Source organism: Flavobacterium sp. TC780 (assembly GCF_056783245.1).
The window spans coordinates 1-57671 of sequence record NZ_JBXBAV010000086.1; the positions used below are offsets into that span (position 1 = coordinate 1).

Genomic DNA, 57671 nt, shown 5'->3' on the forward strand with positions numbered 1-57671 from the left:
AAGGTTAATACATGCTCCTGTTGTTAGGGAGGCAGCACTTTCTTATTATAAGCATAAAATGGAAAAAGATAATTTACATTTTTTTGATTCATTTGATGCTTTTGTTGCTTATTTAGGTAGCGTAACTTTTAAGGCAACTATGCTTATTAAAGGTTCTAGAGGAATGGCTCTGGAAAGAACCTTAAATTATATTTAAAATAACGCTATAAATAATTCTAAAAAAAGCCATCTGACACGTCAGATGGCTTTTTGTTGTTTAAATACTCATCAAAAAACCGATAAGGTTTTCTTTTTTGTTTAGTTCTAGTTTTTTTCTTAATCGATAACGAGCGAGCTCAACTCCTCCGTTTGAAATATTCATGATTTCGGCAATTTCTTTAGTTGACATATTCATTAATAAATAAGTTGCTAAATCTAGCTCTCTAGGTGAGATTTTAGGATACTTTTCTTTTAAGCGTTTTAAGAATTCAAAATGTACATTTTTTATGTGTTTCTCTAAATCTTTCCAACTCTTATCTGTATTTACTTCCTTAGTAATACTTTTGTTGAGTTTGTTGAATTGAAACTTTGTTGATTCATCAAATGTTTCAATGTCAATTTCTTTTAGTTTCTGTATAATTCCGTTTAGGATTTTGTTTTTCTTTACTACTTGCAGGGAGTTGTTAACTAATTCTTTGTCCTTTGTGAGTATTTTTATCTGTAGCTTGTCATTTTTTAATTTTTCAATTTCTTTTTCTAATTGATATTGTTCTTGTCTTATTTTGGATTCTTTTTCTAGATAGAGTCTTCTTTGCTCAATTGTTTCATAATATTTATTTTTTCTAATTTTCATTTTGATACGATAGGAGGTAAAGTAAATCCCTACTAGTATAAGTATGAAGTAAATTATGTAGGCCAATGGATGTCTGTACCAAGGTGGCGAAATGGTAAATGAAATTGTGTCAACTTCTGATTGTATTCCGTAGCTATTTCTCACCTTTACTTTCATATTGTAATCCCCTTCAATTAAATTGGTGTATTCTTTTACTGATATTGTTGACCAATTGCTCCACTTTTCATCAAAAGGCTCTAATTGATAAGAGTATTCTACATTTTCAAGACTTTCATAAGTAGGAGACGAAAAGGTAAATCTAACATGATTTGATGTGTAAGGAATAGAATGATTTATGGAGACTTTTGTTTGATTTCCAAATGTCAGGGTATCGTTTGCGTATGTAAAAGTTCGAATAAATACATTGGGTTTTGTTACTATATTGTTTATCAACTGGGAGTCATAATGTGCTAATCCGTCTGTTAGTCCAATGAAAATGTTTTGTGGATCAATGGTATTAACAGAGAGATAGTTGGGGACAAGATTGCCTGTTAAGCTTGAAAATGGGGCTACAATATTTTTGTAATTTCCGTCTGGTAACTTAACAAGTTCTCCTAATGATTCATTGAATACATACCAAAGATTGCTATTTGAATCTTCAAAAAGTGAATTAATTGTAGGTATGCCTTTAAAAACAGCGCTCATTTTTTCATCTTTAAAGAATTTTTCTTGCTCTTTTGAATATTTGTAAAAATGATTATTAGTTTGAAAATAAAGACTTTTGTTTATTTTTTGAATGCTTCCAATACCTTTTTTCTTCGAGTATATTATGAATTACTTTTATTGATTTAATTTTTTTTAAATCTTCAGATAATTCTATTTGATATAAGACTTCAGTCTTTTAACCATAAATAATTATTGTCTAGTTCAAATAAATTGGAGGATTTATTAAATCCAGTAATTTGATTTCGAAATTCTAAGCCATTTTGGGTTTTTTCAAATAATGCAAAACCACTATAATTAGATCCTATAATATAATTAGGACGATTAGGGACTTTTCTAAAACCGAAATAACCATTTTTGTCCAATATCTTTATAGCTTTATTATCTTTTATAATTAATGCACCTCTGTTGTTGGCACATATTAATTCATTATCAATAAGCTGAATGTTCCATGCTTGCGTATTAGTGCCTTCTACAAGGGAAAAAGCATCTTCTTTAAAAGCATATTCCAAACATGATAAAAAACACCTTGATTTGTTGCTACATATAAATAGCCATTATGGATGACTGATGCATAGACAGTGCTAATGTCGTAACTGAATCCGAAGTATGTGAATGGAGAACTTTCATTTATAAATGCAATACCATTATCTAACCCTAACCAAAGATTGTTTTTGTTGTCAATATATGACGTTAGTACAGTATTGTTTTGTAAACCTTTTTTGCGATCTATGTGTTGGATTATTTTTCCATTTAGGTCTGATATAATAATACCGTTTAAAACTGAATTCAAGACAATAAATTTATCTTTTATAGTAACTCCTCCCAATGAACTTATTTTTTTCTTATAAATGCATTTGCTTCAGTATCCCATGGTGCTATTTTTTCATTGCTATAAATAAAGAGCCCTTTTTCTAAAGTTGCAATAAGAATTTTATTATCGGGTAGTTTGAACATGGCCCATATTTCGACATTGTTCAATGTTGTTGTACCTTTTAAAGGATATAATTTTTCATTCTTGTATTCTAATATACCAAGTGATTTGTCTTGAATGTAAATTGTATTATCTATTTGGAAAGAAAACTGAAAACGTTTAGGTGCTTGAATTGTTTTTATTTTATTGTCTTTGAAGATGTAAATTGCTAGAAATGATTGAAAATAGACTTCGTCTTTTGTAATATGAATTTTCCATAAAAAATCTAACTCCTGATTATTTGTTGATTTAAGCAGTTGTGTAAAGAAGTGTATTTTAATTTGCCTTTCGAGTCTGCTTGGAAATAGCCGAATTCTTTATATCCACCAGCATATATTCTGTCTGAATTATCAACTTTTAGCACACCTGTGCAACTGATGTCAGTTGGGTAGAGATACTTAAGTCCATGAAGAACCATCAAACTGGATGAGTCCACTATTGTTAGCAAAATATAATTTCCATTTTTATCCTGATCTATATCCCAGTTTTGAGTTCCTCCTTTGTATTCGGTTCGTTTGTAGTTTTGGATATCTGGTACACCGATATTTTTGACTTGTGCTAATATTATAGTTGAGTAAGAATAAAAACGAAACTGTTATGATGTTAAATTTTGTAAAATTCATGATTACATTACAATAGGTTTAAAGGTTTTTTTGCTTTTTAGATTATTTATAAAATTCTTATAATATTAATTTTGATGAGGTGTGTTTTTAAAATTATATGTGTTAATAAAGCTAAAGTAGTTGATTTATATTATATGTAGTGTTTATCTCAGTTTTATGTTTTAAATAGCCTAATTTTATTTTTATAATATTGATTATCATCTTATTGTAATTTTTTTGATGTGTTTTTGTCTAGTCTTAATTTTGATTTTGATGTGTTTTTGTAGTGATTTATAATTGCGTATATTAAAAAAAAGAAAGTATTATTGTTTCAAATTACTAATTAATTAACCAAAATTTTTAGAAAAATGAAATTAATAAAATTGCTTGTTTTTTGTTTTTCATCTATTCTATTCTCAGTTTATGCTCAAGCGCAAGACGTTACCATAAACGGAATAGTTAATGATGAAAATGGTATGCCAGTACAGGAGCATCTGTTGTAATAAAAGGAACAGGAAAGGGAACGTCTTCTGATTTTGACGGGAAGTTTCAGCTTAAAGCACCTTGTTAATGGGGTTTTGACAATCACTTTTATAGGTTATGCTACTATTAATGAACCAATAAATGGTAGAAATAGGATAGTTGTACAATGCGTCCAGAATCACAAACTTTAAATGAGGTTGTTGTTATAGGATATGGTACGCAAAAGAAAAGTGTAGTAACAGGTGCAATTTCTAAAGTAAGAAGCCAAGATATTGAAAATCTACCGATATCAAGAGTTGAGCAAACTTTACAAGAGGAAGAGTTTCTGGGGTTACTATTGCTGCGAGTTCTCGGGCAATCCTCGGAGCATCCTCTAATATTCGTATCGTGGTATAACTACACTTGGAAATAATAATCCATTATGGGTTGTTGATGGAGTAGTGGTCGATGCTGGCGGAATTGGTTATTTAAACCAATCTGATATCGCATCTATAGAAGTATTGAAAGATGCCGCTTCTCAAGCTATTTATGGTGCAAGAGCAGCAGCTGGAGTTATTATCGTTACTACCAAAAAGGGAAAATCAGGTAAGATGAGTGTTAACTATAATGGCTATACTGGTTTTTCTTCAGCAGCAAGAAAATTAGATCTTTTAAATGCTACTGAGTATGCAACTTTAAGAAATGAGAAGTATGCAAACGGATATGTTAAAAAGATCCAACGGATATTTTTGCATTACCTTTTCCAAATCCTAATGCATTAGGTACTGGAACAGATTGGCAATCAGTTATTTTTAATGATAGTGCAGCACGTATTGGTCAGGAGTTAAGCTTATCTGGAGGAAATGATGTTTCTACTTTTTATGCGTCTTTTGGTCTTTTCGGAGCAGGAAGGTATAGTAACAACGGATATTTCTAAATATAATAGAAAGAACATTCGTTTAAACTCAACTCACAAAATATCCAAATCAATTACTTTTGGTCAAACATTATTTTTCGAGAGAAAACAACAGGATTAGGAATGCAAATAGTTTATACGGCGGGCCTTTAGCATCAGCGATCAATTTAGATCCAATTACTCCTGCAATCGTGACTGATCCTAATACGGCTGCTTTACCACCATATTCTGTAGGTATTGCCGATGGTAAAGGAATTATAAGAGATCCTAATGGGAATCCTTATGGGGTTTCGACAATAGTTACCCGAGAGATGTTTAATCCATTGGCTTATACACAAACTAGACTAGGGAATTATGATTGGGCAGATAATTTTGTTGGAAATGCCTATATGGAAGTTGAGCTAATAAAAGGCTTAAAATTCAGAACTACATTAGGAGGTAAATTGGCTTATTGGGGGTTTGAGAATTTCACACCAGTTTTTTTCTTATTTAAATTCAGATAATATTACAAAGCTAAAATAGCAAGGTACAAACACAAACAAAGGTTTTGAATAGAAATATGAGAATGTAGCTTCTTATACAAAAAGCATAGCAAATCATAATTTCAGTGTATTGGTAGGTCAAGGTGCCTATGTTGATAATAGAAATAGCGGTACAACTATTACTTATACTAATTTGCCGATTGATAGTTATAAAGATGCCTCTTTTAATTTTAATCTTCCAAAGGATCAGATAAATGCTACTGCTACTACAGGAAATCAACATAGAGTAACCTCTATATTTTCTAGGTTAACTTACGATTTTAAAGAAAAATACCTGCTGACAGGAATCATCCGTAGAGATGGATCTTCAAGATTTGGATCAAATAATAAATATGGTACATTTCCTTCATTCTCTTCAGGATGGGTTCCAACAAAAGAAGCTTTTTGGGTTGAAAATAAGGTTGTAAATCAATTGAAATTTAGAGGTGGTTATGGAGTAACTGGTAATGATAATATTGGAGATTTTAAATATTTAGCAACAGTAGGAGATGGCCGTAATTATACTATAGGAACATCAGGATCAGTAACTATAGGAAATAGCCCTAATGCACCATCAAATCCAGATCTAAAATGGGAGGAAACAAGCCAGACAAATATAGGTTTAGAAGCGACTTTCTTCAATGATTTCAATTTGACTTTTGATTGGTATATTAAAAAAATTACAGGAATTCTACAGGAAATTTCATTACCAGGTTATGTTGGTTCAGGGAATCCAACAGGAAATGTTGCTGATATGGAAAATAGAGGTATCGATCGAATTAGGATATCGTAAAAAAATAGGACAAGTTAATGTGTCTTTAAATGCTAATGTATCTTATCTAAAAAATGAAGTGACCTATTTGGGACGTGGAATTGATTTTCTCCCATGGGTGAGCAATATCAAGCCGCTACTTATGATATTACAAGAACACAGGTTGGACAACCTTATGGATCTTTCTACGGATTTAAAACAGCAGGTATTTTTCAAAATCAAAATGAAATTAATGCCTATAAAAATGCGGCTGGAGGACTAATTCAGCCAGATGCTAAACCTGGAGATTTTCGTTGGATTGATATAGATGGAGATGGTAAAATTACTGCAGATGACAGAACATTTATTGGCAGTCCAATACCAAAATATACTTTTGGATTTACAATTAATTTAGATTACAAAAACTTTGATTTATTAATTTTTACACAAGGAGCTGCAGGAAATAAGATTTTCCAGGGATTACGTAGGTTAGATATTGAAAACTCTAATTATCAAACGAAAGCTTTAGGCCGTTGGACTGGTGAAGGGACATCAAATACTTTTCCAAGATTAACGTCAGATGATACAAACAAAAACTTTAATAATCCTTCTGATTTCTATCTTGAAAAAGGAGATTACGTAAGATTGAAAACAATTCAGTTGGGATATTCATTGCCAACTAAAGTTATTGGACAAATAGGTTTAGAAAAAACAAGAGTGTATTTAACGGGGGAGAACCTATTTACTTTTACTAAGTACACTGGATATGATCCCGAAATTGGAGCAAACAATGCTGATGGAAATGTTATGGGTATCGATAGAGGGTTTTATCCTCAAGCAAGACAATAATGTTAGGGGTTAATTTACAATTTTAATAAAACAAGAATCATGAAATTAAAAAATATAAAATATTCACTAGTTGCGTGTGGAGCACTTTTTACTGTTTTGTCCTGCAGTGAGGATTTTTTAACGGTAGAACCAAAAGGAACTTCATTAGAGGCTAATTATTATAAAAAATGAGAGCCAGGCTTATGCTGGATTGGTAGCTGTTTATGATATACTTGGTAAGCAGTCTAAAGGATTTGAAAATATGATTTGCATGCTAAATGCAGGTTCAGATGAATTTATACGCTGGTGGTGGTGGTGCCACAGATGGTGCAGGAATACACGGTTTTTCAGATTATTCTCTTAGTCAATCAACAATTCCTCGTAGTTTTTGGGAAGATTTTTATCGAGGGATTTTTAGAGCAAATGTGTTGCTTCAAAAGTTACCAGCAGTACCTATGGATGAAACAAAAAAAGTGAGATTTACTTTACGAAAACAAAGGCATTACGCGCTTATTATTATTTTGAATTGATTCGTACTTTCAGAAATGTTCCATTGATTTTAGAGCCAATACCAACTGCCGATATTTTTAATGTAGTTCAGGCAACTCCTGAGGCAATATATGCACAGATAGAGAAAGATTTGAAAGAGTCACTTCCCGGATACCAATTATAATTACAAATATGGGAGACGAAGCAGGTCGTTTATCACAAGGTGCAGCCAAAGCATTGTTAGGTAAAGTTTATTTATACCAAGGGAAAAATGCATTAGCAGCAGCAGAATTTGTTGATGTAAACGGTACTCCTGGAGGCAGGCGTATGGATACAGATTGGTAGATAATTTTGCAGATTTATGGAAGATAAGTAACAAATTTAATTCAGAAGCGATAATTGAAGTTTCTCATACAGACAAAAGTAATGCTGATTGGGATTTTTGGGGAGGTGGAAAAGACGAGGGTAACTCAGTTTGTATTATGGTTGGGCCTAGAGGATATAATAGATTAGTAAATTCAACTGCACCAGATTATGTAGCGGGATGGAGTTTTAATACAGTAACTCAAAAGTTGTATGATGTTTTAAAAGGCGATCCTCGTTTTGAAGCTACCATTCTTGATATGAAAGCATTGAAAGCGGCTAAACAAGCAGATTGGGCTCCTAATTATGATGATACAGGGATTTTTTTGAAAAAATTCATGCCTTTAAAATCTGATATTTCTACAGGAGGTGGTTCAGCAGATTTAAATTATAAACAAGATGTATATGCGATTCGTTTAGCTGATACTTATTTAATGGAAGCTGAAGCATTGGGAGCTACAGGAGCAGAGCACAAGCCTTATTAGATGCAGTTAGAGCACGTGTAAGTTTGCAGGACCAGTTCCAGTTTCTATGGATGCAATTATGTTAGAAAGAAGAAAAGAGTTAGCAGGAGAAGGGCATCGTTGGTTGGATCTATTAGTAAGAACAGGTAGAGCAGCAGCAGCTTTAGCTTTTAAGGGATTTACGCCAGACAAAAATGAAATTTGGCCAATTCCTTTTAAAGAATTAGAAAATACTAAAATTGTTCAAATACTAATAACAATTAAATAAAAATCATATGAGTTGGATGCTTGGTTCAAGAGTTGTGCCTATTTATTTGACAACACATTAAGTTCATTAACAAGCTATAAGTTGATAAGTAGGTACAGGAAATGGAGGCTGCTAAAATTAAACATCAAAATGCTTAGATTTACAATTACACCAGTGGCAGGAAAAGTAAATGTATATTTATTAGAATCTGGAAAAAAAGATGTTCTAAATTCCTATTGGAAAGTAGGCAAAACGGAGTATTTTGGAAAAATGGCATTTGAAATTTCTTTGCCAGATGCAGGAAAATATACAGTAGAACATACCGTTGTTGGTCGTGGTGGAACGACTAATATTGCTACCAAAGAAATTATCGTTGCTACTTCAGATCCTGAGAAAGGAAATCTAGTAAAAGGAGGTAATTTCTCTAATGCTGCAGATCAGGCACAATGGACAATTTTAAACCTTAGTACGACAGGAGAAGCTTTTTGGTCTTTTGCAAATAGCAGTGCAACAATTCATTCTTCAGGAGGATGGGCTCAGGAAGCAATTTATCAAGCTATAGATGTTGTAAAAGATAAAGAATATACAATTGACATGCTAGTTTCAAGTTCAAGTGGATCTAATGATACCTGGTTTGAAGTATATGCAGGAAAATCGATGCCAGTTTCGGGTGTTGAATATAAAGATAATAAAGTGATGGGATTGAGCACATGGGATGGTTGTGCAAAAACTGCTTTTTCAGGAATGTTATCTATTGTAGGATGCACTAAAAATAGCGTAACAGGAACAGTCAGTAATGTCGTGAAATTTACTGAAACAGGTAAAATCTATTTGTTAATTCGTAGCGGTGGAAGTGTTTTTACTCCAAATGGAATTACTGTGACTGATATTGAGTTAAGAGGAAAATAATTAAGAATTGAATTGGTTTTAAGTTAGGTAGTAGAATAGCCCATATTCTTTATGACTATGGGCTATTTTTAAATCATTTAGATATTAAAAGTTTATTTTATTGACATTGAAAATGCCATTAGAATTTGCGTATTAAAAATTAAATAATGAAAAAAAACAGCTATAAGATTTTTTGCTTATTGATTACGTTGACAGCATTTTCGCAACAACAAAAAAATAAGCAAGAGTTTACAACAAAAGGGAAGAAAATCACAGTTTATACAACAGCAGACAATTCAAAATTAAGAATAACACCAACAGCTAACTTAGTTTTTTCATCATCGAAACAGCCTTTGGAAACCGAAATAGCCGTTTTTGTAGAACCTAAAAAGACTTTTCAGACTTTTATGGGAATTGGAGGTGCTATTACTGATGCAAGCGCTGAGGTTTTTGCCAAATTGTCGAAAGAAAAACAAGTTGAATTTTTAAAAGCGTATTACGATACTCAAAATGGGATAGGCTATTCATTGCTAAGAACAACAATACATAGTTCTGATTTTAGTAGTGAAAGTTATACTTATGTAGAAGAAGGAGATAAAGATTTAAAAACGTTCTCTATTGGTCATGACAGAAAATATCGCATACCAATGATTAAAGAGGCTATGAAAGTAGCCAATAATAATCTTGTTTTGTATATAGCTCCTTGGAGTCCGCCAGCATTTATGAAAAGCAATAAAGACATGTTAAAAGGAGGGACTTTATTACCAGAATATAATCAGGCTTGGGCAAATTATTATGTGAAATTTATAAAAGCATACGAAAAAGAGGGAATGCCTATTTGGGGAACATCAGTTCAGAATGAGCCAATGGCAACGCAAACATGGGAATCGTGTATTTATTCGGCAGAAGCAGAGAGAGATTTTATTAAAAACTTTCTAGGACCAACAATGAAAAAAGCAGGCTTAGGTGATAAAAAAATTATTGCTTGGGACCATAATCGGGATTTAATGAACCAAAGAGCCAACGTGATTTATTCTGATCCCGAAGCTTCAAAATATGTTTGGGGAATGGGATTTCATTGGTATGAAACATGGACAGGCGGAGCGCCAATGTTTGATAATGTAAAACAAGTAAATCAAGATTATCCAGATAAAAAGCTAATGTTTACTGAAGGTTGTATCGAAAAATTCGACACTGCTAAATATCAATTTTGGCCAAACGCTGAAAGATATGGAATCGCTATGATTAATGATTTTAATAATGGCACAGTGGGTTGGACAGATTGGAATATTCTTTTGGATCAACACGGTGGACCAAATCACGTAGGGAACTTTTGTTTTGCCCCAATACATGCAAATACAACTACAGGAGAATTAATTTACACTCCATCATATTACTATATCGGACACTTTTCAAAATTCATTCGCCCAAATGCAAAAAGAGTAAGTACAGCAGTAAGCAGAAGCTCTTTACTAAGTACATCATTTCTTAATACAGATGGTAAAATGGTTACGGTTGTAATGAATCAAACAGATTTAAGCTTGACTTACAGCTTAATTATAGCATCAGAAAAAACAGTTGTTATAATACCAGCTCGTGCCATACAAACGTTAGTTTACTAAAAATAAAAGATAAAGATGAATCAATATTTAAATAAAATTATAAAAGCTACATTATTGGTTGCAATAGTGCTATTGCAGGTAAAATGCTCTTCATCTAGTGATACTACACCAACTTCGCCTGTCATAATAGATCCACCAGTTACCATAACAAACGATGTAGATTTTTGGCTAACCAAAGGAGACCAATCCGTATTACTTACTAAACAAAACGGGGTTCTTGGATTTAGCACCACAGCAAATTCATATGCAAATATAGAAGTAAGCGAATCTCAGAAATACCAAACAATCGATGGTTTCGGTTATACATTAACAGGAGGGAGTGCTACCGTAATTAATCAATTAACGACTCAGAAAAAAAGGATCTTTTGCAAGAATTGTTTGGCTCGACCGAAACCTCTATTTCAATAAATTATATAAGAATAAGCATTGGAGCATCAGATTTAAATGCTACGCCTTTTACCTATAATGATTTGCCAAAAGGAGATACAGATCTTGATTTGATCAAGTTTAGTCTAGATCCTGATAAGAATGGGGTAATAGCACTTTTGAAAGAAATTTTAGTAATTAATCCAAATATTAAAATTTTAGCAACCCCTTGGTCAGCGCCACTTTGGATGAAAGACAAAGATAGTTTTGTTGGAGGAAGTCTAAAAACACAATATTATGATGTGTATGCAAAATATTTTGTGAAATACATTCAGCAAATGAAAAACGAAGGGATTATAATTGATGCAGTAACTCCACAAAATGAACCATTGCATGACGGTAATAACCCAAGTATGCATATGACAGCTGTAGAGCAAGCTAATTTTATAAAAAATAATTTAGGTCCAGCTTTTAAGAATGCTAATATCACAACCAAGATTATTGCTTACGATCATAATTGTGATAATATACAATATGCAATGACAATTCTTGGAGATCCTATTGCAAGTCCTTTTGTTGATGGTGCAGCATTTCATTTATATGCAGGAAATATAAATGCTCTTTCAACTGTTCATAATGCTTTCCCAAATAAAAATCTATACTTCACAGAACAGTTTACCTCATCAACAGGAGAATTTAAAGGAGATTTAAAATGGCATCTTAAAAATGTGATAATTGGCTCAATCCGTAATTGGAGTAAAAATGCATTAGAATGGAATTTAGCAAACGACGGATCTTTTGCACCACATACACAAGGAGGTTGCACCACCTGCAAAGGAGCATTAACAGTTAATTCAAGTGACTCTTTTAATCGAAACGTGGCGTATTATATTATAGCTCATGCTTCAAAATTTGTTCCAGTAGGTTCAGTAAGAATCTCGAGTAATATAAGTGGGAATTTGCAAAACGTAGCTTTTGTCACTCCAGCAGGTAAAAAAGTTTTAATCGTAGAAAACGATGGAGATACCAGCGAGATATTCAATATAAAATTTAACGGAAAGTGGGTTACAACATCATTGGACGGAGGTTCAGTTGGGACTTATACTTGGAAATAATAGTAGTTAATAATAAGTATCATTTAGAGATTGAATAAATAAAACAGCTATATGAAAAAAATAATATTCCCATTATTAGTATTGTTTTCATTGACATCGTTTGGACAAGGATTTTTGCGACAAAGTGGGAAAAACATTGTAGATGGACAAGGAAATAATATAGTGTTAAGAGGATTAGGTTTAGGAGGATGGATGGTTCAGGAAGGGTACATGATTCAGACGGAACCATTTGCAAGTCCACAGTATAAGATAAAACAAAAAATAACAGATTTGATAGGTATTCAAAAAACAGAAAAGTTTTATGAGGCATATCGCGCTAACGGAATAACCAAAAGAGATATAGATTCGCTAGCCAAATGGGGTTTCAACTCTATACGTTTACCAATGCATTATAATTTATATACACCACCAATTGAAGCAGAGAAAAATGGTGAGATCACTTGGATAGAAGAAGGTTTTACAATGACTGATAACCTATTAAAATGGTGTGCAGAAAATAAAGTATATCTTATTTTAGATCTTCACGCTGCACCTGGAGGACAAGGTAAAGATGCTGCAATTTCAGATTATGATGATACAAAACCATCTCTTTGGGAAAGTGAAGTCAATCGTAAAAAAATGACTGAATTATGGCGAAAACTAGCTTTGCGTTATAAAGATAATCCTTGGATAGGAGGGTATGATATTATAAATGAACCCAATTGGAATTTTACAGGAACAAATAAAAATGGCTGTGATGAAACTTCAAATGCGCCTTTGCGTGAACTTCAGGTCTCTATTACAAAAGCAATTCGAGAAGTTGATAAAAACCACATGATTATTATTGAAGGAAATTGCTGGGGGAATAATTACAACGGAATGTTTCCTTTATGGGATGATAATATGGTTTTGAGTTTTCATAAATATTGGAACTATAATACAACGGCATCAATTCAGAAAATGTTGGATTATAGAGAACAATATAATGTGCCGATCTGGATGGGAGAAGGTGGCGAAAATTCGAATGTTTGGTTTAAAGATGCTATTTCTTTATTTGAATCAAATAATATAGGATGGGCATTTTGGCCTATGAAAAAAATTGAAAACATAGCAGGAATTGCTTCAGTTACCAAAACACCAGAATATGAAAAACTACGTCTATATTGGAAAGATGGAGGAGAGAAACCAAGTCCAGATTTTGCAGAAAAAGCATTAATGCAATTAGCCAAAAATTTTAAATTAGAGAATACCACAATAAAGACAGACGTACTTGACGCAATGTTCCGTCAAGTACGTACAAATGACACTAAAAGTTATAAAAAGCATGTTTTACCAGGAAAGATATTTGCAACCGAATATGATTTGGGAACAAATGGATTTGCTTACTCTGATAAAGATTTTGTAAATTATCGCGTAGAAACGGGAGCATTTGAAGAATGGAATAAAGGAAAAATTATGCGAAATGATGGAGTAGATATTTTACCTTGTAAAGATGATTCTTCAAATGGATATCAGGTATCTTTTATCGAGAATGAGGAGTGGTTGCAATTTACAGTAATAACAAAAACAGCACAAACATTTGATATTGCAATTCGATATTTTAGTGTAAAAGACGAAGGGCAATTACATCTGGAAAACGAGACAGGCAAAATATCAAATACAATTATACTTCCAGTAACAGGAAATAATGCAACATGGAAAACAATTGTGCTTAAAGGAGTAAAATTGAAAAAGGGAGAAAATAAAATAAAAGTTGTTTTTGATAAGGGAGGATTCAATTTGAACTACTTAGATTTTACGGTAGCTAAGAAGTAAGATATTTTTAAAAAAAGTAAAGTAAAATATATAAAAGAATTTGTAATTAATATTTTTGTTAGATTAGTTTATTCCATTATATCCTTCAGATTAAACAGGAGCTATAATGGATTAAAAAACCTTAATTATGAAAAGAATAAACAAGTTAGTCGCTCTAGTATTATTTTTGTCCTTTTGTGGAGTTTATGGACAAAACTTAAAAATAATGACATACAATATCCGTTTAGATGTTGCTTCAGACGGAGAAAATGCATGGCCTAATCGTAAAGATTTTTTTACGTCACAAATGCAATTTTATGCTCCAGATATATTTGGAGTACAAGAAGCAATGCCAAACCAAATTAACGATATTGCAACTGCATTACCAAGTTACAATCATGTAGGTATTGCTAGAGAAGGAGATGGTAAAGGCGAATCATCTTCTATATTCTATAAAAAAGATAGATTTTTAGTGCAACAATCCAATACATTTTGGCTTTCAGAAACTCCAGATATAATCTCGAAAGGATGGGATGCTGCTTACAATAGAGTTTGTACTTATGCACTTTTTAAGGATTTAAAAACTAAAAAAATATTTTGGGTTTTTAATACTCATCTTGACCACATCGGGGAAGAGGCAAGAACCAAAGGATTAGAGCTTATTCTGTCTAAAATAGAAAAAGTAAATACTAAAGGATATCCTGTGTTTCTTATGGGGGATTTTAATTCAGAACCCAATACAGAACGTATTATCTCTCTGAAAAAAGTAATGAACGATACTCGTAATATTTCAGAAGAAAAGCCATTTGGACCATCTGGAACCTTTAACGATTTTAAGTATGATCAACCAGTTATATTATTACTAGATTACATATTTATTTCTAAGAATAACAATCTAAAAGTAAAAAAGCACGCCGTTTTAAGTGATTCTGTAGATTTGAAGTACCCATCAGATCATTTTCCTGTCTTAATTGAAATTTATTAAGCCTTGCTTTTATAAGTTTCAAACTATTGATGGTTTTGGATTTTCATCAAATGATTGAAGTGTTGAAAACTATCAATGAATTATAAAAATCAATATCAAATTAATATTTATTTTATGAAAAGAATTACAACATTGACTTGCTTGATGCTATCATTTTTTGCGATAGCACAGCAGGAAACAATCGATCAAAAAGTAAATGCGTTGTTAAACAAAATGACGTTGGAGGAGAAAATAGGACAACTCAATCAATATACAGGCAATAATGCAGCAACGGGACCGATTACTATAAACCCAAACAAACAAGCCGAAATTAAAGATGGTTTAGTGGGGTCAATGCTGAATGTTGTTGGAACAAAATATACCCGTCAATATCAAGAATTAGCAATGCAATCCCGTCTTAAAATACCATTGTTGTATGGTCAAGATGTGATACATGGTTTTAAAACCACATTTCCCATTCCGTTAGGAGAAGCTGCAAGTTGGGATTTGGCAGCAATAGAACTTTCGGCTAGAGTTGCAGCAACAGAAGCTGCTGCAAGTGGAATTCATTGGACATTTGCTCCAATGGTTGATATAGGGCGTGATCCTCGATGGGGGCGTGTAATGGAAGGAGCAGGAGAAGATAGCTATTTAGGATCAAGAATAGCATATGCAAGAGTAAAAGGTTTTCAAGGAGATAAGTTAGGAAGTCTAAATTCGGTGATGGCATGTGTAAAACACTTTGCAGCATATGGAGCAGCTATTGGTGGTAGAGATTATAACTCTGTAGATATGAGTGAGCGAATGTTATGGGAAACCTATTTACCTCCTTTTAAAGCGGCACTTGATGCAGGAGCAGCAACATTTATGAATTCGTTTAATGATATTAACGGAATTCCGGCAACAGGAAATGCACACTTGCAAAGAGATATTTTAAAAGGAAAATGGAATTTTCAAGGTTTCGTAGTTTCAGATTGGGGATCTATAGGAGAAATGGTTGCCCATGGATATTCTAAAGATAATAGAGAAGCCGCACTAGCTGCAATTACTGCAGGTAGCGATATGGACATGGAAAGTAATGCCTACAGATATAACTTAGCAGCATTGATAAAAGAAAACAAAGTTTCGATAGAGTTGGTTGATGATGCAGTAAAAAGAATCTTGCGTAAGAAATTTGAGTTAGGATTATTTGATGATCCATACAAAAATTCTAATCCAAATAGAGAGAAAAAAGAATTAAATAATCCAGAACATCGTAAAGCAGCTCGTGATGTAGCAGCAAAAAGTATAGTTTTATTAAAGAATGATAATGAGATTTTACCTCTTTCTAAAAATATAAAAACAATTGCATTTATTGGACCAATGGTAAAAGAATACAAGGCCAATATGGGATTTTGGGCAGTTGAATTACCAGAAGTTGATTATACTAAATGGGTAGTTTCGCAATGGGATGGTTTACAAAAGAAAGTAGGTAAGAATACTAAATTATTATATGCTAAAGGTTGCGAGGTAGAAGGAGATAACAAAGATGGTTTTGCAGAGGCAATTGCTACAGCTAAACAAGTTGATGTGGTGATTTTAAGTATTGGAGAGCGACATGATATGAGTGGAGAAGCCAAAAGCCGAAGCAATATCAATTTACCAGGGGTTCAGGAAGACTTAGTAAAAGCAATTCAGGCAACAGGAAAACCAGTTATCGTTTTGGTAAATGCAGGAAGACCTCTTGTATTTAATTGGACAGCCGATAATGTTCCTGCTATTCTTTATACATGGTGGTTAGGTAGCGAAGCAGGAAACGCTATTGCAGATGTATTATTTGGAGATTATAATCCGTCAGGAAAATTGCCAATGACATTCCCAAGAGAAGTTGGACAAATCCCTATTTACTACAATCATTATAGTACTGGAAGACCAGCACAAGATGAAAATGCAAAAGGATATGTTTCCTCTTATACAGACTTGAAAAACAGTCCTAAATTTCCTTTTGGATATGGATTAAGTTATACTAAATTCGATTATTCGGATTTAAAATTGTCTACAACAAAAATGAAAAGCAGTGAAAAAATCCAAGTTTCTTTTCAGTTGAAAAACACAGGAAAAATAGCTGGAGAAGAAGTGGTTCAATTGTATTTAAAGGATAAATTCGGATCCGTTGTAAGACCAGTTTTAGAACTTAAAGATTTTCAAAAAGTAAAATTAAATGCAGGAGAAACTAAAACAATTCAGTTTACAATTGATAATGAAAAATTATCTTTTTATAATGACAAAATAGAGTGGGGTTCAGAACCAGGAGATTTTGAATTAATGATAGGCTCATCATCTGCAGATATTCGTTTGAAATCGACTTTTGAATTGCAATAAGAATTCATCTAATAATAAATAAAGGGGTTTTTAAAGCCCCTTTATTTATATATAATTTCAATGAAATTTATTTTAATATTTTTTTGAAATTAAATTTTAACGTATTCATAAACCCTTGTTCTACAATATCAATTCCAAGGCCGGTATTACTGTCAGCAATAGTATGATGAGCAGATCTGAATTCTTCAAAATCTCTTTCAGGAATTTCTAAGTTAACTAATGGTTTGAAATCTATATATGCAGTTCCACCATTTTTAGTAATTTTTTTGCGAGTTACATAATCAAAATAAGGATTGTTGATTGTACATTCCTGTATAGTGTATTTTTCCTGAGTATCTATTTTTTGATCGGTATAAACATTGATTTCATATTTTTCGTTATCAAAATTATGCCAGAACGGAAAGTCTTTGTGCATAAAATCTCTTGCGTTTTCTTTAACCATATTTCGGTCAAAGTACATCATAAAACGATTCTTTTGATCATCTACGAAATACGGATTCTCGATAGTTGCATTGTATTGAATGGTGAATTTCATTTAGTTTTTTGTCATCACTTATAATCTCAATAACAGCATCTGTAAAAATATTTCTAATATCAGTTCCGTTTCTATCATTATTATAGTTCAGTGTATAAAACAAGAAATTATTCCAACTGTCAATGACCTCTCTTTTGTTCGTGTTTTTAAAATACCTGCGCATGCTGTTAGCACGGTTTCCTTTATAAGTAGTTGTTAGTTTTAAATCTCCAGTAGTATTTTTTGCATTGAATTCTACTTTTTCATTTATACAGTAATAAGGGAATTTATGAGGTTTTCTTACTTGTAATTCTTGATTTGGTTTTATTTCCAGATAATGTCTAAAAAAGATAAAACCACGATTTTCAATTAAACCAAATTCATCACGAACAGTAGCATCAATAAAATAACTTTCGCCTTTATAATTAATTTTAACAATTACATGATTGAAAGTAAGTAGTGATGGTGAATAATATTTAATGTAATAATCAGTATTAAAATTGACTAAAACTATTGAAGAATCAACATCGATATAATCTAAAATGACTTTTAATAAAACTGATTTTGCTTTACAGTCACCTTGTTTATTCTCATATGTTACAGCTGGTTCTTGCGGTTTATGACCATTCATTTCATGAGCATTATAAACGTAATAAACATGATTTTGAACATAATCTATAGCAAATTGTAACTGTTCATCTTTGTTTGTTATTGCATCTAGTTTCTCTACTAAATTTGGAGCAAAATCTGCTAAAGATGATTTGTTATAAATTTCTTCATATATTGGATAGATATAATTAGATAAATCGATCCAATTGTTATGAGTAGCAAAATCTATAAAAGGAGATAGTTCTCTGTTTATATCAACAGTATTTATGTAATTTTCTTTTTCTATTGTAAATCGTTCTCCTTTTTTTAAATAAGTGATTTCTGGCTCTAATACGTTACCTTCTTCATCTCTAAAAAAAGTTTTTTTGTAGACAATAGTTTTTTCACGATCATTTATAAAAGTAAATTTATAATTCCCATAAGCCCAATAAGTATCTGGACTAACCCAAACATATTTAGAAAACTCCTTGCGTAAAAAATCACGTTCAGTAAAAATCTTCACTCTGGAATCTTCCATAATCAAGACATCGTATAAGCGTAGGTCTTTTATCGTAATATTAATTTTTTTATTACTGTTCAAAATACCTCCGCTACTCAGGTTTTCACTATCCAAAACTTTAATTTTAGTATCAGAAATTTTGTCTATTAAAACGCCTTCACGCAAAACACTTATTCTATGAATGATGTAAGTTTCATTTTCTTCTACCACAACGTCTGTTACAGATGCTCTTTCAAGATTGGCAGGCTCATTAAGAGTATAAGCTAAACAGGCGTATTCACTACTTTCACTATCATTTGTATAATATATTTTATCTAAAAAAAAGCAATAATCTCGACCTTCATCTATTTGTTTGTTAGAAAAATCGGATTCCTTTATATATTCAATAAGTTGATTATCATTAATATTGGTTGCCCAATGCTCAGGTTTTTGAATTTTGTAGTGTTCTAATTCAATTAGGTTTTCCATATTAGTATCTATTATCTAAGTAAAATCTTATTTTTGTTAATTGCAAAAATATGAAATTTATAGATATTTACTACTTTTTATCGCTATAGGATATATGTTTTGGTTGATTTTTTATTTTTACTCAACAATACTTCTAAAAGTCAGGTTTACTCTAGGTTTAGATATTGTTTTAGTTGGAGGCAATCGATGTAACCAATGCGTTTGTGTAGTGTCTTTCATGACCAATAGACTTCCATGCTCTAAAATTAAAGAAATTGTTTCTTTGGTATCTTTATGTTTAAAAGCAAACTTCCGTTCAGCCCCAAAACTTACCGAAGCAATAGCTCCATTTTTCTTTAAATCTTTTTCAGCATCGCTATGCCAGGCCATTCCTTCGTCGCCGGTGTGATATAAATTAAGCAAGCAGGAATTAAATGTTTCTCCAGTTTTTTTCTCGATGAAAGCTTTTAGTTCTAATAACTCTCTAGTCCACGGAAGCGCTTTTTTTGTAGTGTTAGAGTAAGAGTATTCAAAAGGAGAATCTCCATACCAAGCCACTTTTCTTTTAGTAATTATTAATTTTCCAAAAATTATAGCCTCATCATTTTTCCATTCGATGGCGTTTAATAGGGTATCACGATAGAAGTCAGCTTTTTCTCTAGAGAATAATTTTCCATAGTAATTAACTATACCATCTTTGGGTAATAAATTAGTTTCTTCGTTTATTTCAGGATTAAATAAGTCCATTTTTCCATTTTTGATAGTTGGTTTTCATGCAATGTCCACAAGGTCTAAAACCATTTTTATTGGCTTCAATTTCAGATAAAAAGAAAACTCTATTTTCACGTTTCATTCTTTTTCCAGAAGCACATTTTAAAGTTCCGTAAATTTTTAGTTTCTGGTTTCCACCAAAGCAAATTTCGCCTTTTTTAATTTTATTCAGTAAATCTAATTCTGAAATTTTATCGTGTTGAATCATTTCTTTTAAGGTACAAAGGTTCAAAGTGACAAAGGTTCAGAGGGTTTTGGAAGTTGCAAAGCTTTGTACCTTTGAATCTCTGCGCCTTTTGAACCTTAAAATTAAGATAACGCATCATGAAAAATAATTCCCAATGTATATCGTTCACCAGAATGGATTTCACTAACACCATGTTTCATATTAACGCGATAATAGCCTTTTGTGCCTTTTACAGGTCTAAAATTGGTAGTAAAAACAAGAATGTCTCCTTTTTTTGGTTTTAAAACAATGGCTTTAGATTGTGCTCTGGGAGTTTGCTGCGTTAAAACAAATTCGCCACCAGTAAAATCTTCGTCGGGTTCATTCAAGAAAAGTACGATTTGTATGGGGAAGTAGATGTCACCATATAAATCCTGATGTAAGGTGTTAAAGCCACTTTTGCCATATTTTAAGATCAAAACAGTAGCTTTTAGTTGTTCATTTTTATGACATTGTTCTAAAAGTTCCTTGTGTGTTTCTGGGAAAATAGTGTTTATATTCAGTGCTTTCATCCAAGCATTTGCAATTGGAGCGAGTTTAGGATAAACCGCCGTTCGGATTGTTTGGATTAAATCTGGCAACGGATAATTGAAATATTTGTACTCGCCTAAACCAAAACGATAACGCTCCATTACAACCGTTTTTCGGTATAAAGTAGGATTGTCATAATCGAATTTTAAATCTTCACATTGATCGTTATTAAGTACCTTAGGAATAATTGTAAATCCATTTTCGTGCATAGATTCGGTGATGCTTTCCCAATTAAGAGAAGCAATTTTTGATTGTAAGATTTCCATGAGGATGAAGTTTTAAATATCTGAATTAGTTTGAACACCTTCCCAACCAATAATGGCGGTTTTTCTGGTATTCCCCCACATATAACCGCCAAAGGTTCCTGAAGATTGAATTACACGGTGACATGGAATTAAAAAAGCTACAGGGTTACTACCAATAGCAGTTCCTACTGCACGAGAAGCATTAGGTTTGTCTATTTTTTGTGCAATCGAACCATAAGTAGAGAGTTGTCCCATTGGAATTTTAAGCAAGGTTTCCCAAACCTTTAATTGAAAATCGGTTCCTTTTAAATGCAGTTTTATTTCTGATAATTTACTCCAGTCATTTTGAAAAATAAATAAAGCATTTTGCTGAATTAAATCTAGTTTTCGAGTAAATGTTGCATTGGGAAATTTGTGATTTAAGTCTTCAAAACCGATTTCTTCACTTTCGGCGAAAGCCATAAAACAAACCCCTTTTTCAGTCGAAGCAACAATAATATTACCAAACGGACTTTCGGCAAAACTGAAATTAATCATTAAGTTTTTCCCACCGTTTTTATATTCAGCAGGAGTCATTCCTTCAATATTTACAAATAGATCATGCAAACGACTTGTACCCGAAAGACCAGTATCAAAGGCAGTATCAGATAAAGTGGCCTGATTGTTTTCTTTGAGGATTTTCTTGGCATGTTCTACACTAATATATTGCAGGAATTTCTTCGGACTTGTTCCTGCCCATTCCGTAAATAAACGCTGAAAATGAAACGGGCTTAAATGTACTTTTTCGGCAACCTCATCTAAGTTGGGTTGTTCCTTAAAGTTAGCTTTGATATAATCTATTGCATCGGCAATGCGATTATAATTGATGTTTTCCTGTGTCTTCATTTCATTCAATTTTATAATACAAATATCGACAAGGCTTTGCAGTCATAAAATCCGAAACTTGCGGAAGTTTTGTTTCTTTAGTTTTTTTGTTTCAAGTTTCAAGTTTTGCTAAACGTAAAACCTATTTTTCAACTCGGCTCAGGATAACGTTCGTTTTGTCAGGCTGAGCGGAGTCGAAGCCTTTATTAGGGAAACCAGAAGCCCTTTTCTACTTTAGGCTTTTTTCCATTTTATAATTAATAAGTTCTACTCCTAATCTAATGTTTCGTTGCTCGGTTTTTACTATAAATCCTTTTTTTTCAAAGAATGGTTTTGCGGTAATACTTATATCAGATGTTATTACTTTTGAATGCTGATTTTTTGCTTCAAGCTCTAATTCAGTTAAGATTTTATTAGCTATTCCTTGTCGCTGAAACTCTTTATGAATATAAAAGAAGTCAATATAATTCCCATCTTTCAAAGTTCCAAAACCAACAATTTTGTCTTCTATAGTTGCCAGTAAAACAAATTGTGTATTGATTACGTCAATCCAGCGTTCTGTATTTTTAGCTCCCGAAATCCAAACATCAATTTGGGCTGAATTATAATCGTTTTTACAAACATGTTGGATCGTTTCGATATATAATTTCTGCATTTCTTTTAGGTCAGAAATAGTAGCTTTTCTTAAGTTCATTGTCTTTGCAATTGTATGATAAAGAGATCTAATTTATAGTAAAATGTACTTTGTTTTATTTTGATTTCCTTCAATTTTAAAAATCTTAAGTTCCACTCCTTTTTTTAAATCTCGACTTGCTGTAGCAGATGATATTTCTTTAAAAACATTCATGTAATCTTTTCTCGTAAATTCACGAATTCCTAACATCGAAAAGTAATCTAGACGGTCTGTATCTCTTATTGTTCTATTGTTATAGTTCAATAAATTTTCCAGTGATGTATTTATAACTTCAAGCATATACTCAATAAAATGAGTTGATTTTCCAGTGTTATCACATGTAGCAAGTGAGTTGTAATATTCCTTTTGGGTTTGGTTAATTAAAGTTTCAAAAGGCAAAAACTCAAAAATAGGATATTCATTCATTAAAATCAAGGTTTGCCATAATCTTCCCATTCTGCCATTCCCATCCAAAAACGGATGAATGAATTCCATTTCATAATGAAAAACACAACTTTTAATTAGAGTTAATTCATCCTTATCTTTTAAATAATCAAATAAATCGTTCATTAAATGTGGGACATTCTTATGTGGTGGCGCAACATGGGTAACTTTTGTTCCTTTTACTATTCCGACACCTTGTTGTCGGTATTTTCCAAAATCAGGAATTAAACCTTTCATCAATGCAGAATGTGCATCTAAAAAACTTTTAGGTGATGTTGGTTTATACTGATTTAATTTTTTATATACTTTAATAGCATTAAGAGCTTCCAGAACATCTTTTTCAGGCCCTATAACACGTTTGTTTTCTATTAAAGCTGTAATTTGTTCTTCTGTCAAAGTATTTCCTTCGATTTGTAAAGAAGAATGAATTGTCTTTATTCTGTTTTGTTTTCTTAATTGGGGTGATTGCTTGTCTAAATTGACAGCGTTTAGTGCTCCAATTTTTTCAGAAATAGAACTGATAAGCTTTAAGATAATTGGAGTAACATCATATGGAGGCTTCATGATAGTATCATTTGATACTATCAAAAGTACTGTTTTTTAATCTAATGAGCCGTAGTTTGCGAAAAAACATTAATTACAATAACACCAATTAGTATCAAGGCTAATCCAATAATGGCAGGTAAATCAGGAATTTGTTTAAAAAAAACGGCGCCAATAATAGTAATCAAAACAATACCTACTCCAGACCAAATTGCATAAGCGATTCCTATTGGAATAGTTCTAATGGCAAAACTCAGAAAATAAAATGCTCCAAAATACCCTACAATCGTAATAATACTTGGAATTAATTTAGTGAATTCTTCAGATTTTTTTAGTGCAGAGGTTGCGATGATTTCAAATACTATAGCAATGGCTAAGAATAAAAAGTTTTTCATATTCACGTTTTTACAAAGTTAATCTTTGTATTTAAGCGAGAAGAAGAATTGTTTTATTTTTTATTCAGTTACAAACACATTGATATCATCAATTACATCTTGAATTCTTCCGCAAATAGTATCGTCGTGTTTTTTGCTTTCAAATGCTTTTAGAACTTTTTCTTTATCTATAACTCTATGTATTCTGGCAATATGACCAATACAAGTGACAGCCAATCCTTTTATATCAGTATTTTCATTTTCGAGTAATTCGATACATAAATCCTGTACCCATTCCCAATTTTGATTATGAAATGTTATTTCTAATAATGTATCTATAACTAGAGTTGAATCTTTAGATTTTAATTTCTTTTCGATTTCATCACTCTCATGTTGAATTCCGTTTGCATCAATTCGGCAACACCATTTTGAAAATTCAAATAAACCAGAATGATTTCTCTCTACGATTCCACTTGCAATTAAGTTATCTTTAAGACCATTTGGTTGTTCATCATCCATATAAATGTCAATTAACATTCCTTCACTCAATTTAACTTCAATACCATCAGAATTTAATTTTGTATCTTTTTGAGATAATAAAACCAAATCAAAATCAATCATTTCATTAAAGTCAACATAGATTCTTGATTTTTTGATAACCTCCTGATAGTTTCTTCTTGTGGTCATTCTTATTTAGTTTTAAAATCTAATTCTTTAATTTTATTCTCAAGTGTTCGTTTTGTTAATAAATAATCTTTTGGTATAATATTATTTCTATTAGTATTCAGCTCTTTAAGTTGTTTATGAAGATCAATTAGCTGTTTCTCATCTTCAGTAAGCTCTATTTCAGGATAAAGAATATCTAGTTCCTCTTCAATATTAATTGTTTTGCTAAGCACTTCATTTAATGTCTTTCCAATAATAATAGAACTTTCGTATTCCAAAACACCTGCGCTTACAGCTACAAGATTAATGTTTGTGGGATTTCTAAAGTCGTAGGCGTAAAATATTCCACCACCGTTAAAAGCAATGGGCATAAAGAGAGGTGTATATTGATCAAATTGATAATCAAGATAAAAATCACTTATTTCGTATAAAGAGAAATAGCCAAATTCTCTATCTCCATTAATTATTCCGCCTCCATTAGAGTACTGTAATAATTCTTGTAATTCTGTTGGTAAGAAAAATTCAACTGGAAGTTTTTTATTCCAGATTTGTTCTGGGTTTGTTTCTGTAAATCCTTTTTGTTTATAAAAAAAAGTATAGTTGTCGTACCACATAGTTTTAAGATTTATTAATTTCATTTAAATCTATTTTTACAAGAAGTTCTCCTGAATCTTGGTCTATATAATGATACGGAATATTAGGTCCCAAGCCACGAAAAGGTCCATCTTTGTGATTTAAAATAGCCGAAAATCTTCCACAACATTCGAGTGTTATATAACTAAAATTAGAATCGCAACTATTAACCTGAACATTAATCCATTGTGGGACTTTACCATTTCGCCATAAATAATCAATTACAGTTGATTCAGTAGCAGGATTAATAGAACTGGTTTCGTCGATTTTATCATCAGGATAAACTTCTTCATCAGTGGTTAATTCATTTCCATCATAGGAACAATTGGTTTTTATTATAAATTTATACTCAGTTGGTAATTCGTTTGTCACCATTTCTTGAGTAAATTCAATAAGACCATCAAGGGCTTTCTCTAGATTGATTTTAAAATCTTCTTTTGTCATAATTCATTTTGTGATTTAGTACAAAAACTATTTAAGCTCTCCTTTTCGTATTGTCACACTTATTAATTTATAACCATTTTCAGTTCTTAAAAACTCAAAATGATCTTGAGTCATGTCTTTTTTATCTCGATGCGAAATGACAATGTTTTTTATTGGATAAATCCATTCTTTTGCTTGATTACAATTGTCAAAATAATGTTCGTATTTTGTGCCATCATAGATAAATTGATTTAAACTTTCATTAAAAATAGTATAATCACAGTTAGCTGATTTAAGTTCTAGTAGTTTGCTTTTTATTAGTTTATAATTACGATCTATAAATATTGTATTCGTTTCACTAATCCAACCGTTTGGTTCTTTCCAATAAAAGATTTCTTCATAGGAATTTTTGACTAAATTGTCTTTGGATAAATCGGTGAGCAAGTTGTTTTTCAGGAAAGACTTAAATTCTTTGTCGTAATTTATAAACGAATAGTATTGCCCATCCACTCCTAATAAATTTTCTCTTATTGGATCTTTACTGGGCTCTTTTGATTTCTGCAGAGAATAAAAATTCAGTTCATCATTATATACAAAATCTTCAATTAAAACAGTATTGTTAGTGTTAATGAGATATTGTTTGCCACCAGCCCAGCCAAAATGATTGCAGTCACCTCCATGAGTGTCATTAATCTTTTTGGCATCTTTCAGTACAATGGCCATTCCGTTTTGTACTCTTGTTAAACTGCTATATTCGGCAGGAATTATAATTTCGCCATTACGATTAAAGATTCCCATTTTGTCCGTTTTAGGATCTCTAAAACGGATGAAACCTTCATTTTCGCAATCAGAGCCATTGTCAAAAACATATAAACTATCGCGGCCAATTATTTTGCCAGATTTAGTTAGGTAATAACTTTTCCAATTATTATTAGCCTCTTCAGTAACTGCAATAATGTCATCAAATTTATTAGCAGAAGTAAATCCCATAAACTTTGGTTCTATTTTTATAGCGCCAGTTTTATCTTTAAATCCAATAAGAGTAGTGTCTTTGTTTGGGAAAGAAACCCAAGTGCCTTTGTCTTGCGCAAATAACGTACAGTTGATAAAAAGGAATATATAGAATAGAATATATTTCATAGTTACTTATCTATTGAAAGTTGTATTCGTAGTTTATTTCTTTTAAATCTTCTTCTAGTAATTCCCAGTCTTCAATATCGTCAACAATAGATAAAACCATTTCTTTTGTTAGTGTTTTACCTTGGTAAATTTCGGTTACAGTTTTTAAAGGAATCCCAGTTTCTTTATAAGATTCATCAAAGTACTCACTTGCCCAATTGATGTATGTTTGCGGATTGCCATCAAAAATAGCGAGTAAGTCTTCCGAATTATCGTTGAAATCTTTAATTTCTCCAACTTCCCAATTTTTGGTTTCATTTGTCCATAAACAAAATGTTGTGCCGTTTGTGGCAACTGGTTCATCAAAAATAAATTGATTGTAAATTTCAGGTAGATTCTTAGTCAAATCACTTTTTTGATTATACTGAAATTCGTGTGCAAAACCACTAATTACACAATGATTTTCAAGAAATAGAATGTCCATTAAATCACCAGCTCCATCTCTCATACCAAAGTATTCTTCATCTTCTGCCCATTTAGAGTTGTATAAATAATAACGATATTCCCATTCTTGACAAATAATTGCATCTAGAACAGCAATTGCTTTGCAGATATTTTGTAATGATTTTTTATTGGGTAGTAATCCAAAATCTTTTGTAGAAATCATATTCTTAAATTAAATTTTATCAGTTTTAAATTGAATTTCTTTAGCTTCGTCATAACAATCGGAGCATAGTATTTTAAAATCGGCTAGGGTTTCAAATGCTTCATTCCATTCTTCTCCATTATCGAGTAGCCATTGTTCGCATGAACCGCACCAAGCAATTTGCGGGAGATCTTCTTCTGCTTCTGAGTAAAAGAAACCTACTTTTTCTTTTTGGTCTATTGCCATTGCAAGATGAATACAGGTAAAAGACATATCTTTTGATCCATGCTGTTCACACATAACTTTTTCAATCATATTCTAATCGTAATTAATCTAGTCGGATTTATTTACATTATAAGTGGCTGAGGTTTTAAAATAGTCAAGTTCATTATGTTGAGATCATCAACTAATTCCGGATTTAATTTTAAAGCATTTTTTATCCTATATAATGTTTCATAGCTAATATATAAATATAATCTAGGAATTACCTCTTGTAATTGTGTTAAAAACAAAACCCGATAGGTTTTTAAAATTTATCGGGTTTGAGATATTATTAATAATCTTCTTCTCTTTTAAACTTAGCTTCTTCCATTGCTATTTCAAGGTCTGCTACTTTTTTAGATCTTGATTCTATCAAAATTTTGACTTTGTTTAGTTCATTCTGAACTTTAACTATTTGCTCCTTGGTTCTTTCTATGTTTTTTTTATAATCAGAATCATTAGTATTCTTCAAGGCATTTTCAAGATTTAGTAATTTTTCTTGTTTTGTTTTTAAATCATCTTTTTTTTCCTGTGCTTCATTTTCTAGTTTTTTCAGTTTTCGCTCTTCTTTTATTAATTTGGCTTCAGCATTTTCTATGCGATTTCTAGAAAGAGGTTTGAAGAGAGGTATTTTTGGAAGTTCTATATAAGAATTTTGTTGTTGTAGTTTTTGTTCTGCTTGATTTCTTGCTTCATTTAGCATTTTAGTTTTTTCTGTATCTGTTATAAAATGATGGGTTTGTGCATTTACAAAAAGAGGTAAAGAAATTATAATCAATGTAATAAGTAGCGTTCTCATAATTTGGTTTTGGATTTCAAAAATATACTTAAATTCCAAAAGATATGTAGAATATTTAATCAATTTTTATGTTCGTTTGCGTTTGCGTGAGGGATAGGAGCAAGCTACCAAAGTAGCGCGGATAGCCCGACAGTATTAAATAAAAGAGCCAATGAACGTAATCCTCATCGGCTCTTTTATTTAATGATGGCACGCCCAAATATTTTAGATTTCTGTCCTGATAGCTATCGGGATTAGATGTAGAAAAAGATATCCGATTTTATGATATTCTTTTAAGGATTGAATGAGAAGCCAACACTAAAAAACAATCTCACTTTGTCGATATTATTTATCCAGGAAGTATCAAAATGGATTGGGCCTAAAATGGATTGATAGGAAATAGAGGCTCCTCCAGATATTACAAGGCTAGGGTCGAAGCCATCATCCCAATTTCCTTTTGGGCTAAATGCCTTGTTAATGTATTTATCAAAAGATTCAAATCCAACAGTCGCGATATTAAAATGGGGAGTTAGATAGATTTTTCCCATAAGATTTATTTGAGAAGCAATTTTTAAGCCCATATATTGTGAAACATTGAGTTCGTCTTCATGTAGGCCGGGAAATGAAAAACGATTACTACCAGAGCTTGGAATATTTCCTCCTAAGAAATATTTTGAAGCATAACCATAATCCGAAAATGAGATTCGATTGTCTTTTAGTTTATCCTCAAAAATAAAATAAGAATCAAGCGCAATGATTCCTGTAATTTTCTTTTTCAAGAGGAATCTTTTTTCAAAGCTGAAACCAAATTTTGTATAGCCATTGGTTGCACCAGATGTGCTTGTTTGATCAGGATCGTTAAAGGAAATGTAGGCATCTGTTAACAATGACCGGGTTACATTTGCTTTTATAATTGTTCCATTTTCAGCAAAAAAAACTTTATCCATATCATTGTAGGAATAGTGCATGTTTAATTCTATACTGTTTAAGGAGTAATCTGTGATGCCGACTGAATTAATGTCGTATTTTGGTTTTAAATTGGCGTATTGATAGTGCAAACCATAACCAAAATAGCTTTTAAGAGAATTTAAATTTCTGTTGATTTCATTATTAAATTCAAGAGAATTATAAAGTACATTATCTGAAGCTTTGCCATCAAAATAAATTTCTTGTCTTAAAAAGGCTCCATAAAGTTCAGATGACCACCACCAATCTCGGTTTTTTCCAAAATTTTTCTGAAAATTAATTCGTGCTTTTGGTTGCTCAGCAATATCGACTGTTACAAGAAGACGAGATGCTCTGGCAAGAACATTTCTGGCGGTGTAATTAAAAATGATCCCAACGCCTCGGTAAGTGTCATAATGTACCGATGTGTTTAGTTGGTTTTTGGCACGTTCATGACCAAATATTGTAACTCCTAGTTTGTTGCCATCTTTGATGAAATAGCTGTACGTAATCTCATCAAAAAGATTGGTACCCATTGCTCTGTTAATGCCTGCTATTAAATCTTTGTTAGTATATTTTACATTAGTTTTGAGATTTATTCTTCCTAATACCAGAGCAAGGTTTTCTGGACTGATTTTTTTGTAAACAATAGTGTCAAGAATGAATTCTGCAGGTATGTTTGGTAATTCGTGAGTTCGTTGTGTGTATCCTTTTAATTTTTCGGATAATGCAATTAGAGCTGGAAGGTTTTCTGCTGTTGCAATTTTACCATCTTTATAGATTTCTTCGCTAACAGAAAAATCTGCAGTAGAAAAACGTAAGTTTGGTAGGTGATCTACTAAGATATTGCAGAGCTTTCGGTTTGCTGGGTTCTTAATATTACTCGGAAACATACTGGTTTGAGTCAATATAGTTATAAGATTGTTCAGTTTGTCTATCGGTTCCAATCCGCCTCCTACATCACTACCAATAATAATGTCAGCCCCCATTTGTTTGGCGACATCTGTTGGGAAATTATTTAATACTCCTCCGTCGACTAATACCGTTTTTCCATATGGCATAGGCTTGAAAATACCTGGTAATGACATGCTCGCTCTCATTGCATACGCTAAATTGCCTTTGCTTAGAATAACCTCTTTTCCTTCGGACAAATCGGTAGCCATGGCTCTAAAGGGTATGGGTAGGCTGTCAAAATCTTTAATATTATAGACAGGATAGGTTAATTCTGAGAGATATTCTCTTAAATTTTGATCATTTAAAAGTGAGCCAACGCTATTTAGTTTTTTATCTTTAACTCCTATGCCCACTAAATATCTCTGGAATTCTCTTTTTTCCTCTACGCTTGCAGATCTCAACGACTGGCCTCCGCCAAATAATTTATCCCAATTAATATTTCGGGTTAATTTTTCGATACTATCACCAGAATATCCCATCGAATACAAACCTCCAATAATACTTCCCATACTATTTCCAACAATAAGATCGGGAACGATGTGTAAAGAATCTAGTTTTTGTAAAAGCGGAATGTGTGCAATCCCTTTTGCACCACCACCACTTAAAACTAAAACGACTTTAGGTTTCTTTTCCTGAGAAAAAATAATTTGTGGGAGAGTAAGTAAAAATAAGAAGACGAATAAAAAAGATGTTTTTTTCAAGAGTACAACGTTTATGTATTTGAGAAATTGGGACTTATTCTATAAAGGTATAATTTTTTTGGAAGAAATTTTTTTGTGCATAAAAATAAACGATTTACTTATTTTAAGAATAAGGTATAAAGTAAAAACCCTCGCATTACTGCAAGGGTTTCAAATATGTAATAGATAAATCTAAAATTTACTAGTATCTGTAGTATTCTGGTTTAAATGGACCTTCAACTGGAACACCAATATAAGCAGCTTGATCGTCACGTAAAGTTTCCAATTCAACTCCTAATTTAGCTAAGTGTAAAGCAGCAACTTTTTCATCTAAATGTTTAGGTAACATATAAACGTCATTGTTATAAGCAGCGCTGTTATTCCATAATTCCATTTGAGCTAAAGTTTGGTTTGTAAATGAGTTACTCATTACAAAACTTGGGTGACCTGTAGCACAACCAAGATTAACTAAACGGCCTTCAGCAAGAATGATGATATCTTTTCCAGCGATAGTATATTTGTCAACCTGAGGTTTAATTTCGATTTTTGATGCACCGTGGTTTTTGTTCAACCAAGCCATATCAATTTCGTTATCAAAGTGTCCGATGTTACAAACAACAGTTTTGTCTTTCATTTGTTCGAAGTGCTCACCAAGAACGATATCTTTATTTCCTGTAGTAGTAATGATGATATCAGCATTAGCAATTACAGTATTTAATTTTTTAACTTCATAACCGTCCATTGCAGCCTGTAAAGCACAAATTGGGTCAATTTCAGTAACAGTTACAATAGATCCAGCACCTCTAAAAGAAGCAGCAGTTCCTTTTCCAACATCACCGTATCCACAAACGATAACTCTTTTTCCAGCAAGCATTAAATCCGTTGCACGACGCACAGCATCAACAGCAGATTCTTTACAACCGTATTTGTTATCAAATTTAGATTTAGTAACCGAGTCGTTAATGTTGATTGCAGGCATTGGTAAAGTTCCCGCTTTTACTCTTTCGTAAAGTCTGTGAACACCAGTTGTAGTTTCTTCAGATAAACCTTTGATTCCAGGAACCAATTCTGGGAAACGGTCAATAACCATATTAGTTAAATCTCCACCATCATCAAGAATCATGTTCAATGGTTTTCTATCTTCACCAAAGAATAAAGTTTGCTCAATACACCAGTCAAATGATTGCTCATCAAGACCTTTCCAAGCATAAACTTGAATTCCAGCAGCAGCAATAGCAGCAGCAGCTTGATCTTGAGTAGAGAAAATGTTACAAGAAGACCAAGTAACCTCAGCACCAAGAGCAATTAAAGTTTCGATTAAAACTGCAGTTTGGATAGTCATATGCAAACATCCTGCAATACGAGCACCTTTAAGAGGTTGCTCATTTTTATATTCAGCACGAAGCGCCATTAAACCTGGCATCTCAGCTTCAGCTAGTTCAATTTCTTTTCTTCCCCAAGCCGCTAGAGAAATGTCTTTTACTTTGAAAGCCACAAAAGGCGTAGTTGTAGTACTCATTTATAGTATATTTGTAATTACTTTGTCCGTTCGCCTTCTAGGCTCGGGCGTAAAATTTTTGCAAATTTACGTAATAACTTTATAATTTAACTAATTTCTAAAAGATTTGTGAAATGTTTAATTGCTTAATCTTTTGAATATTAGCTAAATTATTTTTATTCGAAGCTATTTCCTGCTGTTCACTATATCTATTGCGGCGAACCCCGCCACAATAGGATGCCGTTGCCATCAGGGCTGGAAAAAAGTACTAACATTAATAGTAACAATAAGAAAAGTATATTTTTTAACCCGTTGGGTATAATTCGTAAAAATGATATTTAACACATAGAGACATAGATTTAGAATTCATAATCAAAGGAAATTCAAGAAAAATGTTTTTTTTCGCATAGTCATATGTGATTTATTTTAAGTGAAACACCTTTTTTAGGCTTTGTTAAACGATGTCTCTATGTGTTGAGATAATTACACCCAATAGCTATATTTTAGTGTTTTTAATAACATACTCGATTAATAATTAACAACTCATAATTCGTAATTAAAAAAGATGCCTTTACATCAAACAATACAATTTAATCCCACAACACAAATTTTAGTTTGGAAGATAACCGAAGCTTTCGAAGAGTTGCTTGATAAAGTAGTTTTAAAAGAAAAAACGCAACTGAGGTTAAACGGAATGAAATCTCAAATGCATCAGCGTGCTTTTTTAAGTGTACGTATGCTGATTCAGGAAATGGGATTTACAGATCATGATTTACATTACGACGAATTTGGAAAGCCGTATTTAAGTTGTCATAATTATATCTCAATCACACATTCACATAATTTTGCAGCAATCATAATCAGTGAAGAAACGGTAGGAATCGACATGGAATTACAACGTGAAAAAATCCTCCGAATTGCCGATAAATTTGTCGATAAAGAATTTGAATATTTAAAATCAGATATATTAGAAGAATACATAAAAAAACTCACGGTGATTTGGGGAGCAAAAGAAGCCATCTTTAAAATCCGAAACGAAAAAGGAATCAGTTTTAAAGACCACATTCGCGTAAATTCTTTCTCTTTAAAAGAAAATAAAACCCAAGCCAGTCTCCATTTTGATGATTTAACAAAAGACTTTAATGTGTATTACGAAGAAATTGAAGATTTTATTTTAGTGTATGCGTTTGAGAAATAGTTTTTGTGGCAGTTTTCAGTTTTAGTAAAAACAGTCGCAGTTTTTAGACACAATACTAAACTTGAAACAAAAAAAACGGTAACAATTTTTAGTCACAATATTAAACTTGAAACTTGAAACAAAAAATAACAGTAACAATTTTTAGTCACAATGCTAAACTTGAAACAAAAATTAATAGTTACGACTTTAATAAAGCCTTAGTGTCCCTTCGTGCTTTCTTTGAGAAACATAGCGTAATAACCCACGTAGAATCCTAGAGTGATAATTGGCTAAGTTTTCGGACGATTTTCAAACATACTTAAATAAAGAAAGGTACTCATTTTTCGAGCTCTTCGTTTAAGAGTGTCTATATGTTCTCCTTCAAAAAGTTCGTCCAGTGTCTCAAACCAAATATTTAGCCAAATCCCAAATTCATGAGATGAAATCTGATGGTTAAAATAAGCATCAACTTTATTATGAGCTTCAATGGGATTTCCTTTGTATTTTTTGATAGCAAATAAGTTCATTTCCCAAAAATCGATCAGTTTTTCCAGATGCTCATCCCAATCCTTAATCATATCATTGAAATAAGAGCCAATTTCAGTATTGGCTCTTATTTTTGTATAGAAAGTATTTACTAGAAGTGAAATGTCTTCTCTATTTTCTATTTGTTTTTTCATAACTAGATGTTATTTATAATAATAAACAAGATACTAAAAAAGACACTTGTTATGATTAGGTTAAAAACCGTTTTATGGCTCATTTGTGCTAAAATAGAAGTATTTGCAATAATATTTGCAAATACAATTACACCAAGTTGGATCATTTGTGTTAGGGAGGTTCCATTAGCAAGGATAAACATTGCTGCAGCAGCGCCAAGACAGCTTTGTCCAATTATTGCCATAGTTGCAGAACCGATGTAGCTTTTATTAAAATTTTTGAATGTTGAGTTATAAAGTGTCATGATATATAATTTTATAATAACAAAATTACATTCATCACACTATTCGTATTTATGACTCAAATCATAAAGGAATAATTAGCGATACACTTTTCTATTTATGATTTTTAATTCACCTTTTTTCTCCAGTGATTTTATAGCACGTATAACGGTTTCAACTCGAAGTCCAGATAAATCTCCAATTTGTTGCCTAGTAAAATTGATGAGGTAGCCATTAGTATCTTTCTTAAAATTAAAATTGGCAATCGCATAATCTATCAATCGCAATACACGATGTTCTGGCTCATGAGTAGATATTTCAGCAGCCATTACTGATTTGTAATACAATCGTTGCGCTAAGTTTTGGATGATTTTGATGCTTATTGCAGGATTCTCATTCAATAATCTCATGAAACTTTCCTTAGGTACACAAAGAATTTCGGCATCTTCTACAACAACAGCACTAGCAGGATAATTTTGATTTAAGAATAAAGGAGGTTCGCCAAACGATTGATCTTTGTAGAAGATCCCTTGAATGAATTCTCGACCATCATCATTATAATTGTTCATTTTTACTTCACCCGAAAGAATTTGATAATAATGCGTAGGCAATTTTCCTTCTTTAAAAATAGAAGTTGCTTTTGTATAAGATTTTTGTGTTGCACCATATTTCTCAAGCAATTCGATATTAATCATAAATTTGTTTCTCTCTTTAGTGAAAGCGAATACACAAATATAATTGATTCAAAATAGTTCTCTTGCATTAAAAAACTTTTACTTTTACACTCGTTATGGAACAAAAAGTACAAGACATATACAAACAAATACGATTAGCCAAAGTCGAGAATCGAAAATTATTAGCGATTCTTTTTGGATCCAGATAAAATAAATTGGCAAAATCTTGATAATTTGTTACTAAAAATAAACCAATCTCCAGCTACACATATTTTCGTAGGAGGGAGTTTAGTTGAAAGTACCATTTTAGAAGATTTAGTTTTTCAATTAAAATTAAAAACGAACTTGCCAATTATAATTTTCCCAGGTGATCCATCGCAAATTTCAGGTCAAGCTGATGCAATTTTATTTTTGTCGTTGTTATCAGGTCGAAATCCAGATTATTTAATAGAGTATCAGGTTCAGGCAGCTCCGATTTTAAAAAAAATGAATTTGGAAATTATTCCAACAGGCTACCTTTTAATCGAGAGCGGAAACGAAACAGCAGTTGCGAGAGTAAGTAAGACTAAGCCATTAGATAGAACAAATCTTGATTTAGCACTAGCAACAGCACAAGCAGGAGAAATGTTAGGGAATAAATTAATTTATTTAGAAGCAGGAAGTGGAGCAAAACAGTCCGTTCCGTTAGAAATGATACAGTTGATTTCTCAAAATGTACATATTCCTATAATTGTTGGAGGTGGAATTGTAGCTTTGTCACAAATTCAAAAAGCTTATGAAGTGGGAGCTGATGTAGTTGTCATAGGGACAGCTTTTGAAAATAATATTCATTTTTTTGAATCATAAGTAAGGTATTATAAATGAAAGTAAACAAACTCAATGATTGATTTTTTTCTTAATGCGTATAAAAATGTTCCACTTTGGCATATAGGACTCGAGTTTCTTGTTTTTGTGTTTGGGATTTTAAGTGTTTGGTTTGCTAAAAAAGAGAATATCTGGGTATATCCTACAGGATTAATTGCTACAATTATTTCTGTTTATTTGCTTTATATTGCAGGCTATTTAGGAGATATGATGATTAATGGGTATTTCTCGATTATGAGTGTTTATGGCTGGTATAATTGGTCAAAAGGAACTGGTCAGGAAGATAATTTGCCTATTACGCGTACAAATAATAAAGAAAAGTTAATAGGAGTTGTCTTGTTTTGTATTACGATTTTTGTAGTTTTCGGAATCTATAAATTTTTTGATTACGAGTTACATAAAGATAACTATGTCGATATTTTAGCCTCAGGTATATTCTTTACTGGAATGTGGTATATGGCAAAGAAAAAGATAGAGAATTGGACACTTTGGATTATTGGCGACATTATTGTAGTGCCTTTGTATGCATATCGTGGGTTAGGAATGTTATCGTTCCAATATTTAATTTTTACAATTTTGGCTATTTCAGCTTATTTAGAATGGAAGAAAATCTTAAACAACAAGATACAAGAATATTAAAATTTGCTTTGTTTGGTCCAGAAAGTACCGGTAAAACAACTTTAGCTCAGCAACTTGCTTCGTATTATGAAACAGAGTGGGTGCCTGAATTTGCACGTGATTATCTTCAGGAAAAATGGGAAGAAAATCAGCATATTTGTGTAGTAGAAGATATGATGCCAATTGCTTATGGGCAAACCAAATTAGAAAACGATAAGTTAGCTTTAGCAAAAAAGTTTTTATTTTGTGATACTAATCTTATGGTAACCAAGGTGTTCTCGGAGATGTATTACGATTATTGTAATCCATTGTTAAACGAAGCAGCATTAGAGCACGAATATGATTTATTTTTTCTTACTGATATCGATGTGCCTTGGGAAAAAGACGATATAAGAGATAGTCCTAATGAAAGAGAATCAGTTTTTTCGGTTTTTAAAAATACATTAATAGAAACTAATAAAGCTTATATAACTCTTTCAGGAAATAAAAAATCACGTTTGGCAAAAGCGGTAGAAATCATCAATAATTTAGTACTTGCTAAAGAATTAGGGTTTTCTTCGGCAGATTTTGTACAAATCTATGAGCACGGAATTTGCTTTGAAAAGATAAAGGAACAATTACAGGTTTTTAAAAATGGAATTAATAAAAGCCGTCTAATAAGTCCAGCAACAGTTTCGAATGGAATTTTAAGTCTGTCAGAAGTAGAATTTGAAACAAAAGCTATTTTATTCGATGTTAATAAATCAAATTTAAAATTAAAAAAATTCGTTCCAGCATCAGGGGCAGCGAGTAGAATGTTTAAGTTTTTGAGTGCTTTCTTAAAAGATTTTAATATTGAAAAAGAAAGTATTAATGCTTATATCAATAGAAAAAAAGAAAGTCAATTGTCTCTTTTTATTATAGGGATGGATAAGTTTCCTTTCTTTGAAAGTGTGGATAAAAAATTAAAAGAAGTATACTCGGATTTTGATTCTCTAAGTATAGATTATAAAAATTATTATTTTATAAAAATGCTATTGGCTTCGGATTATTTTGACTTTGCAAATAAGCCAAAAGCAGTTTTACCATTTCATCAATATAAAACACATATTGCAAATCCCATAGAAGAGCATTTGCACGAATGTGCTCATTATGTTAGCTCAAATTCTGTATCAAATTTACATTTTACAGTCTCAGAAATACATCAGAGTCAATTTGAAGAATGTGTTGATGCAGTTAAAGAAAAATTAGAGGAAGAGTCAGGAACAAAAATAAATATTAGTTATTCTTATCAAAATAAAAGTACAGATTCAATTACTGTCGATTTAGAAAATAAACCAGTTAGAACTGAAGATGGAAAATTGATTTTTAGACCAGGAGGGCATGGTGCCTTAATTGAAAATTTAAATAATCTTGATGCAGATATTATTTTTATTAAGAATATAGATAATGTAATTCAGAATCATATACAGAAAATTTCTCTGTATAAAAAAGGATTAGCAGGCATATTAATAGAATTACAGAATAAGATTTTTGGTTACTTGAAGGAAATCGAAAATCAGAAAATTACAGAAGATAAGATCGCTGAGGCTACGCTATTTTTAAAGGAAAATCTTAATTTAGAAATAGATTTTGAAAATCTAACTTTAGAGAGTAAAATAGATAAAATAAAAGAAGCATTAGATAGACCAATTCGCGTATGTGGAATGGTTAAGAATGAAGGAGAACCGGGAGGAGGACCATTTTGGGTTCAGGATGAAGAAGGAGTAGTATCGCTTCAAATTGTTGAAACATCACAAGTGGATTTAACAGATAAAAATCAAATTGCAATTTTAGCTAATGCAACTCATTTTAATCCAGTTGATTTGGTTTGTGGAACGAAAAATTATAAAAACGAAAAATTTGATTTAAAGCAATTCGTTAATAAAAAATCAGGTTTTATTGTAGAGAAAAGTATAGGAACGAATACTGTAAAAGGATATGAATTACCAGGGTTATGGAACGGAGCAATGGCAAATTGGCTAACCGTTTTTGTGGCAGTTCCAATAATTACTTTTAACCCTGTAAAAACAGTGAATGACTTACTAAAACCAGCACACCAACCACAATAATGGAAATAGAAAAAATTGTTACAGAACTATCTTATAAGGCTGTTCGTAGTAGTGGTGCGGGTGGTCAGAATGTGAATAAAGTATCCTCAAAGGTGGTTTTGACTTTTGATTTGAGAAATTCACAAGCTTTATCAGACGAAGAAAAAACACTTTTAGAAATAAAACTGGCGACAAGACTGACATTAGATGTGATTTTAATTTTAACCTGCGATGAGGATAGAAGTCAATTAAAAAATAAAAGTATTGTAACAAAACGGTTTTTAGAATTGATTAAAAATGCATTAATAATTCAGAAACCTCGAAAAGCTACAAAGATTCCTAAATCTGTAATTCGTAAGCGAATTAAGGATAAAAAAAATGTTTCAGAGATTAAGCAATCCCGAAAAAAACCAAATTTAGATTAGTGTTTTTTTTATTTTAATTAATTTAAAAAATCAAATAGACAAACAGTCAAAATATCTAAAAATCTTTTCTACTTTTGCGACGTCTCAAAGGGGTGCTCTAAATAACGAGCTGAGATCATACCCAAAGAACCTGAGCAAGTAATGTTGCTAAGGGAAAAAATGACAATTGTTGGCGTACATGCTATATTTTGTCATGGAACAATCATTTATTAATTTAACAAAAGAATAATTCCCCCTTTTATTCGTAATTTTTTTACGGATGAAAACTATTTTTCAAAAAGGTACTTTTATAGGTACAAAGGTACAAAGGCACAAAGGTTTAAAGTTGAACCGAAAATTTATTTCCTTTCTTCTGTTTTCTTTCTTCTATTCTCTATTCTCTTTCGCACAAGTACAAGATACTACCAAAGTCAATAAGCTTGATGATGTGTTGGTTTCTGCGGTTCGTGTTACTACAAAAACACCTGTTTCTTTTAGTAATATGGATAAAAAAGAAATCAAATTCAGAAATTTAGGTCAAGATATTCCAATTTTAATGAATTATTTGCCCTCAGTAGTTACTACTTCTGATGCAGGAAATGGTATGGGATATACCGGAATTAGAGTGCGTGGTAGCGATGCAACGAGAGTTAATGTTACGATCAATGGGATTCCGTATAATGATTCCGAAAGCCAAGGTACATTTTGGGTCAATATGCCCGATTTTGCTTCTTCTGTAGAGAGTTTGCAATTACAGCGGGGCGTTGGGACTTCTACAAATGGTTCAGGAGCCTTTGGAGCTAGCTTAAATATGCTGACTGACAATTACGCTTCAAAAGGAAATGGTGAAATCTCAAATTCTTTTGGTAGTTTCAATTCTCATAAACATAATGTAAAGTTTAGCACTGGTCTATTAAATGATCATTTTGAAATCGCAGGACGTTTGTCTGTAATAAAATCGGATGGTTATGTGGATAGAGCAAGTTCAGATCTAAAATCCTATTTTCTACAAGGAACTTATGTAGGTAAAAAGACTTTAATTAAAGCATTGGTATTTGGAGGAAATCAAAGAACATATCAATCTTGGAACGGAATTGATGCTGAAAAACTAAATACAGATAGAACTTACAATTCTGCGGGAAAGTATAAAGATGCACTAGGAAATACTCGCTTTTATGATAATGAAACTGATAATTACAAGCAAGACCATTACCAGTTGCATTGGAATGAATCTATTTCTGATAAATGGAGTACTAATTTAGCATTTCATTATACAAAAGGATTAGGCTATTATGAGAATTATAAATACGATACGCCTGTTGAAGGTTATGGAGGAATTGAGCCTACTAAAATGGTTGAAAATGATAAAGGAGAATTAGTTCCAGGAACAGATTTAATTCGTCAGAAATGGTTAGATAATGATTTTTACGGAACCACTTTTTCGGCAAAATATAAAGAGGAGAAGTTAGATATTATTTTGGGTGGAGGCTGGAATAAGTACGAAGGGGATCATTTCGGAAAAGTAATCTGGGCACGAAATATGGGAAAGGTTGAGTTAGGAGATCATTATTATGACGATTATTCCGCTAAGACTGATGGAAATATTTTTGCGAAAGCCAATTATCAAGTTACAGAAAAATTAAGTTTTTACGGAGATTTACAATACAGACGAGTTACTTATAAAGCCAACAGTCATGAAACGGGTGTAGTAGATGATACTTTTAATTTCTTTAATCCCAAAGCGGGCTTGAACTATGAACTCAATGAAAATAGCACTTTGTATTTTTCGTATGCAAGAGCTAACCGAGAGCCAAATAGAACCGATTACGAAGGAGGAAATGTCAAGCCAGAGAAATTAAATGATTTTGAATTAGGTTGGAGATTCAATTCAGAGAAATTCCAATTGAGTTCGAATGTTTATTATATGGCATACAAAGATCAATTGATTCTAACAGGAAGATTAGATGATGTTGGTGCGCCAATACGCTCTAATACTGATAAAAGTTACCGTTTAGGATTGGAGGTTGATGCGACGATTAAATTGTCTGAAAAAATCTTACTTCGACCAAACTTTACATTAAGCAGTAATAAAAATGTTGATTTAGCTGTTGAGGGACAAAATTATGGAACAACAGATATTGCTTATTCTCCATCTGTAATTGCAGGGAATATTATTGTTTATAGCCCGATTAAGAGTTTGCATGTTTCATTATTGCAGAAATTTGTTGGAGAACAATACATGAACAATATAGAATTGCGAGAAGCTAAACTAGCCGATTATTTTGTAAACGATTTTAATGTTTCTTATGAAATTAAGCCTAAATCAATATTTAAATCAATAACAATTACTGGTTTAGTAAATAATATTCTAGATAAAAAATATGTTTCAAACGGAGCGATGTGGGATATTTATCCATCTTATTATCCACAAGCAGGAATTAATTTCTTAGCAGGCTTAACACTTAAGTTTTAAGCCAATTTAGTTTTATATTTAAAAAGCCTGAAAAATTTCTTTTTTAGGCTTTTAAATTTTAGTTATAGATACGTAATATATTTCCAGCCGCATCAATGCGATATTGTTTCATGGGATACTCTTTATCACCTAATCCTGTGTATAGATTATAAGAGCTTTTATCACAGGAACAAACAGCCATTATGCCATCAATAGTCATGGCTTTACAAGATGATATGGACTGATTTGGACAAGCGGCATCAAAAACATTGTAGGTTCCTTCACCTGTTTTCATTATTATTAATCCTTTTGCACCATAGTTCGGAATGAATACAGGATTGCTAATAAATTTCAGATTACTATACAAAGGTAAGTTTGTATCTACAGTAAGGTTTACTGAATAATTTGGAATGTTAGGATTCTTACTTCTTTCGCGACTATTGCTGCAAGATAGGAGTAAGAAAATAAGCATGGGTAAAAGCCAGATTTTTTTCATTATTGTAAAAAGAATTAGTGTAACAAAAATAATTTAATTAGATTTGAAATCTATATGATTAACATATAATTATGTACTATTAAAAATAATAGTATCTTTGTAATAAGAAATCCCGTCCCGATGGGATTTTTTCTATTTATATAAACCATGAAGTTATGAGTAAAGTATCTTATTATACAGCAGAAGGATTAAAAAAGTTAAAAGATGAATTGGAGCACTTAAAAAGTGTAATGCGTCCGAAGGCATCTCAAGATATAGCCGAAGCAAGAGATAAAGGTGATTTATCTGAAAACGCAGAATATGATGCAGCCAAAGAAGCTCAAGGCTTGCTTGAAATGCGAATTTCTAAATTGGAAGAAGTGTATTCGAACGCTAGATTAATTGATGAGTCCCAATTAGATGTTTCTAAAGCATTGGTGCTTTCTAATGTGAAAATTAAAAACCAAAGCAACGGTATGGAAATGACCTATACTCTTGTTGCTGAAAGCGAAGCAGATTTAAAAACAGGAAAAATATCAGTAACTTCTCCAATAGGGAAAGGATTGCTTGGTAAATCAGTTGGTGAAATTGCCGAAATCACCGTTCCTAATGGTGTTTTGAAATTTGAAATACTAGAAATCACAAGAGACTAAATTTTTTTTAAAGTTTAACCGTTAATTTGTTTAATCGGTTAAACGGAAAAACGATTAAACAAATAAACAATGTCAACAATATTTACCAAAATAGTAAACGGAGAAATTCCAAGTTATAAAATTACTGAAGACGCTAATTTCTTGGCATTTTTAGATGTAAATCCAAATGCCAAAGGACATACGCTATGTATTCCGAAACAAGAAATTGATAAGATTTTTGACATGGATGATGAACTATATCTTGGCTTAATGCAATTTTCTAAAAAAGTTGCAATTGCTTTAGAAAAAACGGTTCCATGTAAGAGAGTAGGAATGGCGGTAGTAGGACTTGAAGTTCCACATGCGCATGTACATTTAATCCCGCTTAACGAAATGGATGAAATGCGTTTCCATAATAAAGTATCACTTACTAAAGAAGAGTTTGAGGATTTAGCCAAGAGTATTCAGGCAAATTTATAATCTAAAAATAGCAAGTTTTAAATAAAATAAAACCACAAATTCAATAAAAGAGTTTGTGGTTTTTTCTTTTTATGAAGGAGAATTTACTTTGTAATTCAGTTGAATGATCGTTCCTTTACCTACTTCAGATTGTAAGACTTTTATTTTCCCACTATGATATTCTTCAACAATTCTTTTTGTTAATGAAAGGCCCAGACCCCAGCCTCTTTTTTTGGTAGTAAATCCTGGTTTAAATATAGTTTTAAATTGGTTTTTAGGAATTCCGATTCCAGTATCCGAAACATTTATTTTTACTATATCTCCATCTTGTTCAATTTTTAATGTCAAATTACCTTTTCCTTTCATAGCATCAATAGCATTTTTTACTAAATTTTCGATCGTCCAACTATGAAGAATTGGATTAATCATAACCATAATTGGAGTTTCGGGCATCTGGCATGAGAAATTGACTTGCTTAGAAAAACGAGATTGTAAATAATCATATGTATTTAATGTTTCTTGAACAATATCTTTGTTTTCAAGCACAGGAGTAGATCCTATCTTCGAGAAACGATCTGTAATAGTTTGCAAGCGTTCAATGTCTTTCTCAATTTCAGAAGTAATCGATTCGTCAATATTTTCGGTTTTTAAGAATTCAACCCAGCCGATTAATGACGATAAAGGAGTTCCTATTTGATGTGCCGTTTCTTTAGCCATTCCTGCCCAGAGTTTATTTTGGGTAGCCATCTTTGTGCTTTTGTAAAAATTGTATACTAACCCTCCAAACAAGAAAATAATCAATAATAGCGCAATAGGATAATACTTGAGTTTATTTAGTAGCTCAGAGTTACCATAATAAAGTTCCTGATGCTTTCCTGGAGCATATTCGATTACAATTGCTTCATTTTCCCGTTTTAATTTTTTTAAAAAAGATGTAGCTCTATCTTTATCCTTTATGATAGTTTCATCAATATTTACGGCACTTATGATACTGTCTTTTTCGGTTAAAATAATAGGAATTGAAGTGTTGTTGCTAAATATCTGTAGAGGTAATTCAACATCGCTATTCTCATCAGCATTAATCAATGTTTTTTGGGCATTTGCCCAAAGATTCATTTTCAGCCGCTCTTCGTTTTTAAAAATTTGAAAAAAGGTATAAGTATTCCAAAGAATTAAGGAAATAATCAAAAAGGAAGCGCAAATAATGATCCATCGGGTTGTATTTCTTCTTTCTGAAAAAAACATAAATTAAATTTTGAGGTATAAATATAACGAAATAAACACAGTATATATTTTGTGTCCATACAAAGATTTTTATTTTTAAAATGATTAGACTTCTTTTGAAACTTAAACGATTTATGTACTTTTGTTGTCTTCTAAAAACGATTAGAAAAAATAAAAGTATGATTAGTATTGATCCAAAGGAAATTCCGACTGCAAAATTGCAAGGTTATTTACAAAGTGCGGTTGGACCAAGACCGATTGCTTTTGCAAGTACTATAGATAAAGACGGAAATCCGAATTTATCACCATTTAGTTTCTTTAATGTTTTTAGTGCCAATCCGCCAATTTTAGTTTTTTCACCATCTCGAAGAGTACGTGATAATTCTATAAAACATACTTTAATAAATGCTGAAGCAACACGTGAAGTAGTTATTAATGTTGTGAATTATGATATTGTGCAACAAACATCGTTAGCAAGTACAGAGTATGCTGATGGAGTTAATGAATTTATAAAATCGGGATTAACACAAATTCCATCAGATATTGTAAAGCCATACAGAGTAAAAGAGTCACCTGTACAGTTTGAATGTAAAGTAACTCAAATTATTCCGTTAGGAACAGAAGGAGGAGCAGGAAATCTAATTCTTTGTGAAGTAGTTAAAATTCATATTCATGAAGAAATTTTAGATGAAAACGGAGCAATAGATCAGCATAAAATAGATTTGGTTTCTCGTTTAGGAAGTAATTGGTATTCAAGATCAAATCAAGGGCTTTTTGAAGTTGAAAAGCCACTTACAACCCTAGGAATAGGAGTAGATGCTGTGCCAGATTTTGTAAAAGTAAGTTCTGTTTTTGATGGGAACGATTTAGGTAAATTAGGGAATATTGAAGCCTTGCCTACAACAGAAGAAGTTAGTATATTTGTGAAAGAAAACTTTTCTGTGAAAGGTGTATTGAGTTCAGATGATGAGGTTAAAGTGCACCAAGAAGCTAAAAAGTATCTAAATGAAAACGATGTAATATCGGCTTGGAAAGTACTTTTAGCTAAAAAAATAAAAAAATAAATAACAATTAAATAAAAACGGAGATGGAAGTTACAGGAAAAGTAAAAGTTGTTAATCCAGAACAACAAGTTAGTGCATCATTCAAGAAAAGAGAACTTGTAGTTACTACAGAAGAGCAATATCCTCAACATATCATGATCGAATTTACTCAAGATAAATGCGATTTGTTGAGTAATTATAAAACAGGAGATCCAGTAAAAGTTTCAATTAACTTAAGAGGAAGAGAATGGGTTAACCCACAAGGAGAAACTAGATATTTTAATAGTATTCAAGGATGGAGAATCGAAAGATTAGATGCTGCTCCAGCTCAAACACCTCCAATGCCTGCTGCAGAAGCTTTTGCTCCAGCAACAAATTTAAACGAAGACGAACCAGATGATTTACCATTTTAATCAATAGGTTTTGATTTTATAATAAACAAACCCGGCAATTTTTAAAATTTGTCGGGTTTTATATTTTACTTAAAGATGTATCATTTATCTGAAGTTTTATTTTTTCCACCAGTATCAGAGGCGGATTATGATGGGGTTTTGGCAATTGGAGGAGATTTATCTACTGAGCGATTGCAATTGGCTTATCGTAGCGGAATTTTTCCTTGGTTTAATGAAGGAGAACCTATAGTTTGGTGGTCGCCTGATCCTAGAATGGTTTTGTTTTTGGATGAATTAATAGTATCCAAAAGTATGCGCAATATTCTTAATCGAAATAGTTTTAAGGTTACTTTCAACCAGAATTTTAGAGACGTAATTTCGAATTGCCAAAAGATTAAACGTGATGGTCAAAATGGAACATGGATTTCTAATAACATGATCGAAGCCTATTGTAAACTTCATGAAATGGGTTTTGCAAAATCAGTTGAGGTATGGGAAAATAATGAATTGGTAGGTGGCTTATATGGAGTAGATATAGGACATGTTTTTTGTGGAGAAACTATGTTCTCGAAAGTATCAAATGCATCCAAAGTTGCTTTTATTGCCTTAGTGACTCAATTAAAAAAGGAGAATTATAAACTGTTGGATCTGTCAGGTTTATAATCCACATCTGGAAAGTTTAGGTTGTCGTGAAATTGAGCGTGTAAGTCTTTATGGAAATTTTAAAATAATGGAAGGATTTAGCATTGAAAATCAGATTATATTTTAAAATAGTATTTAATTGACTTTAGTCAAAAGCAATGAAGCATTATTAAAATCATACAAAGCGTTGACTAAATCTCGATATTCAGTATATTTTTCTTCTCTAAATAAGTAAAATTATAAAATTCTTCGACTGTTATTTTTACAGTATTTCCTTCGACTTTTGCGCTAGATTTAAACAAACCGATAACTTCCTTGTTATCGTTTGTAATCTCTTTGTTAAAAGTCAAATTAGCAACATTTTTGACGCTAAAACCTGCTGGGATATTTAAATTGATATAGTTTATATTTTTCTTTGGATAAGATAATGCCGGATTGGGGTTTGTTCTATTGATTTCCTGATATAAACTGGTTTGCTTTCCTAAAACTTTTCCAATTGTAATTAAGTTATTTTTTCCTGCATTTTCTATCCATGATTCTTTTACTTTTACATCACTGTTGATAGTAAAAGGTTTTTCAGGAGTATAATTATTTTTATATTCTTTATTCTCAAAATTATATTTCTGGACTTCGACATCAATATCACTAAAAATATTGTTTTTAACAAAATCATTGATTTTATCTTGAGGAATATATTTGACAATATATCTAAAATAAGAAGCAAGATAGCCAGTAAATGTACTGTTTTATTCACTAAAACCGTTTCCATATCATCGTCAATCGTAATATTACTAGTTATTTCTGTAATATTATCATACTCGATTTAAAATATTTTCGATTTTCTTGAACTCATATGTAACCTGCTTACGAGGTTCTTGATTAAAATAAACAGCATCATTGTTGACAGAAAGAGCACTTGGCTGTCCATAAGGCATCCAGAATTCAAATGGCGCGAGATATTTTTTTGTTTCGGGAATGTAGATTAAAATTTCCGATAGAGCTTCAGCAACAACATTTTTTGATGAAATTTGTTCGTCAAATTTATCTGTCGAAGCTGCAAATTGATATTTAATTTTAAGATAATCTAAAACATCTTTATAAAAAATATAAAACCATATTTGATGTCATCTTTTTGGTTTCGATTACTTTCTTATAATTATACTGTTTGTCAATTTCAATATTCTCTTTTAAAAATATATCTATGATTTTTATTTTTTCATCAGTTGTAATTGCTGAGTCATTTAATTTTAAATTTATACGAAACTTTAATGACGTTGATTTAGCATTTACACCATCTGCAAAACTATAAAGAGAATTATAATAGCTGATATAATTATATGCTTTGGATGTATAAATGAAATAATGAACCTTTTGCAAGATTAGCCATATTTGTAGCATTTCTTTCAAGCTTATAAGCAGGTAAATTAGATGCTGTGTAAATTGTAATTTTATGTGATACTTTGATTTTTCATTCCATTATAGGCCGCTGTGTATGTATGTGCCTGCCCAATTTTATTGATTTCGGAAATTTAGCGTAAGAACTGGAATGTCTACTTTGAAAATATTCTGAACCACTAAATCTGGATAATCTTTTATTACATAATAGTATTCAATAATGTCACCTTTTTCAACACCTTCAAAAGCAAATTGCTTTTCGCTGGTTCCTTGCTTTTCTACAATTCTCTCTTTCGGAAGTTCTTCAATTTTCCCATTAGGTTTAATAACACGGACTCTTAAATCTCTGTAATCTCTTACATAACGATTGTTTATTGCTACTTTATTATATTCACTAATTCCTGTTTCAGATAAAATTTTTATAGCTTGATGTTTTACAATAAAAGCTTTGTAGGCATAGCCTCCCACTTTTTTTCATAAAGTCTATAGTCTTTTAAAACAACTGCTGGATACGTAGCAAATTCAGCAGGAATTTCTTGAAATTTAGGGACCTCATCCCATTTGTAGTTTTTTACCTCTTCTTCTTGAGCGAATGAAATTTGTGCAAGTAATATGGTGATGAAGAAAATTAGTATTTTCATTTTTTTATGAGAATAATATTTTGATTGTATCGTTTCGTAATGTTTTTGATAGCAATGTTCCATGTTTCAAAATTGTTTTTCTCAATTAGTAACGTATCCATTGTCATTTCTTGATTGTTATTATAATCGTATTATTAACTTTTTTGTAGGTTATACTTGCTGTAAAAAAGTCATTAGTGAAATTAAATTTTCAGGTAAAAAATCTATAGTATATCCTTGTGGAATAAGCAAATTGATACTCGAAATTATATGATTTTTTGAAGTCATTTTCAAGAGGAGTTTTTCTTTCTCAACATTAATTCTTGCATCTGAATAAGGGAAGAATAAGATTGGTTTAAAAAGTAGTTGATTGTCTGTTTTTTTAATCCATTTGTCTAATTCAAATTGATATCGGATTTCAAGTGGGAGTTGAGATAAATCATCATTTTTAATATCAACATTTGATGTTTGAATATTCTGGATAAAACGTGCAAAATAACCTTTTAACATTTCATTTTTATCAGTTGAAGCTTTATATGTGCTAATAAATTGCGTTTTCAAAAAACCATTTAAATTAAAATTTGCTTTGACCAATTAATGAATTCGAATTAAATTCTATCTTTAGCTTCCATTCGTTTTATTTTAATCAGAAGGGATAACTGGAACGGTGGTAATTTTGTATTTTAAATCGTCTATTTTTGTTAAGGCTTCTTTTCCTTGTATAATGGGGTTACATTTGGAAATAAGAAGTATTGGCCAGTTGCATCCAAGAACAAGTCTTGGTTGTTAATTCGGAAACTGTAATCATATGATTGTCTACAATTGGGCTTGGAACATTTTTATAGGTATAATTATTATGGCGAGTTCCAATCCATGCTATATTAGACTCTATACCGGCGTAACGAAGCATTTCATTTAGTAAGTTGGCCATATCCTTACAATCGCCATACTTTTTTTGCAATACAGAAGCTGCTTCTCGCGGAATGTATCCTCCCATTCCGTCTTCAAAAGCAACATAGTTTATTTTACTTTGAAGATAATCAAAAATTACTTTAGCTTTGTCAAAATCTTTTGTTAGACCAGTAATGAGTCTGCTGTTTTTTCTTTTACCTGAGTTTGGTCTTGTTTGTTGATGTCTTTAATTGTTTGTGCGTAGAAACGATAAAGATTATCTATAGTTCCAACAACATTCTGAGTGCCTGAATTATTTTTGTAGTTTTAATATAAAAAATAAAATGTAGGATATAATATGAAAAATTAAAGAGCTACTTCTTCTACTTTTTCGATGTTTACCATTTGCCATGGTTTGAATTGTTAAATCACCATTAATTTCTTTTGTAAAATTGTATGTTTTCATTACTAGTATTCCCCTGAATGATGTAGCCAATTTCTATGTCTTTTAAAACTTTTAGAATAACTCTTGATGATTTGCAATCAGAGTAATTTTTGAAATAATAGCTTTCTAAAAACTGAGGTTTTTGATATTCTTTTTTGTAGAAAGAATAGGTATGTGAGCCCTCTTCAATATTTGGAAAAGTGTAATATTTGAGACATGTAGTAAACAATCTGCTGTTCACGAGATATGTTGAGTTCCAATATACAAAACTTATGCTTTTTATTGTTTGGAGAAATACTATAAGCTTCAATGTCAAAAACTTTTTCAAAAAAGTATGCATAGTTTATTCTGTTTCCTAAAATAGATTTGTCATCTTTATCACCAACCCATCTTTTTTCAGCTGAAGAAAGAATAATTGAAGGAAGATTATTTTTTACAGTAATATTATAGGAAGATTGTTTTTCTGCTATATATGATTTTTGCTTTGTACTTTGGGCTGTACCTAAAAAAAAACTAAAAAAAGAAAGGAAAGAAAGATTGTAATTTTTTAATCATTATAGGAATACAATTTGTGGCTTTTAAATAAATTTAACGACAATATTAGTAAATTAAATTAATTTAAAGAGTAATAACCAATAAGTTTTCTTAATTGATTTTTCCTGCTTAAAAATTCAGTTTAGTAAAGTCCCAGGTTAGTGTATTATAAAGTATTAATTCGTTGTTTAAAGTTGGTAAATTTAGAATTAACTTTAATGTTTCGTGTGCCATCATAGTTCCAATTATTCCGGGCAATGTTCCCAGAACTCCATTTAAATTACAATTTGGAACGTCTTTAGGATGGGCATTTCAGGAAATAAATCACGTAGATTTTTACTCCCATTATGATTAAAAATAGCCATTTGCCCTTCAAATTTTAATATACTCCCTATAAACCAATGTTTTGTTTAAACTCACACAAGTGTCATTAACTAAATAACGGGTTCCAAAATTATCAGAACCATCTACTACGATGTCAAATTGCTGAATAATTTTAGATGATTTTCAGAGTTATTTTTTTAAAGGCATAACAGTAATCAATGGGTTTAGTTTTTTGACTACAGTTTTGGCAGTTTGAGTTTTGGTTTGACCAACAGAGTCTTCAGTATATAAAATTTGGCGATGCCGGGTTTTCAATTTCTATTATATCAAAATCTACAATACCAACTGTCCACTTCCTGCGGTTGCTCAGATATTGCAAATACGGACAACCTAAACCTCCGGCACCGATAACCAACACTTTTGCTTGTTTTATTTTTTCTTGACCCGATATCACCAATTTCTGGTAACATCATCTGACGGTTATAGCGTAAAAAATCTTGTATAATGCTCATTTTGTATGTTTAATGTAGAGAGGTAAAATGTTAAATACTGCTAGGAAGAGCAAAAATCTAAAGTACCAGTTTAATAACTTTATGATATTTGACTATATGTTCTATCCCAATCTTTCCAAACAGGTTCATAACCTGATTTCTTGATGATTCTGGCAATTTCCTGAGCCGAACGTCATCACTAATCTCAAACTGTTCTAATGATTGAGGATCGACGGCGTATCGCCTGGGTTTGTTTTTGAACCAGCACTCATACTTGTTGTTCCAATCGGAATGATATTATTTCTAAATTTCTCATTTTCACGTGTTGATATCGAAATTTCTAAATCTTCATTCCACAATCGATAAGCACAGATAAGCTGCGTTAAATCTTTGTCATCCATAATAAAGTTAGGCTCGATAATTCCTTCTGCAGGACGTAATCTCGGAAAAGAAACGGAATACTTTGTTTGCCAATATTTTTTCTGGAGATAATCGATATGCAACGCATTAAAAAAACTATCAGTGCGCCAATCTTCTAAACCTAATAAAACACCCAATCCGATTTTATGAATACCAGCTGTTCCAATTCTATCAGGAGTTTCTAATCTAAAATAAAAATTTGATTTTTTGCCTTTGGTGTGGTATTTTTTATAGACTTCCTGATGATACGTTTCCTGATATACTAAAACAGAATATACGCCAGCTTTATGAAGTTTTTCATATTCTTCAGTAGAAAGTGGTTGAACTTCAACAGAAATAATCGAAAAATATTCTCTTATTTGGGTAATTGCATTCAGAAAATAATTAATATTTACTGTGTAATTTGCTTCGCCAGTAACCAATAAAACATGATCAAATCCAATGCCTTTTAAAGCTTCAACTTCCAGTTTAATCTCTAGGTCGAAAGAGTTTTTCGTTTGATTTTATTGTCCAAGCTAAAACCACAATAGGTACAAATGTTTTGACATTCGTTACTTAAATAAAGAGGAGCATACATCTGAATCGTTTTTCCAAAACGTTTCTTGGTTAATGTATGACATTCTTGAGCCATTTGCTCTAAATAGGGAAGTGCAGCTGGTGAAATTAAAGCAAGGAAATCATCAAGATTTCGTTTGTTTTTAGTCAAAGCGCGTTCTACTTCCTGTGGGGAAGTTTGATATATTTTTGGATTGGATGTGTTCAGTGGTATTGATTAAAGACAGATTTGAATGTATTCATTTACGTTGATTGGTTTCACGCAAATTTAAATTTTGTTTACTACTCGATGTATATTGTCTTGAATATTTACACAATTAAAATTGACTAATAACCCCAGTCTTTTATTGGTTAATTTCAAATAAGTATTTAATTGTTTAAAATGAATGGATTTTAATTCTTCCACAGATTTCAATTCAATAATTACTTTGTCTTCAACTAATAAATCTAATCGAAAAGTGATATCTAATTCTACATTATCATATTTAACGGGTAAATTAATTTGTTTAACGATTTTTAATCCATCTTTATTTAATTGATAATATAAAGCACTTTCATAAATTGATTCTAATAATCCAGGACCTAGGGCGTTGTATACTTTAAATATAGCACCTCTTACTTTGATATGAAATTTCATTTCTTGACATAATATTGGATTTATTCTTAAATCAAATTTAATGAAAAACCTTACATTTTAAATAGGCTTTTTCTCGCAATTTTGCAGATTGAGGAGATTATTTTTGGGCATGTTTCAATTGAAATAAATGTGCTCAATCTCCAAAATCTGCGAGAGATTAAAAATTAATCATATAAAAAAGAAGTCAATCAGGCTTGAAGCTACTGCTTGATGATATTGCCTTCCTAGTTTAGCCTAAATAAAGCTTTTCGGCCAGCAATTCACGAGCTTCTTTAAAAGCTTCAGCCATTAATTCTGGATTTCCTGTCTACAGCAATTGCAGTATTAACTAGAACTGCATCGGCACCAAGTTCCATTGCTTTTGCAGCATCTGATGGGGCTCCGATTCCGGCATCTATAATTACAGGAACGTTGCTTTGTTCTATTCTAATTTCTAGAAAATCGATAGTTTTTAATCCTTTATTTTTGCCAATAGGAGAGCCTAAAGGCATTACTGCGGCTGTCCCTACATCTTCCAATCGTTTGCATAAAACAGGGTCTGCATGAATATAAGGCAGAATAATAAAACCTAGTTTTGCTAATTCTTCGGTAGCTTTTAAAGTTTCGATAGCATCTGGCATTAAGTATTTTGGATAGGATGAATTTCGAGTTTTAGCCAATTGGTTTCAAGTGCTTCACGTGCTAATTGCGCTGCAAATATTGCTTCTTTTGCATTTCTTGCTCCGAAGTATTTGGCAATAAATTAATCCTCGGATGTTTTAAATGTGATAAAATAGCATCGGTTTCAGTTTCTAATCAGATGTGTTTTAAAGCAACCGTAACTAATTCACTTCCCGAAGCCAAAATAGCTTTTTCCATTTCCAGATTGGATCCAAATTTTCCAGTTCCTAAAAACAAACGGGATTCGAGGAGTTTATCGCCTATTTTAAATGATGACGTTTGCATATAATTTTTCGTTAAGTTGAGTAATGAGTTTTCTTTTTTCAGCACTTTCAGTAATTATTCCAGAAACGGCAATGCCATAGATTCCAGTTTCTATTAATTTGTCAATATCATCTATGATAATTCCGCCAATGGCATAAATTGGAATTTCGAGATGATTAGCTTTTAATTTTTGAAGAATTTCATAATAGCCTTCAAAGCCTAAAATTGGACTTAGCTTTTCTTTGGTTGTTGTAAACCGAAGAGGGCCAAGACCAACATAGTCACAGCCATTTTGGATATGATTTAAAATATCCTCGAATGTATTGGCCGTTCCTCCGATGATTTAGTATTGCCTAATGTAGTTCGTGCTTCTTCTATTTTTGTATCTAAAAGACCTAAATGAACTCCATCGGCTGCAATTTGTTGAGCTAGATAGACATTGTCATTTACAATGAAATTGGCGAGATACTCTTCACATAAAAACTTTACTGCTTCTGCTAAAGCAAAAGAGTTTTTGACACTTTGGTTTTTAAAACGCATTTGAATCCAATCACAGCCATTATCAAGAGCTTCATGGATATTGTATAATTGTTCTTCGATTGTGCTTCCTTGTGATATATATTGTAATTTATTATACATAATGATAGCCGATTAAAGTTGTAGTTGAATTCATATATTTTTCGATATAAATTTTAGCATTTATACAAGCTGATTTTATGTCTTGACCTAGAGCTAAATTGGCAGTAATAGCAGATGATAATATGCAACCTGAACCATGTTTTGCATTGCATTTGTTGTTATTCGGTGAAAGCACGAAAATATCATTTTGGCTATATAAATAATCAGTTCCGATTGCTTTGGTATTATGTCCGCCTTTTAACAGAATAGCAGTTGAGATTTGTTTATCTAATGGACTTTTGTTAAAATCGAAATCAGGAAATAGCTTTGTTATTTCATTATAATTTGGTGTAATCAAATCGATTTCAGCAAGTATTTCGATTAAATCGGATTTGTTTTCGATTGTGATAAAATCAAATTCTGTAGTAGATTTTAAAACTGTATCCCAAACAATTTGAGTTTTAGGAGAAAGTTTTTTTATACTAAGAATGATTTCTTTTAAATAATTGAGCGAAGGAATAATTCCAATTTTCACAACCTTTATATCATAACTTTCAAAAAGTGTTTTTATAGATCGTAATACAAAATCAAGCGATGTCCATTCTATTTCAAAGAATTCTTTTTCTGTCTGAATTGTATTTCCTGTATTTATGGCAAGTCCAGTCACATGATGTTGTTCAAAAGTTTTGGAATCTGCCAAAACTCCAGCGCCACCAGAAGGATCAAAACCAGCTATTGTAAGTACGAAAGGGCGATTTTCTGACATGATTTAAAATTTTTAATTGGATTTTCTGCATTCCAAATACTTCCTAATAGTGCAACATTATCGAAACCATTTGTCAACGGCTTTTCTATATTTTTAGCATTAATTCCGCCTAAAGCAATTAGTTTAGTTTTGATATTGGTTCTGTCTTTTATGGATTGAAATAAATCAGTTTTAGGGAGATAATCCTCTTTAGAAATGCTTGGATAAACAGGACTCAAAAAAGCATATTCAAATTCGGGAGCTAATGAATTAAAATCTGTAACTGAATGTGTAGAAGTTGATAAATGGATCTCTCTGTTTTTATATTTTTCGAGAGTGATTATTTTTCTTTTCCCTTCTGCAAAATGGATTCTGTTAATCTTAAATGTTTCTATTAATTCATAATGACTGTGCAATACTAATCGAGGGCGGAATTCAGGATTTATCTGCGCTATAAATGAAATCATTTCCTTAAGTGAATATTCAGGTTTCCGAATATGAAACGATTGTAATCCTTCCTCAAAAAGAGAATGGATCACATTTATTTCGTTTGCTATTGTAGTTGGATTTGAAATTACAATCATTTTACATGCTAGATATAAATCTCTTTTCCTTGTTCGATAAATTCTTCTGATTTCTCCTGCATTCCTTTTTCGGCTGCAGCCACATCACGAATTTCCTGAGATATTTTCATTGAGCAGAATTTTGGACCACACATAGAACAGAAATGAGCAATTTTTGCACCTTCGGCAGGAAGTGTTTCATCGTGGAATTCTCGCGCTGTATCAGGATCTAATGATAAATTAAACTGATCTTCCCATCGGAATTCGAAACGTGCTTTACTTAATGCGTTGTCACGATATTGTGCTCCTGGATGTCCTTTGGCTAAATCGGCAGCATGAGCTGAGATTTTATAAGTGATGACTCCATCTTTCACATCTTTTTTATTTGGTAAGCCTAAATGTTCTTTTGGGGTAACATAACACAACATTGCACAACCGTACCAACCAATCATTGCAGCTCCAATAGCCGAAGTAATATGATCATAACCCGGTGCAATATCTGTGGTTAATGGCCCAAGAGTGTAAAATGGAGCTTCATTACAATGTTCTAATTGTTTGTCCATGTTTTCTTTAATCATATGCATTGGCACGTGACCTGGACCTTCTATAAATACCTGAACATCATGTTTCCAAGCAATTTTGGCTAATTCTCCAAGAGTTTCTAATTCGGCAAATTGTGCAGCGTCATTCGCATCGGCAATAGAGCCTGGGCGAAGGCCATCTCCTAAAGAAAATGCTACGTCATATTGTTTCATGATTTCGCAAATTTCTTCAAAATGAGTGTATAAGAAGTTTTCCTTATGATGAAATAAACACCACTTTGCCATTATAGATCCACCACGAGAAACAATTCCTGTAACACGTTCGGCAGTAAGATGAATGTAACGTAATAAAACACCAGCATGAATGGTAAAATAAGAAACTCCTTGTTCTGCTTGTTCAATAAGAGTATCACGGAAAACTTCCCAAGTTAAATCTTCTGCAATTCCTTTTACTTTTTCTAAAGCTTGATAAATAGGAACTGTCCCAATTGGTACTGGCGAGTACAAATAATCCATTCTCTGGTTTCATGAATGTTTTTTCCTGTAGATAAGTCCATTATAGTATCGGCTCCCCAGCGACAAGCCCAAACGGCTTTTTCAACTTCTTCTTCGATGGTAGAAGTCACAGCGCTATTACCAATATTGGCATTTATTTTCACCAAGAAATTACGACCTACAATCATAGGTTCGCTTTCGGGATGGTTAATGTTATTTGGAATAATAGCACGACCAATGGCTACTTCGCTTCGTACAAATTCAGGCGTTATCTTGCTTTTTGGAGTATTAGCTCCAAAACTATGACCAACATGCTGGCATTGCATTGCCTTAGTCTGTTCGTTTAATAACTCAATACGTTGGTTTTCGCGAATGGCGATATATTCCATTTCGGGAGTAATTATTCCTTGTCTGGCATAATAAAGTTGCGTAACGTTCGCCCCTTTTTTGGCACGTTTTGGCTGATGTAAATATTCGAAACGCAAGTGATTTAAACTCTCATCGTTTAATCGCATTTGCCCGTAATCGGAACTAATTTCGTCTAGAATTTCTACGTCATTTCGACCTAAAATCCATTCTTCTCTTAAACGAGGCAATCCTTTTCGAATGTCGATTTGGATATTTGGATCGGTGTAAGGCCCTGATGTGTCATAAATTGTTAAAGATGGATTTTTTTCGATACCGCCATTAGAAAGTCTGGTATCGCTAAGTGCTACCTCACGCATAGCTACTTTTATAGGATGTATTTCTCCGTTTACATATACTTTATTGGAGTTGGGAAAAGGAGTTCTGGAAATTTGTTCTTCTGTAGTCATAGTTTTTTG

61 protein-coding genes and 9 pseudogenes are annotated in these 57671 nt (G+C 31.9%); 30 read left to right on the forward strand and 40 right to left on the reverse strand.

The features are described 5' to 3' along the window. A pseudogene (locus tag AC1RYN_RS08315) lies at nt 1-196 on the forward strand (hypothetical protein); the annotation flags it as partial. 60 nt (nt 197-256) lie between these two features. Here the strand turns inward: AC1RYN_RS08315 and AC1RYN_RS08320 are convergent. The 3 genes from AC1RYN_RS08320 to AC1RYN_RS08330 all read right to left on the reverse strand — a co-directional run bounded on the left by AC1RYN_RS08320 (nt 257) and on the right by AC1RYN_RS08330 (nt 2327). Next, the gene (locus AC1RYN_RS08320; RefSeq protein WP_481806592.1) at nt 257-1516 is read right to left on the reverse strand and encodes a triple tyrosine motif-containing protein; all 1260 of its coding nucleotides are present in this window, start codon (nt 1514-1516) and stop codon (nt 257-259) included. Between the two features lie 188 nt (nt 1517-1704). Then, on the reverse strand, nt 1705-2046 hold the full coding sequence (locus AC1RYN_RS08325; protein WP_481806593.1) for a hypothetical protein: 342 nt from the start codon (nt 2044-2046) through the stop codon (nt 1705-1707). After that, the gene (locus AC1RYN_RS08330) at nt 2007-2327 is read right to left on the reverse strand and encodes a two-component regulator propeller domain-containing protein (RefSeq protein WP_481806594.1); all 321 of its coding nucleotides are present in this window, start codon (nt 2325-2327) and stop codon (nt 2007-2009) included. Before AC1RYN_RS08330 ends, AC1RYN_RS08325 begins: the two co-directional genes overlap by 40 nt. 1150 nt (nt 2328-3477) lie before the next feature. Between AC1RYN_RS08330 and AC1RYN_RS08335 the strand changes: the two genes are divergently transcribed. The 18 genes from AC1RYN_RS08335 to AC1RYN_RS08420 all read left to right on the forward strand — a co-directional run bounded on the left by AC1RYN_RS08335 (nt 3478) and on the right by AC1RYN_RS08420 (nt 17239). Continuing rightward, on the forward strand, nt 3478-3612 hold the full coding sequence (locus AC1RYN_RS08335) for a hypothetical protein (RefSeq protein ID WP_481806595.1): 135 nt from the start codon (nt 3478-3480) through the stop codon (nt 3610-3612). A 146-nt stretch (nt 3613-3758) separates the two neighbouring features. Further along, a complete protein-coding gene (locus AC1RYN_RS08340; RefSeq protein ID WP_481806596.1) occupies nt 3759-4004 on the forward strand; it encodes a hypothetical protein in 246 nt (81 codons plus the stop codon). 28 nt (nt 4005-4032) lie between these two features. Continuing rightward, nucleotides 4033-4353 (forward strand): hypothetical protein, encoded by a 321-nt coding sequence (locus tag AC1RYN_RS08345; RefSeq protein WP_481806597.1) that lies wholly within the window; start codon nt 4033-4035, stop codon nt 4351-4353. Between the two features lie 214 nt (nt 4354-4567). Continuing rightward, nucleotides 4568-4990, forward strand: coding sequence for a hypothetical protein (locus AC1RYN_RS08350; protein WP_481806598.1), 423 nt, complete (start codon nt 4568-4570; stop codon nt 4988-4990). 109 nt (nt 4991-5099) lie between these two features. Further along, the gene (locus AC1RYN_RS08355; RefSeq protein WP_481806599.1) at nt 5100-5801 is read left to right on the forward strand and encodes a TonB-dependent receptor domain-containing protein; all 702 of its coding nucleotides are present in this window, start codon (nt 5100-5102) and stop codon (nt 5799-5801) included. Nucleotides 5802-5894: 93 nt separating this feature from the next. After that, the gene (locus AC1RYN_RS08360; RefSeq protein ID WP_481806600.1) at nt 5895-6608 is read left to right on the forward strand and encodes a hypothetical protein; all 714 of its coding nucleotides are present in this window, start codon (nt 5895-5897) and stop codon (nt 6606-6608) included. A gap of 269 nt (nt 6609-6877) precedes the next feature. Further along, nucleotides 6878-7117 (forward strand): hypothetical protein, encoded by a 240-nt coding sequence (locus tag AC1RYN_RS08365; protein WP_481806601.1) that lies wholly within the window; start codon nt 6878-6880, stop codon nt 7115-7117. Further along, on the forward strand, nt 7114-7260 hold the full coding sequence (locus tag AC1RYN_RS08370) for a hypothetical protein (protein WP_481806602.1): 147 nt from the start codon (nt 7114-7116) through the stop codon (nt 7258-7260). The genes AC1RYN_RS08365 and AC1RYN_RS08370 overlap by 4 nt, the downstream gene beginning before the upstream one ends. 8 nt (nt 7261-7268) lie before the next feature. Then, nucleotides 7269-7421 (forward strand): hypothetical protein, encoded by a 153-nt coding sequence (locus AC1RYN_RS08375; RefSeq protein WP_481806603.1) that lies wholly within the window; start codon nt 7269-7271, stop codon nt 7419-7421. Next, nucleotides 7415-7924, forward strand: coding sequence for a RagB/SusD family nutrient uptake outer membrane protein (locus tag AC1RYN_RS08380; protein WP_481806604.1), 510 nt, complete (start codon nt 7415-7417; stop codon nt 7922-7924). The genes AC1RYN_RS08375 and AC1RYN_RS08380 overlap by 7 nt, the downstream gene beginning before the upstream one ends. A 46-nt stretch (nt 7925-7970) precedes the next feature. Further along, complete coding sequence (locus tag AC1RYN_RS08385; RefSeq protein WP_481806605.1) at nt 7971-8171, forward strand: RagB/SusD family nutrient uptake outer membrane protein; 201 nt, start codon at nt 7971-7973, stop codon at nt 8169-8171. A gap of 129 nt (nt 8172-8300) precedes the next feature. After that, entirely contained in the window at nt 8301-9059 is a 759-nt protein-coding gene (locus tag AC1RYN_RS08390) for a hypothetical protein (RefSeq protein ID WP_481806606.1), read from the forward strand. A 146-nt stretch (nt 9060-9205) separates the two neighbouring features. Continuing rightward, nucleotides 9206-10660 carry a glycoside hydrolase family 30 protein gene (locus AC1RYN_RS08395; protein WP_481806607.1) on the forward strand — a complete coding sequence of 485 codons (1455 nt, stop codon included), beginning with the start codon at nt 9206-9208 and terminating at the stop codon, nt 10658-10660. Between the two features lie 15 nt (nt 10661-10675). Next, nucleotides 10676-11068 (forward strand): hypothetical protein, encoded by a 393-nt coding sequence (locus AC1RYN_RS08400; protein WP_481806608.1) that lies wholly within the window; start codon nt 10676-10678, stop codon nt 11066-11068. Continuing rightward, nucleotides 11026-12141: a glycoside hydrolase family 30 protein gene (locus AC1RYN_RS08405; RefSeq protein ID WP_481806609.1), complete on the forward strand. Its 1116-nt coding sequence runs from the start codon at nt 11026-11028 to the stop codon at nt 12139-12141. Before AC1RYN_RS08400 ends, AC1RYN_RS08405 begins: the two co-directional genes overlap by 43 nt. Before the next feature lie 51 nt (nt 12142-12192). Continuing rightward, nucleotides 12193-13935 carry a cellulase family glycosylhydrolase gene (locus AC1RYN_RS08410; protein WP_481806610.1) on the forward strand — a complete coding sequence of 581 codons (1743 nt, stop codon included), beginning with the start codon at nt 12193-12195 and terminating at the stop codon, nt 13933-13935. 127 nt (nt 13936-14062) lie between these two features. Beyond that, nucleotides 14063-14899: an endonuclease/exonuclease/phosphatase family protein gene (locus AC1RYN_RS08415; RefSeq protein ID WP_481806611.1), complete on the forward strand. Its 837-nt coding sequence runs from the start codon at nt 14063-14065 to the stop codon at nt 14897-14899. A gap of 114 nt (nt 14900-15013) precedes the next feature. Then, on the forward strand, nt 15014-17239 hold the full coding sequence (locus AC1RYN_RS08420) for a glycoside hydrolase family 3 N-terminal domain-containing protein (protein WP_481806612.1): 2226 nt from the start codon (nt 15014-15016) through the stop codon (nt 17237-17239). 67 nt (nt 17240-17306) lie between these two features. On the opposite strand, the pseudogene AC1RYN_RS08425 reads toward AC1RYN_RS08420, so the two are convergent. From AC1RYN_RS08425 to ahcY, 17 genes and pseudogenes are all read right to left on the reverse strand, one after another. Continuing rightward, nucleotides 17307-19329 (reverse strand): annotated as a pseudogene (locus AC1RYN_RS08425) (transglutaminase-like domain-containing protein). Nucleotides 19330-19446: 117 nt separating this feature from the next. Further along, on the reverse strand, nt 19447-20055 hold the full coding sequence (locus AC1RYN_RS08430; protein WP_481806613.1) for an alpha-ketoglutarate-dependent dioxygenase AlkB family protein: 609 nt from the start codon (nt 20053-20055) through the stop codon (nt 19447-19449). After that, nucleotides 20042-20287 (reverse strand): Ada metal-binding domain-containing protein, encoded by a 246-nt coding sequence (locus tag AC1RYN_RS08435; protein ID WP_481806614.1) that lies wholly within the window; start codon nt 20285-20287, stop codon nt 20042-20044. Before AC1RYN_RS08435 ends, AC1RYN_RS08430 begins: the two co-directional genes overlap by 14 nt. A 101-nt stretch (nt 20288-20388) precedes the next feature. Next, complete coding sequence (locus AC1RYN_RS08440) at nt 20389-21102, reverse strand: 2OG-Fe(II) oxygenase (RefSeq protein ID WP_481806615.1); 714 nt, start codon at nt 21100-21102, stop codon at nt 20389-20391. Between the two features lie 12 nt (nt 21103-21114). After that, nucleotides 21115-21966 carry a methylated-DNA--[protein]-cysteine S-methyltransferase gene (locus AC1RYN_RS08445; RefSeq protein ID WP_481806616.1) on the reverse strand — a complete coding sequence of 284 codons (852 nt, stop codon included), beginning with the start codon at nt 21964-21966 and terminating at the stop codon, nt 21115-21117. A 208-nt stretch (nt 21967-22174) separates the two neighbouring features. Continuing rightward, nucleotides 22175-22639 (reverse strand): GNAT family N-acetyltransferase, encoded by a 465-nt coding sequence (locus AC1RYN_RS08450; RefSeq protein ID WP_481806617.1) that lies wholly within the window; start codon nt 22637-22639, stop codon nt 22175-22177. Between the two features lie 33 nt (nt 22640-22672). Next, entirely contained in the window at nt 22673-23626 is a 954-nt protein-coding gene (locus tag AC1RYN_RS08455) for a Fic family protein (RefSeq protein ID WP_481806660.1), read from the reverse strand. Between the two features lie 41 nt (nt 23627-23667). Beyond that, nucleotides 23668-24000, reverse strand: a complete 333-nt coding sequence (locus AC1RYN_RS08460) for a DMT family transporter (RefSeq protein ID WP_481806618.1) — start codon at nt 23998-24000, stop codon at nt 23668-23670. A 60-nt stretch (nt 24001-24060) separates the two neighbouring features. Beyond that, nucleotides 24061-24666 (reverse strand): hypothetical protein, encoded by a 606-nt coding sequence (locus AC1RYN_RS08465; RefSeq protein ID WP_481806619.1) that lies wholly within the window; start codon nt 24664-24666, stop codon nt 24061-24063. Between the two features lie 2 nt (nt 24667-24668). Further along, on the reverse strand, nt 24669-25283 hold the full coding sequence (locus tag AC1RYN_RS08470) for an SMI1/KNR4 family protein (protein WP_481806620.1): 615 nt from the start codon (nt 25281-25283) through the stop codon (nt 24669-24671). After that, entirely contained in the window at nt 25264-25722 is a 459-nt protein-coding gene (locus AC1RYN_RS08475; RefSeq protein WP_481806621.1) for a hypothetical protein, read from the reverse strand. Before AC1RYN_RS08475 ends, AC1RYN_RS08470 begins: the two co-directional genes overlap by 20 nt. Before the next feature lie 27 nt (nt 25723-25749). Beyond that, nucleotides 25750-26841 (reverse strand): WG repeat-containing protein, encoded by a 1092-nt coding sequence (locus AC1RYN_RS08480; protein WP_481806622.1) that lies wholly within the window; start codon nt 26839-26841, stop codon nt 25750-25752. Between the two features lie 10 nt (nt 26842-26851). After that, nucleotides 26852-27487 carry a hypothetical protein gene (locus tag AC1RYN_RS08485; protein WP_481806623.1) on the reverse strand — a complete coding sequence of 212 codons (636 nt, stop codon included), beginning with the start codon at nt 27485-27487 and terminating at the stop codon, nt 26852-26854. Between the two features lie 9 nt (nt 27488-27496). Next, nucleotides 27497-27781 (reverse strand): hypothetical protein, encoded by a 285-nt coding sequence (locus tag AC1RYN_RS08490; RefSeq protein ID WP_481806624.1) that lies wholly within the window; start codon nt 27779-27781, stop codon nt 27497-27499. A 238-nt stretch (nt 27782-28019) separates the two neighbouring features. After that, a complete protein-coding gene (locus tag AC1RYN_RS08495) occupies nt 28020-28430 on the reverse strand; it encodes a hypothetical protein (RefSeq protein ID WP_481806625.1) in 411 nt (136 codons plus the stop codon). A 368-nt stretch (nt 28431-28798) separates the two neighbouring features. After that, nucleotides 28799-31105: a patatin-like phospholipase family protein gene (locus AC1RYN_RS08500; protein ID WP_481806626.1), complete on the reverse strand. Its 2307-nt coding sequence runs from the start codon at nt 31103-31105 to the stop codon at nt 28799-28801. Nucleotides 31106-31286: 181 nt separating this feature from the next. After that, a complete protein-coding gene (gene ahcY, locus AC1RYN_RS08505; protein ID WP_129540764.1) occupies nt 31287-32603 on the reverse strand; it encodes an adenosylhomocysteinase in 1317 nt (438 codons plus the stop codon). 544 nt (nt 32604-33147) lie between these two features. On the opposite strand from ahcY, the gene AC1RYN_RS08510 reads away from it, so the two are divergent. Then, nucleotides 33148-33780 carry a 4'-phosphopantetheinyl transferase family protein gene (locus AC1RYN_RS08510; protein ID WP_481806627.1) on the forward strand — a complete coding sequence of 211 codons (633 nt, stop codon included), beginning with the start codon at nt 33148-33150 and terminating at the stop codon, nt 33778-33780. Between the two features lie 269 nt (nt 33781-34049). On the opposite strand, the gene AC1RYN_RS08515 is transcribed toward AC1RYN_RS08510, so the two are convergent. The 3 genes from AC1RYN_RS08515 to AC1RYN_RS08525 form a co-directional block, all read right to left on the reverse strand. Next, the gene (locus AC1RYN_RS08515; protein WP_481806628.1) at nt 34050-34439 is read right to left on the reverse strand and encodes a group III truncated hemoglobin; all 390 of its coding nucleotides are present in this window, start codon (nt 34437-34439) and stop codon (nt 34050-34052) included. Nucleotides 34440-34441: 2 nt separating this feature from the next. After that, nucleotides 34442-34723 carry a hypothetical protein gene (locus tag AC1RYN_RS08520; RefSeq protein WP_481806629.1) on the reverse strand — a complete coding sequence of 94 codons (282 nt, stop codon included), beginning with the start codon at nt 34721-34723 and terminating at the stop codon, nt 34442-34444. Nucleotides 34724-34798: 75 nt separating this feature from the next. Further along, nucleotides 34799-35395, reverse strand: a complete 597-nt coding sequence (locus tag AC1RYN_RS08525; protein ID WP_481806630.1) for a Crp/Fnr family transcriptional regulator — start codon at nt 35393-35395, stop codon at nt 34799-34801. Between the two features lie 95 nt (nt 35396-35490). On the opposite strand from AC1RYN_RS08525, the pseudogene AC1RYN_RS08530 reads away from it, so the two are divergent. The 5 genes and pseudogenes from AC1RYN_RS08530 to AC1RYN_RS08550 all read left to right on the forward strand — a co-directional run bounded on the left by AC1RYN_RS08530 (nt 35491) and on the right by AC1RYN_RS08550 (nt 41802). After that, nucleotides 35491-36220 (forward strand): annotated as a pseudogene (locus AC1RYN_RS08530) (phosphoglycerol geranylgeranyltransferase). 33 nt (nt 36221-36253) lie between these two features. Then, the gene (gene pnuC / locus AC1RYN_RS08535; protein ID WP_481806631.1) at nt 36254-36877 is read left to right on the forward strand and encodes a nicotinamide riboside transporter PnuC; all 624 of its coding nucleotides are present in this window, start codon (nt 36254-36256) and stop codon (nt 36875-36877) included. Next, nucleotides 36838-38946 carry a DUF4301 family protein gene (locus AC1RYN_RS08540; protein WP_481806632.1) on the forward strand — a complete coding sequence of 703 codons (2109 nt, stop codon included), beginning with the start codon at nt 36838-36840 and terminating at the stop codon, nt 38944-38946. The genes pnuC and AC1RYN_RS08540 overlap by 40 nt, the downstream gene beginning before the upstream one ends. Next, nucleotides 38946-39350 carry an alternative ribosome rescue aminoacyl-tRNA hydrolase ArfB gene (arfB, locus tag AC1RYN_RS08545; protein WP_481806633.1) on the forward strand — a complete coding sequence of 135 codons (405 nt, stop codon included), beginning with the start codon at nt 38946-38948 and terminating at the stop codon, nt 39348-39350. Before AC1RYN_RS08540 ends, arfB begins: the two co-directional genes overlap by 1 nt. 259 nt (nt 39351-39609) lie before the next feature. After that, on the forward strand, nt 39610-41802 hold the full coding sequence (locus tag AC1RYN_RS08550) for a TonB-dependent receptor (protein WP_481806634.1): 2193 nt from the start codon (nt 39610-39612) through the stop codon (nt 41800-41802). A gap of 58 nt (nt 41803-41860) precedes the next feature. Here AC1RYN_RS08550 and AC1RYN_RS08555 read toward each other — a convergent pair whose 3' ends face one another. After that, the gene (locus tag AC1RYN_RS08555; protein ID WP_481806635.1) at nt 41861-42277 is read right to left on the reverse strand and encodes a Rieske (2Fe-2S) protein; all 417 of its coding nucleotides are present in this window, start codon (nt 42275-42277) and stop codon (nt 41861-41863) included. Nucleotides 42278-42432: 155 nt separating this feature from the next. Here AC1RYN_RS08555 and greA point away from each other — a divergent pair, with 155 nt between their 5' ends. Together greA and AC1RYN_RS08565 are read left to right on the forward strand one after the other, a co-directional pair. Then, nucleotides 42433-42909, forward strand: coding sequence for a transcription elongation factor GreA (gene greA, locus AC1RYN_RS08560; RefSeq protein ID WP_481806636.1), 477 nt, complete (start codon nt 42433-42435; stop codon nt 42907-42909). Nucleotides 42910-42978: 69 nt separating this feature from the next. Then, nucleotides 42979-43368 carry an HIT family protein gene (locus AC1RYN_RS08565; RefSeq protein WP_481806637.1) on the forward strand — a complete coding sequence of 130 codons (390 nt, stop codon included), beginning with the start codon at nt 42979-42981 and terminating at the stop codon, nt 43366-43368. 69 nt (nt 43369-43437) lie between these two features. Here the strand turns inward: AC1RYN_RS08565 and AC1RYN_RS08570 are convergent, their stop codons facing one another. Next, nucleotides 43438-44592, reverse strand: coding sequence for a sensor histidine kinase (locus tag AC1RYN_RS08570; protein WP_481806638.1), 1155 nt, complete (start codon nt 44590-44592; stop codon nt 43438-43440). Nucleotides 44593-44750: 158 nt separating this feature from the next. On the opposite strand from AC1RYN_RS08570, the gene AC1RYN_RS08575 reads away from it, so the two are divergent. From AC1RYN_RS08575 to aat, 3 genes and pseudogenes are all read left to right on the forward strand, one after another. Next, a complete protein-coding gene (locus AC1RYN_RS08575; protein WP_481806639.1) occupies nt 44751-45635 on the forward strand; it encodes a flavin reductase family protein in 885 nt (294 codons plus the stop codon). Nucleotides 45636-45658: 23 nt separating this feature from the next. Continuing rightward, on the forward strand, nt 45659-46027 hold the full coding sequence (locus AC1RYN_RS08580) for a DUF3127 domain-containing protein (RefSeq protein WP_129540778.1): 369 nt from the start codon (nt 45659-45661) through the stop codon (nt 46025-46027). A 75-nt stretch (nt 46028-46102) separates the two neighbouring features. Continuing rightward, nucleotides 46103-46775, forward strand: a pseudogene (gene aat / locus AC1RYN_RS08585) (leucyl/phenylalanyl-tRNA--protein transferase). 64 nt (nt 46776-46839) lie between these two features. Here aat and AC1RYN_RS08590 read toward each other — a convergent pair. From AC1RYN_RS08590 to thiC, 15 genes and pseudogenes are all read right to left on the reverse strand, one after another. Then, entirely contained in the window at nt 46840-46998 is a 159-nt protein-coding gene (locus AC1RYN_RS08590; RefSeq protein ID WP_481806640.1) for a hypothetical protein, read from the reverse strand. A gap of 745 nt (nt 46999-47743) precedes the next feature. Beyond that, entirely contained in the window at nt 47744-48025 is a 282-nt protein-coding gene (locus AC1RYN_RS08595; protein ID WP_481806641.1) for a hypothetical protein, read from the reverse strand. A gap of 135 nt (nt 48026-48160) precedes the next feature. Beyond that, nucleotides 48161-48511 (reverse strand): DUF3857 domain-containing protein, encoded by a 351-nt coding sequence (locus AC1RYN_RS08600; protein WP_481806642.1) that lies wholly within the window; start codon nt 48509-48511, stop codon nt 48161-48163. Next, on the reverse strand, nt 48478-48684 hold the full coding sequence (locus AC1RYN_RS08605) for a hypothetical protein (protein ID WP_481806643.1): 207 nt from the start codon (nt 48682-48684) through the stop codon (nt 48478-48480). Before AC1RYN_RS08605 ends, AC1RYN_RS08600 begins: the two co-directional genes overlap by 34 nt. Before the next feature lie 150 nt (nt 48685-48834). Beyond that, nucleotides 48835-49224 carry a hypothetical protein gene (locus AC1RYN_RS08610; protein WP_481806644.1) on the reverse strand — a complete coding sequence of 130 codons (390 nt, stop codon included), beginning with the start codon at nt 49222-49224 and terminating at the stop codon, nt 48835-48837. Between the two features lie 169 nt (nt 49225-49393). Beyond that, nucleotides 49394-49750 carry a transglutaminase-like domain-containing protein gene (locus tag AC1RYN_RS08615; RefSeq protein ID WP_481806661.1) on the reverse strand — a complete coding sequence of 119 codons (357 nt, stop codon included), beginning with the start codon at nt 49748-49750 and terminating at the stop codon, nt 49394-49396. 912 nt (nt 49751-50662) lie between these two features. Further along, nucleotides 50663-51172, reverse strand: a pseudogene (locus AC1RYN_RS08620) (HesA/MoeB/ThiF family protein). Continuing rightward, nucleotides 51138-51311 (reverse strand): ThiF family adenylyltransferase, encoded by a 174-nt coding sequence (locus AC1RYN_RS08625; protein ID WP_481806645.1) that lies wholly within the window; start codon nt 51309-51311, stop codon nt 51138-51140. The pseudogene AC1RYN_RS08620 and the gene AC1RYN_RS08625 overlap by 35 nt, the downstream one beginning before the upstream one ends. Before the next feature lie 137 nt (nt 51312-51448). Next, nucleotides 51449-52566: pseudogene (gene thiH, locus AC1RYN_RS08630) on the reverse strand (2-iminoacetate synthase ThiH). A 25-nt stretch (nt 52567-52591) separates the two neighbouring features. After that, the gene (locus tag AC1RYN_RS08635) at nt 52592-52960 is read right to left on the reverse strand and encodes a GxxExxY protein (RefSeq protein WP_481806646.1); all 369 of its coding nucleotides are present in this window, start codon (nt 52958-52960) and stop codon (nt 52592-52594) included. A gap of 265 nt (nt 52961-53225) precedes the next feature. Further along, nucleotides 53226-53905, reverse strand: a pseudogene (locus AC1RYN_RS08640) (HisA/HisF-related TIM barrel protein); the annotation flags it as partial. Further along, nucleotides 53886-54523: pseudogene (locus tag AC1RYN_RS08645) on the reverse strand (thiamine phosphate synthase). The pseudogenes AC1RYN_RS08645 and AC1RYN_RS08640, both read right to left, overlap by 20 nt. Further along, nucleotides 54516-55268 (reverse strand): hydroxymethylpyrimidine/phosphomethylpyrimidine kinase, encoded by a 753-nt coding sequence (locus AC1RYN_RS08650; RefSeq protein WP_481806647.1) that lies wholly within the window; start codon nt 55266-55268, stop codon nt 54516-54518. Before AC1RYN_RS08650 ends, AC1RYN_RS08645 begins: the two are co-directional and overlap by 8 nt. Further along, nucleotides 55235-55831 (reverse strand): thiamine phosphate synthase, encoded by a 597-nt coding sequence (locus AC1RYN_RS08655; protein ID WP_481806648.1) that lies wholly within the window; start codon nt 55829-55831, stop codon nt 55235-55237. The genes AC1RYN_RS08650 and AC1RYN_RS08655 overlap by 34 nt, the downstream gene beginning before the upstream one ends. Nucleotides 55832-55839: 8 nt before the next feature. Then, a pseudogene (thiC, locus tag AC1RYN_RS08660) lies at nt 55840-57572 on the reverse strand (phosphomethylpyrimidine synthase ThiC). Nucleotides 57573-57671: the final 99 nt, after the last annotated feature.

Bases quoted from the DNA above. Each gene is read 5' to 3' on its own strand.
- AC1RYN_RS08655 (WP_481806648.1), bottom strand. From the start codon at position 55,831: ATGATTGTAATTTCAAATCCAACTACAATAGCAAACGAAATAAATGTG.
- arfB (WP_481806633.1), top strand. From the start codon at position 38,946: ATGGAAATAGAAAAAATTGTTACAGAACTATCTTATAAGGCTGTTCGT.
- AC1RYN_RS08565 (WP_481806637.1), top strand. From the start codon at position 42,979: ATGTCAACAATATTTACCAAAATAGTAAACGGAGAAATTCCAAGTTAT.
- AC1RYN_RS08390 (WP_481806606.1), top strand. From the start codon at position 8,301: ATGCTTAGATTTACAATTACACCAGTGGCAGGAAAAGTAAATGTATAT.
- AC1RYN_RS08335 (WP_481806595.1), top strand. From the start codon at position 3,478: ATGAAATTAATAAAATTGCTTGTTTTTTGTTTTTCATCTATTCTATTC.
- AC1RYN_RS08515 (WP_481806628.1), bottom strand. From the start codon at position 34,439: ATGAAAAAACAAATAGAAAATAGAGAAGACATTTCACTTCTAGTAAAT.
- AC1RYN_RS08360 (WP_481806600.1), top strand. From the start codon at position 5,895: ATGGGTGAGCAATATCAAGCCGCTACTTATGATATTACAAGAACACAG.
- AC1RYN_RS08525 (WP_481806630.1), bottom strand. From the start codon at position 35,395: ATGATTAATATCGAATTGCTTGAGAAATATGGTGCAACACAAAAATCT.
- AC1RYN_RS08555 (WP_481806635.1), bottom strand. From the start codon at position 42,277: ATGAAAAAAATCTGGCTTTTACCCATGCTTATTTTCTTACTCCTATCT.
- AC1RYN_RS08450 (WP_481806617.1), bottom strand. From the start codon at position 22,639: ATGAACTTAAGAAAAGCTACTATTTCTGACCTAAAAGAAATGCAGAAA.
- AC1RYN_RS08460 (WP_481806618.1), bottom strand. From the start codon at position 24,000: ATGAAAAACTTTTTATTCTTAGCCATTGCTATAGTATTTGAAATCATC.
- AC1RYN_RS08340 (WP_481806596.1), top strand. From the start codon at position 3,759: ATGCGTCCAGAATCACAAACTTTAAATGAGGTTGTTGTTATAGGATAT.
- AC1RYN_RS08550 (WP_481806634.1), top strand. From the start codon at position 39,610: ATGAAAACTATTTTTCAAAAAGGTACTTTTATAGGTACAAAGGTACAA.
- AC1RYN_RS08635 (WP_481806646.1), bottom strand. From the start codon at position 52,960: ATGAAATTTCATATCAAAGTAAGAGGTGCTATATTTAAAGTATACAAC.
- AC1RYN_RS08440 (WP_481806615.1), bottom strand. From the start codon at position 21,102: ATGGAAATCTTACAATCAAAAATTGCTTCTCTTAATTGGGAAAGCATC.
- AC1RYN_RS08540 (WP_481806632.1), top strand. From the start codon at position 36,838: ATGGAAGAAAATCTTAAACAACAAGATACAAGAATATTAAAATTTGCT.
- AC1RYN_RS08395 (WP_481806607.1), top strand. From the start codon at position 9,206: ATGAAAAAAAACAGCTATAAGATTTTTTGCTTATTGATTACGTTGACA.
- AC1RYN_RS08480 (WP_481806622.1), bottom strand. From the start codon at position 26,841: ATGAAATATATTCTATTCTATATATTCCTTTTTATCAACTGTACGTTA.
- AC1RYN_RS08485 (WP_481806623.1), bottom strand. From the start codon at position 27,487: ATGATTTCTACAAAAGATTTTGGATTACTACCCAATAAAAAATCATTA.
- AC1RYN_RS08650 (WP_481806647.1), bottom strand. From the start codon at position 55,268: ATGTCAGAAAATCGCCCTTTCGTACTTACAATAGCTGGTTTTGATCCT.
- AC1RYN_RS08455 (WP_481806660.1), bottom strand. From the start codon at position 23,626: ATGAAGCCTCCATATGATGTTACTCCAATTATCTTAAAGCTTATCAGT.
- AC1RYN_RS08495 (WP_481806625.1), bottom strand. From the start codon at position 28,430: ATGCTAAATGAAGCAAGAAATCAAGCAGAACAAAAACTACAACAACAA.
- AC1RYN_RS08445 (WP_481806616.1), bottom strand. From the start codon at position 21,966: ATGAAGACACAGGAAAACATCAATTATAATCGCATTGCCGATGCAATA.
- AC1RYN_RS08470 (WP_481806620.1), bottom strand. From the start codon at position 25,283: ATGAAATTAATAAATCTTAAAACTATGTGGTACGACAACTATACTTTT.
- AC1RYN_RS08605 (WP_481806643.1), bottom strand. From the start codon at position 48,684: ATGAAAATACTAATTTTCTTCATCACCATATTACTTGCACAAATTTCA.
- AC1RYN_RS08570 (WP_481806638.1), bottom strand. From the start codon at position 44,592: ATGTTTTTTTCAGAAAGAAGAAATACAACCCGATGGATCATTATTTGC.
- AC1RYN_RS08410 (WP_481806610.1), top strand. From the start codon at position 12,193: ATGAAAAAAATAATATTCCCATTATTAGTATTGTTTTCATTGACATCG.
- AC1RYN_RS08420 (WP_481806612.1), top strand. From the start codon at position 15,014: ATGAAAAGAATTACAACATTGACTTGCTTGATGCTATCATTTTTTGCG.
- AC1RYN_RS08375 (WP_481806603.1), top strand. From the start codon at position 7,269: ATGGGAGACGAAGCAGGTCGTTTATCACAAGGTGCAGCCAAAGCATTG.
- AC1RYN_RS08490 (WP_481806624.1), bottom strand. From the start codon at position 27,781: ATGATTGAAAAAGTTATGTGTGAACAGCATGGATCAAAAGATATGTCT.
- pnuC (WP_481806631.1), top strand. From the start codon at position 36,254: ATGATTGATTTTTTTCTTAATGCGTATAAAAATGTTCCACTTTGGCAT.
- AC1RYN_RS08510 (WP_481806627.1), top strand. From the start codon at position 33,148: ATGCCTTTACATCAAACAATACAATTTAATCCCACAACACAAATTTTA.
- AC1RYN_RS08320 (WP_481806592.1), bottom strand. From the start codon at position 1,516: ATGAGCGCTGTTTTTAAAGGCATACCTACAATTAATTCACTTTTTGAA.
- AC1RYN_RS08435 (WP_481806614.1), bottom strand. From the start codon at position 20,287: ATGATTCAACACGATAAAATTTCAGAATTAGATTTACTGAATAAAATT.
- AC1RYN_RS08465 (WP_481806619.1), bottom strand. From the start codon at position 24,666: ATGACCACAAGAAGAAACTATCAGGAGGTTATCAAAAAATCAAGAATC.
- AC1RYN_RS08400 (WP_481806608.1), top strand. From the start codon at position 10,676: ATGAATCAATATTTAAATAAAATTATAAAAGCTACATTATTGGTTGCA.
- AC1RYN_RS08580 (WP_129540778.1), top strand. From the start codon at position 45,659: ATGGAAGTTACAGGAAAAGTAAAAGTTGTTAATCCAGAACAACAAGTT.
- AC1RYN_RS08520 (WP_481806629.1), bottom strand. From the start codon at position 34,723: ATGACACTTTATAACTCAACATTCAAAAATTTTAATAAAAGCTACATC.
- AC1RYN_RS08385 (WP_481806605.1), top strand. From the start codon at position 7,971: ATGGATGCAATTATGTTAGAAAGAAGAAAAGAGTTAGCAGGAGAAGGG.
- greA (WP_481806636.1), top strand. From the start codon at position 42,433: ATGAGTAAAGTATCTTATTATACAGCAGAAGGATTAAAAAAGTTAAAA.
- AC1RYN_RS08430 (WP_481806613.1), bottom strand. From the start codon at position 20,055: ATGGACTTATTTAATCCTGAAATAAACGAAGAAACTAATTTATTACCC.
- AC1RYN_RS08575 (WP_481806639.1), top strand. From the start codon at position 44,751: ATGATTAGTATTGATCCAAAGGAAATTCCGACTGCAAAATTGCAAGGT.
- AC1RYN_RS08415 (WP_481806611.1), top strand. From the start codon at position 14,063: ATGAAAAGAATAAACAAGTTAGTCGCTCTAGTATTATTTTTGTCCTTT.
- ahcY (WP_129540764.1), bottom strand. From the start codon at position 32,603: ATGAGTACTACAACTACGCCTTTTGTGGCTTTCAAAGTAAAAGACATT.
- AC1RYN_RS08365 (WP_481806601.1), top strand. From the start codon at position 6,878: ATGAATTTATACGCTGGTGGTGGTGGTGCCACAGATGGTGCAGGAATA.
- AC1RYN_RS08475 (WP_481806621.1), bottom strand. From the start codon at position 25,722: ATGACAAAAGAAGATTTTAAAATCAATCTAGAGAAAGCCCTTGATGGT.